Raw genomic sequence first — 57,384 nt, forward strand, 5'->3', positions numbered from 1 at the left:
GTGAAGACCAGCCAAGATCAACAGCTTCCGTCCGCAAGCGGCCGGGTCACTTTCTTTGTCTTGCCAAAGAAAGTAACCAAAGAAAGGCGCTTTCCTTGTTTTCGAATCAAGAGCCACTAACGGGCAGAGCGGGCGCAGGGATGCGCCACACAGGCCATCCATGGCCTGGGTGGCGCACGGCGCGCGTCCTGCGCGCCGCCCTTCGGGTCTACGGTTGTCTGTGGCGAGTTCGGGGCGGCGGGGGGAGCGAAGAGCAATGGCAACGGCTTCAACAACGCAGCGGATGCGCGCTGCAAACAAAAAACGGGCGCCCTGAGGCGCCCGTTTTTGTGTTTGCCTGCGTCGCGGCTGGAGGCCGCGGGTCAGGTCGCGATTACTTCGCCGCGGCCTTCTTCGCTACCTTTTTGACGGCTTTCTTCGCCACCGTCTTGGTCGCGGCCTTGGTCGCCGTGGTCTTCGCGGCGGCCTTCTTGACGACCTTCTTCGCCGCCTTCTTGGCCGGCGTCTTCTTCGCTACGGCCTTCTTCGCCGGTGCTGCGCCGTCGGCGCTCTTGGCGGCTTTCTTGGTCGCGGCTTTCTTCGCCGGTTCCTTTTTCGCCGCGGTCTTCTTGCCGAAGCGGCCGCGCACCGGTTTGCCGGTTTCTTCCAGCAGCTTGGTCACTTCCTCGAAGGTCAGCGAGGCCGGCTCGCGGTCCTTGGGGATGCGGCCGTTGAGCTTGCCGTCGCTGATGTACGGGCCGAAGCGGCCGTTGAGCACCTGGATGTCGCTGCCGTCGAACTGCTTGATGATGCGGTTGCGCGCGATCTCTTCCTTCTCTTCGATCAGGAACACCGCGCGCGCCAGGTCGATGGTGTACGGGTCGTCTTCTTTCTTCAGCGATGCGTAGGTGCTGCCGAGCTTGGCGAACGGGCCGAAGCGGCCGATGCCGACGCTGACTTCCTCGCCGTTGTGCTGGCCGAGCTTGCGCGGCAGCTTGAACAGCTCCAGCGCCTCGTCGAGCGCGATGGTGTGCATGCTCTGGCCCGGACGCAGCGAGGCGAAGGTCGGCTTCTCCTCGTCCTCGGCAGTGCCGATCTGCGCGTACGGCCCGTAGCGGCCCAGGCGCACGCTCACCGGCTTGCCGCTCTTGGGATCGGTGCCCAGCTCGCGCGCGCCGGTGGCTTCGCTGCGGTCCACCGATTCCTTCTTTTCTTCCACCAGCTTCTTGAACGGTTCCCAGAACCGTTCCATAAGCGGCACCCAATCCTCTTCGCCGCGCGAGACCGCGTCGAGCTCGTCTTCGAGCTTGGCGGTGAAGTCGTAATCGACGTACTGGGTGAAGTGGCCGGACAGGAACTTGGACACCGCGCGGCCGACGTCGGTCGGACGGAAGCGGCGGCTGTCGAGTTCGACGTACTTGCGGAACAGCAGGGTCTGGATGATCGAGGCGTAGGTGGAGGGACGGCCGATGCCGTATTCCTCCAGCGCCTTGACCAGGGAGGCTTCCGAGTAGCGCGGCGGCGGCTCGGTGAAGTGCTGGTCGGCGTGGATCTGATCGAGCGGGATGCGATCGCCGGTCTTCATCGCCGGCAGCTTGCGGCCCTCGTCCTCGTCCTCGGCGGCCTTGGCGTCCTTGCCTTCCTCGTACACGGCGAGGAAGCCCGGATCGACCACGGTGGTGCCCGAGGCGCGGAAGCTGTGTTCGGAACCGGCGGCCAGGTCGACGCTGACGGTGTTGAGCGTGGCCGGCACCATCTGACAGGCGACCGCGCGCTTCCAGATCAACTCGTACAGGCGGCGGGCGTCGTCGTCGAGATAGCGCGCCATCTGCGCCGGCGTGCGCAGCGCGGCGGTCGGGCGGATCGCTTCGTGCGCTTCCTGCGCGTTCTTGGACTTGGTCTGGTAGGTGTTGGGCTTGTCCGGCAGCGCCTTGGTGCCGAAGTCGCGCGCGATCACGTCGCGGATTTCGGCCACGGCGTCCTGCGACAGGTTGACCGAGTCGGTACGCATGTAGCTGATGAGGCCGACCGTGCCCTCGTCGCCCAGCGCCACGCCTTCGTACAGCTTCTGCGCCACGCGCATGGTGCGCGAGGTGGTGAAGCCGAGCTTGCGCGAGGCTTCCTGCTGCAGGGTCGAGGTGGTGAACGGCGGCGCCGGGCGGCGCTTGCGCTCCTTGCTGGTCACGTCGGTGACGTGCAGGGCGCCGTTGGCGGCCTTGACCAGGCGCTTGCGCGCGTCCTCGGCGGTCTCGCCGTCGGTGATGGTGAACTGCTCGAACTTCTTGCCGTCGAGCTTGTACAGACGCGCGGTGAAGGCTTGCTGCGGATGCGCGCACTCGGCCTCGACGGTCCAGTACTCGCGGGCGACGAAGGCTTCGATCTCTTCCTCGCGCTCGACGATCATGCGCAGCGCCGGCGACTGCACGCGGCCGGCGGACAGGCCGCGCTGGACCTTGCGCCACAGCACCGGCGACAGATTGAAGCCGACCAGGTAGTCGAGCGCGCGGCGCGCCTGCTGCGCGTCCACCAGCGGCACCGCGATCTCGCGCGGCTGGTTCATCGCTTCCTTGATCGCGCGCGGGGTGATCTCGGTGAACACCACCCGCTGCAGCGGCTTGCCTTCGAGCAGGCCGCGCTCGCGCAGGATCTCGCCGATGTGCCAGCTGATCGCCTCGCCTTCGCGGTCCGGGTCGGTCGCCAGGAACAGGTTGTCGGCGCCGCGCGCGGCCTTGGCGATGGCGTCGACGTGTTTCTCGTTCTTCTCGATGACCGCGTATTCCATCGCGAAGTGGTTGTCCGGGTCGACAGCGCCCTCCTTCGGCACCAGGTCGCGGACGTGGCCATAGGAAGCCAGGACGGTGAAGTCCTTGCCGAGGTACTTGTTGATCGTCTTGGCCTTGGCAGGCGACTCGACGATGAGGAGGTTCTTGGCCATTGGGACTCCGCAGGGCCCCGGGGCGGGACGCTGCTCGACTGCTCGATCTCGTTTTTGGGGGGCGGCGACGCGGGCCGGGGCCGGCGCGGCGGGACGGGGGTTAAGAAGGCGACGCCCGCGACGTTCGGCCGCGGGCGTTCAGGTTTCCTTTTTCTAGTGGAATCACGAGGCGGCCGCGGCTGTCAAGCTGGACGCTCCGGATGGCACCGGGGCGGGCGCCATAAAGTGGCATCGAAATGCCTCAAGGGCACGTGACGAAGTGTGCCCCGTTCAGCTCCGCCGGGCTGTGACCGCGACCCGGCCACGCTCAGCGCAGGCCCAGCGCCAGCGCGGCGCCGACGAAGCCGATCACGCCCAGCCAGACCACGCCGCCGAGGATCAGCACCACCCAGGTCACCGGACCCAGCTCGTGGCGCTGCAGCTCGGCGCGGGCGGTGTAGGCCCAGCGATCGACCACCTGGGTGCCGGCGATCAGGTCGTGCAGGCCGCGCTTGCGGTCGGTGAAGGCGACCATCAGATAGCCGACGCCCAGGGTCGCGTAGCTGGCGAAGGACGAGGCCCAGCGGCCCAGCGCGCGGCCCCGGCTCAGGCGCGCGCCGTCGGCGCCGACGACCTTGATCCCGACCGCGAGCTTGCCCAGGGTGGCCTGCATCGAGGACGACTCCATGCCCGCGTAGTAGCCGACGCTGATCAGGCCGTACAGGCCGTAGCCGAACACCATCATCAGCACCGACATCGCGTTGCCGTTTTCCAGCCAGCGCGTGCCGTCGCCGACCAGGCCGACCAGGAACACCAGCAGGAGCAGGGCGGTGAACAGGCTGTAGTAGGCGACGCCGACCAGGGTCGAGTCGATCAGGTAGGCGGCGGCGCGGCGCCAGAAGCCGGCCGCGACCACTTCCTGGCCCTGCACCACCTGGCTGCCTTCGGCGACCGCGGCGCGCGGGGCGCTGTAGGGCGAATGCGGGTCGGATGCAGCGGCCGCCGTCGCGGAAGCCGTAGCGACGGCGCTGTCGGGCGCGCTGGAGGCGGCGCCCGTGGCCGGCGCGGCCTCGGTGTCGGCCTGGGCCAGCGCGGCGGCCACCGCCGCGGCGGTGCGCTCGGCGCTGGCGCGCTCGGCCGCGGCCGGATCGGCGGCGGGCGCGAAGCCCGGCGCGGCGATCAGCTCGCCGGCCAGCTCGCGCCACGGGCGCCACTGGCTCAGGCCGTCGCGCCAGACCAAGGCGTCGGGGCCGAGTTCGCCGCGCTCGTGCAAGGCGATCATCTGCGCCGGCTCCAATGGCCCGTGCCGGTTGCGCTCTTCGTCGCTGTAGTACCACTGGGCCATCGCGGCGTCCGTTTCCTCGTCTCGATCGGCGGCCATGATGCCATCGCGGCGCCGGCCGATCATGGCGATTGGCGCATCGCGCCGCGGCCGGCGCACGATGCGCCGGCGCATTGCGGCGCGCGAGTCGCCGCATGCGCGAGGTGGCGATGCGCCCGCCGCGGCCGCGGCGGGCGCCGGCGCGGGCTTAGTTGCGGCAGCTTTGCGGCAGCAGCGCGGCGCGTTCTACGTCGGAGCTGCAGGTCCACTGCGCGCGGCCCGGATCGAACGCCAGCCAGACCTTGTGGCCGTCCAGCTGCGGGCGGTTGAAGCCGCGCAGTTCCAGCTGGACCGCGCACTCGCCGCTGTCCTTGAGCCGGCCGAACTGGACCGAAGCGATCTGCGTCGAGGCGTATTCGGCCGCCGGACGGAAGCCTTCGCTGGCGTTGGTCGGGCAGTTCTGGTGCGCGGCGTAGTACTGCGCGACCAGTTGCTTGTAGTCGTCGCTGGCGAGCAAGGCCTGGGCGAGCTTGGCGCGGTGGGTGTAGTCCTGGTACGCAGGCAGCGCGATCGCGGCGAGGATGCCGAACACCGGCAGCGCCAGCACCACCACCACGATCAGCGCGATCGCGCAGCCCGACAGACCGCGCTTGGGCGGCGGCGCGGCCTGGCGGCGGGCGACGTGGGCCGGGGCGTAGTCGGCCGGGCTGACGCTGCGCTGGGGCTGGGCGGGGCCGGGTGAGGCCGAACCCGGCGGGGTCGCGGAGGTTTGCGCGGCGGTCGGCGCTGCGGCCGTCGCCTGCGCCGCGGCCGGCTGCGCGCGCAGCGTGTCGGCGGCGTCGAGCGCGGCGGTGAAGTCGGCGCGGCCGTGCGCGGTCGGCGTCGCTGCGGCGGGCGCTGCGTCCGTGGCGGCGGTGTTCGCCACGCCCGGCGGCAGCGGCGGCGGTGTCGCGCCGAGGCCGAATTCGTGTTCCAGACGCTGCAGCGGCTGCCATTCGCGCAGCCCTTCGCGCCACACCAAGGTGTCGCGCTGGATCCGGCCGGCGCGGAAATGCTCGCGCACGGTGTCCGCATCGATCGGGCCGACCCGGCCCTGCGACGGATCGTGGTAGTACCAGTTCGTCATTGCCTTCCCCCCGAAATCCGCGGCCGGCATGAGGGCGGCCGCGGGCGTCCTTGTCATGGAAAGCGCCGCTGCGTCGAGACCGCGTCAGCGTTGCGCAATAAGGCTGCGCACGGCCACCCCGGCACGCGCGAGCCGCATGAAACTACCACGCAGCGCACAAAACGCTAGCCGTCGCCCGGCCGTGCGGCGGCGTCGGCGACGGATGGATGCGCGAGCGGCGACCAGCGGCGGCGCGCGATTGCGTCGCGCCTGCGGACGATACGGTTCGGGGCGGTGCGAGCGGGGGCGATGGCGCTCGAATCGATGCGGTTCGAGTCGATGCGATTCGAGCCGATGCGGTGCCCGCGCACGGCGCGGCCGTGGCACGAGGCCGCTGACGATCGGGAAGTGCGAAGCCAGACACGGCGCTGCGGCCGTGCCGGCGGGAGGGACGCGACGGCGCCGCACGCGGCGGCGCCGGGCCGGTTCAGTGCACCGGCTCGGGCTCGTCCTCGAACATCTGGGTTTCCATCCAGGCGTAAGCCGCCTCGGAACCGGGCTGGTTGAACAGCACCATCAGCACGACCCACTTGAGGTCGTCCAGGTCCAGTTCGTCCTGGTCCAGCGCCATCGCGCGGTCGAGCACCAGCTCGCGCTGGCCCGCGTCGAGGATGCCGTGCTGTTCCAGGAACAGCAGGAAGCCGCGGCACTCGACATCGAGCTTGTCGAGTTCCGGCCCGAAGTAGACCCGGGTCGGTCCGCCCGCGCGCGGGCTGCTGACGCTGGGCCGTTGCTGGGCCAGCGCGTCGAGCCATTCGATGGCTTTGTTGATTTCGGCGGGGCTGAAACCGGCCTGGCCCAGTTCTTCGAACAGGGGGCCGCTGCGGAGCGAATCGCGGTCGCGGACGAGGTCCGCATCGTCGGTGAAGTAATGCTCGAACAGGTACAGCAGGACGTCCAGGATGCTCTCTTTCATTTCCCTCGGCCTGCGCCGCATGCGGCGCGGTGGGTCAGAACTTGCTGATTGGCCGGGTGAACCGCCGGTGTGCGGCACCGATACGAGTTCAGCGGTTGCGGAAGTAACGGCCGTGCTGCGCCGAAACGCGACCCTCAAGCTCCATGACCAGCAGCATGGAGGACAGTTCCGCGGTCGTCAATCCAGTACGGTGGACCAGTTCATCCATACCGGTAGGGTCGAAGCCCAGCGCGTTCCACAAGGACTGGTAGTCGGGATCGGCGAAATCGGGCGAGGTCCGGGGCGGATCGGCGTCTCCTGAGACGGGACCGGGACCATCCTGACCGGCCTGTATGACCGCCGCGTGGCCACCGTCAATGGGGGCGCCCAGGCGCCGGCGCAAGCCTTCGGCCAGTTCGGCCGCGACCGGGGCCAGCGCGGCGGCGACCTCGGAGGCGCGTTCCACCAGCCCGGCGCCCTCGCGGATCAGCCGGTGGCAGCCGCGCGCCAACGGGTTGTGGATCGAGCCGGGCACGGCGAACACCTCGCGCCCGCACTCGGCCGCCAGGCGCGCGGTGATCAGCGCGCCGGAGCGCTCGGCCGCCTCCACCACCAGGACGCCCAGGCTGAGCCCGGCGACGATGCGGTTGCGCGCCGGGAAGTGCCCGGGCCGGGCATCGGTGCCGGGCGGGTACTCGCTGACCACGACGCCTTCAGCGGCGATGCGCGCGAGCAGGTCGGCGTGGCGGCGCGGGTAGGCCAGGTCCGGGCCGGTGCCGAGCACGGCCACGGTCGGCCCGCCGGCTTCGAGCGCGGCGCGGTGGGCGGCGGCGTCGATGCCGGCGGCCAGGCCGCTGGTCACCGCCAGGCCGGTGCGGGCCAGGGCGCGGGCGAAATCGGTGGCGTTGCCGAGCCCGGTCGGCGTCGGCGAGCGGCTGCCGACCACCGCCACCGCCGGATGCCACAGCAAGCCGCTTTCGCCGGCCACGAACAGCGCCAGCGGCGGGCTCGGCGCGCGCCGCAGCAGGGCGGGGTAGTCGGGATCGGTCCAGGCGATCAGCCGGTGGCCGGGTTGCGCCAGCCAGTCCAGCGTGCGCGGCCCGGCGTCGCCGGCCCAGCCGGCTTCGCGCCAGAACGCCTCGTCGGCCGTCGCGCGCAGCCGCGCGATCTGTTGCGGCGTCAAACCCGCTTGCGCCCACGCCGATGCCCCCGCGGCCAGCGCCGCGGCGGCGCTGCCGCAGGCCTCGAGCAAGGCCCGCCGCGCCGCGCTGGCGCCGCCGGCGGCGAGCAGGCGCAGCAACGCCAGCGCGTCGGATTCGGCGGCGATCGTGCCAGCGGCCGCGGGCGGGCCGTCGCGGCGGCCTTCGGAGACGCGGGGATCGGCGGAGCGGGGGCCGGCTGAGCGAGAGTCGGCTAAGCGAGAGCCGGTGTGCGGAGCGGAAGCGTCGGTGTCGGGCATGCCCCAGCCTAGCCCGCAAACGACGACGGCGCCCGCAGGCGCCGTCGTTGCCGACCGTAGGAGAAGCCCGCGCTGCGGACTCAGTACGGCGAGTCGGGGTGCTTGAGCTCGTAACCGACCTTGGTCGGGCGCACGCCGTCCATGATCAGCGCGTAGCTGACCTTGTCGAAGGTGCGGAACACCATCGCGTGGCCGGCGAATTCGTCCGGCAGGCGCACGCGCGAGTTCTTGCCGACCAGGGTCTCGTCGCGGTTCGGACCGACCTTGACCCGATCCACCGCGCGGCTGCCCACGCGCCAGGTCGAGAACACGGTGCCGTTGTCGACGCCGTCGCGGCTGCCGACCGACAGCGCGATCACGTCGCGCGGGCCGCCGTTCTTGACCAGGTCGGCCACCGACAGCACCTGCGCGCGGCCGTAGTCGAACTGGGCCTTGGGCGGATGCGGGAAGAACTGCAGGTCGTAGGGCTGGGCTTCGACCGGGATCAGGCGGTCGCCGACGCGGATTTCGCGGCCGGTGTCGTCGATCAGCAGGGTCGAGGCCTGCATGCCGCCGACGGCGCCGCGGCTCAGGGTGCCGGTGCCGACCTGCAGCAGCTCGTAGCCGAGCAGCTCGCGGCCCTTGTCCGGCACCACCACGTCGGTCCAGATCGCTTCGAAGTCGACCGTGCGCTTGCCGCGGAAGTCGAGGTCGGCGGCGCGCATGATGTCGCAGCAGGCCACGCGGTCCAGGCGGGTGTAGCGCTGGGTCGGGCGGACCACCGCGTAGCGGGTGCCCGCGCTGGTTTCCGGCAGGCCCTTGATGTAGGCGACCTCGCCCTGGGTCACGCGCAGGCGGTCTTCTTCCAGGCCGACTACGTAGGGCAGGTCCTCGAACTTGTCGACCACGCGCAGGTTCTTCAGGAACGGTTCGATCTCGGCCAGCGGCACGCCGGTGATCGGCGCTTCCTGGCGCGGGCCCGGCTGGACCTGGGCCTGGGCCACGCGGTCCAGGTAGGCCAGCGAGATCACGTCGCCGGGATAGATCAGGTGCGGGTTCTTGATCTGCGGGTTGGCCTGCCAGATTTCCGGCCACAGCCACGGCTTCTTGAGGAAGCGCGCGGAGATGTCCCACAGGGTGTCGCCCCGCTTGACCACGTAGGTCGAGGGGTGGTCGCCGCGCAATTCCGCCGCGATGGCGTAAGTGGCGACAGTCAGCAACGCGGCGGCGAAAACCGCGCGGATCGGTTTAAACATGGCGGCCATCTACCTGATTCCCCTTCCAGGTTTGCCCTTTGCGGGCACCCGGACTATAGCCCAGAAGTCGCGCAACACTATCAGGCATTGACCGCCTATGGACGGCCTGGAATGGGGGTACAATGCAACGAAAACTTGCGTATGTGACCCACGCCCCCATTTTAGGTGCCCTATGGCCCTGTTACCGATCCTTGAGTTCCCCGATCCCCGACTGCGCACCAAAGCGGCGACGGTCGATCCCGCGCGCGTGACCGAACCGGCGTTCCAGCAGTTGCTCGACGACATGTTCCAGACCATGTACGAGTGCCCGGGCATCGGCCTGGCCGCGAGCCAGGTCGACGTGCACCAGCGCTTCATGGTGATCGACGTGTCGGAAGAGAAGAACCAGCCGCTGGTCTTCATCAATCCCGAAATCGTCGAGCGCGCCGGCGAGCAGGTGTATCAGGAAGGCTGCCTGTCGGTGCCCGGCATCTTCGCCGACGTCACCCGCGCCAACCAGATCACCGTGCGCGCCATCGGCCGCGACGGCCAGCCGTTCGAGCTGACCACCGAGGGCCTGCTGGCGGTGTGCGTGCAGCACGAGATGGACCACCTGGAAGGCAAGCTGTTCGTCGACTACCTCTCGCCGCTCAAGCGCGAGATGGTGCGCAAGAAGCTGGCCAAGCAGAAGCGGCTGTCGGCGTAAGCGCCGGGAGCCTGGATTTGCGATTCGGGATCGGGGGCGCGCACCTTGCGGTGCGTGCCCTCGCTCGTTTCATGTCCGGCCCGTCCCGCTGTTCCCGCTCGCCGCGCCGCCGCTGCGCCCCTGTCTGATACCCAATTGCGAATCCCATGCGCCTCGTCTTCGCCGGAACCCCCGAATTCGCCGTCCCCGCGCTGCGCGCCGCCGCGCAGTACAACGAGGTCGTGGCCGTCTACACCCAGCCCGACCGGCCGGCCGGGCGCGGCCGCGAAGTGGCGCTGTCGCCGGTCAAGCGCGAGGCGCTGCTGCGCGGCATCCCGGTGCTGCAGCCGGAGAACTTCAAGCAGAAGGTCTCGCGCGAGGCGCTGCGCGCGCTGCAGCCGGATCTGATGATCGTGGTCGCTTACGGCCTGATCCTGCCGCAGTCGGTGCTCGATATCCCGGTCTACGGCTGCTGGAACCTGCACGCCTCGCTGCTGCCGCGCTGGCGCGGCGCGGCGCCGATCCAGCGCGCGATCGAGGCCGGCGACGACGAGACCGGCGTGTGCCTGATGCGCATGGAGAAGGGCCTGGACACCGGGCCGGTGCTGCTGGCCAACGACACCGAGATCGGTGCGAACGAGACTGGCGGCCAGTTGCACGATCGCCTCGCCGACATCGGCGCGCAGGTGCTGCGCGACGCCCTCGGCCTGCTGCGGGTGGGCCTGACCCTGCCGCCGCATCCGCAGTCGGAGCAGGGCGTGACCTACGCGCACAAGCTCGACAAGGCCGAAGCGCGGCTGGACTGGAGCCAGCCGGCGACCGCGCTGGCCAACAAGGTGCGCGCGTTCAATCCCTGGCCGATGGCCGATGCGCTGCTGGCCGGCGAGCGCGTGCGCGTGCACGGCGCGGTGGCGCTGCCGCTGGAGCATCGCGCCGAACCGGGCACGGTGCTGCTGGCCGGGCGCGACGGCATCGATGTGGCTTGCGGCGAAGGCGCGCTGCGCATTCGCGTGCTGCAGCGCGAAGGCGGCAAGGCGATCACCGCCGCCGATTATTTGAACGGACGCCGCGATCTGGCGATGGTGCGCTGAGATGAGCGAACGCCGCGAACCGCCCAAGCCCGACGCGCCGCGCGACGGCGATGCGCGCCCCGCGGCCGGGCGGCTGCGCAAGCTGGATTCGCTCGACGCCGCGCGCTACGCGCCGGCCGCGTCCGAGCGACCCGCTGCGCAAGGCGAGCGCGCGGCCGCGCCGCGGCGTAGCGGCGAGCAGGACCCGGAGCGCACGTCGGCGGCCCGGCGCGAGCGTCGCGAGCGCGCAGCGGCGCGCGCTGGCGCCGGCGCCGGTCGCGAGCGCAATCCGCGCAGCGATGGTCCGCGTGGCGATGGCCCACGCGGCAATGACGCGCGTGGCGCCGGCGCACGCAGCGACAACCGCCACAGCCCAGGCGCACGCGGCAAGGGTCCGCGCAGCGCAGCGCATGCGCCGCGCCAGCGCGACGACGCGCCCCGCGCCGCCGGCGAAGGCCGCGCCGCCGCTGAGCGTCGGCGCGAGGGCGCCGCAGGCCCGGGCGCCGCGCGCGCCGGCGCCAAGCCGCGTCCGCCCGGCGCACGCGGCCCGGGCCGCGAACCCGGCGCCGAACCGTACGCGCGTTTCCGCAACGAACACCCGGCCGCGCCGGCGCTGCCCGCCGACGACGCCCACCCCGGCGCGCGCGTGCGCGCCATCGCCGCGCGCACGCTCGACGCGGTGCTGCACCGCGGCCGCTCGCTCAAGGCCGAACTGGCCGCGGCGCTGCCGGCATTGGCCGACCCGCGCGACCGCGCCCTGGTCGAGGCGATCTGCTTCGCCGTGCTGCGCCAGCCGCTGCGCCTGGAAGCGGCCTTGAACGAATGGATGCCGCGGCCGTTGCCGCCGCGCGACAGCGAACTGCGCGCGCTGCTGTTGGCCGGCCTGGCCCAGCTCGACCCGCTGCGCCTGCCCGCGCACGCCGCGCTCGACGCCAGCGTCGAGGCCGCGCGCCTGCTCGGCCGCGCGCACCAGGCCGGACTGGTCAACGCGCTGCTGCGCCGCGCCCAGCGCGATGGCCTGCCGGCGGTGGACCCGCGGGTGTCGCATTGGCCGAGCTGGCTGCGCGGAATGCTGCGCAAGGACTGGCCCGCGCATTACGAAACGATCCTCGCCGAAAGCGCGCTGGCGCCGCCGATGTGGCTGCGGGTCAACCGCACCCGCGCCGCGCGCGGGGATTACCTGCAACGTTTGGCCGACGCCGGCCTGGCCGCGGCCGCGCCGGCCGACCTCGCCGACGCGCTGCGCCTGGACCAAGCGCAGCCGGTCGCTGCGCTGCCCGGCTTCGCCGACGGCGCGGCCTCGGTGCAGGACGCCAGCGCCCAGCGCGTGGCCGACGCGCTGGCGCCCGCGCCCGGCGCGCGCGTGCTCGACGCCTGCGCCGCGCCCGGCGGCAAGAGCGCGCACCTGCTCGAACGCGATCCGTCCTTGCGCCTGACTGCCCTGGACGTGGACGCCGCGCGCCTGCAGCGCGTGCGCACGACGCTGGCGCGCGCCGGCTTCGACGCCGACGGCGAACGCGTGCGCCTGCACGCGGCCGACGCCGCCGAACTCGACGCCTGGTGGGACGGCGCGGCCTTCGACGCGGTGCTGCTGGACGCGCCGTGCTCCGCCACCGGCATCGTCCGCCGCCAGCCCGACGTGGTCCTGCACCGACGCGAGTCCGACATCGCCGCGCTTACCGTCGTGCAGGCGCGACTGCTGGACGCGCTGTGGCGCACGCTCGCGCCCGGCGGCGTCCTGGTCTACGCCACCTGCTCGATCCTCAAGGCCGAGAACGAAGACCAGGTGCGCGCCTTCCTCGCGCGCACCGCCGACGCCCGCGTCGACGCGCTGGGCCCGGACTTCGGCCACGACTGCGAGGTCGGCCGCCAACGCCTGCCCGGCGAGGACGGCGGCGACGGTTTCTTCTACGCCCGGCTGCGCCGGGCCGGATGAGCCGCGCCGGCCGGCGCGGGGCGAGCGGGGCCGGAATCGGGTCGCTCTGAGTCGGGTCGTTCTGAGTTGGGCCATCCCGAGTCGGGCTGCTCTGAGTCAGGCGGCTTGAATCGGGCCGCTTGAATCAGGCCGCTCCGAATCGGACTGCGCCGAACCCGACAGCCCTCACTTCGGGCGGCGCTGGATCGGACCAGTCTGAATCTGTCGGGCGCGTTGCCGCCGGGATCGTTTCCGACCGGGTCGACCGCGCCGCCCGCGGCCCTTGTCCTGCAAGCCGGGCGCCGGCATCGCCTGGCCCGGACGATGGATGAGCCGAAGGTGAGCGGCGGCGCAGTTGCGCAATGCGCCCTCTCCACCCGTCACTTTCGCCTGCGTATCATTCCCCGCATGTTCAAGAACCCCTTGTCCCGCCACGCGTGGCTGTTCTGGGTCACGGCCTGGCTGGTGCTCGGAGCCGGCCTCGGCCTGCGCGATCCCTGGCCCGCCGACGAGCCGCGTTTCGCCCTGGTCGCCAAGCAGATGGTCGAGTCCAGCCAGTGGCTGTTCCCGCACCGCGGGGTCGAGCTGTATTCGGACAAACCGCCGTTGTTCATGTGGACCGAGGCGGTCTCCTACCTCATCACCGGCCACTGGCGCATCGCCTTCCTGCTGCCGTCGCTGCTGGCGGCGCTGGGCACGCTGTGGTGCGTGGTCGACCTCGGCCGCCGCCTGTGGACCCCGCGCGTGGGCTACTACGCCGGCTGGGCGCTGCTGACCACGCTGCACTTCGCCTACCAGGCCAAGAAGGCGCAGATCGATCCGTCGGTGGTGTTCTGGATCACCTTCGCCAACTACGGCCTGCTGCGCCATCTGCTGACCGGCCCGGCGTGGCGCTGGTGGGCGCTGGGCTGGTTCGCCGCCGGCATCGGCGTGATCACCAAGGGCGTCGGCGCGATCGCGCTGCTGATGCTGCTGCCGCTGGCGCTGGCGGCGCTGCTGCGGCCGCTGCACGCACGGCTGGCGCCGCAGGGCTTCGGCGCGCGCGCGCTGGCCTGGGTGCGCATGCCGGTGCGCGCGGGCGCCGGCGACGCCAGGTTCTGGCTCGGGCCGTTGGCGTTCCTGCTGGCGATCGCGCTGTGGGTGGTGCCGATGGTGCTGGTCGCCACCCACGCCGGCGATCCGAGCTATCAGGCTTATCTCAACGACATCCTGTTCCGCCAGACCGCGGGCCGCTACGCCAAATCCTGGGATCACCACCAGCCGGTCTGGTACCACCTCGGGGTGATGTTCTCGATGTGGCTGCCGCTGATGCTGGCGCTGCCGTGGGCGCTGCGCGCCTGGGGCCGGCGCCTCGGCCGGCTGGACCCGCGCTACATCCTGCCGCTGGCGTGGTGGCTGCTGGTGATCGTGTTCTTCTCGATCCCGCACGGTAAGCGCGACGTCTACATCCTGCCGGCGCTGCCGATGGCCTGCCTGATGTTCGCGCCGCTGCTGCCGGGCCTGCTGCGCAAGGCGTGGCCGCGGCGGGTCGCGCTCGGCTTCACCGTGGCGCTGACCCTGGCCCTGCTCGGGGTCGGCCTGTCGATGTGGTTCGGCGATCCCAAGTTCGAAACCAAGCTGATCGCCGACCGCGGCTTCACCGATCACGGCCGCGCGCTCGCCGCCGGGGTGATCGCGATCGGCGCCTGGGGCGCGGCCTGCCTGCTGTGGTCCGGCCGGCGCCGGCCGGAGCGGGCGATGGCGGCGACGCTGTGCGGGGTGTGGGTGCTGTACGGCCTGCTGATCACGCCGGTGCTCAACGATTCGTCCTCCGCGCGCGGGGTCATGACCCGCACCGCGCAGCGCATCGGCGCCGACGCCGAGCTCGGCCTGGTCGCGTGGAAGGAACAGAACTTGCTGATGTCGCAGTCCAGGACCACCACCTTCGGCTTCATCATGGGCTGGCAGAAGCAGCTCGAGCTGGGCCTGGCCTGGCAGGCCCAGGCGCCGGACACGCGCTGGCTGTTCGTACAGGAGCCGGCGGTGCCGGTGTGCGTGGATCGGACCAAGGCCGAGATGATCGGCCGCTCCAACCGCCGCGAATGGTGGCTGGTGCCGTATGCCGCGCGCGCCGGTTGCCCGGCCTCGCCGCCGCTGCCGTTCAACGACGACGATCACGAGTACGACGACGGATCGGATTGAGCGTGCCCGCATTGCCCTTCTCTGCTTCCGATCCGGGCGCCGCGCCGCGCCAGCGGCTGGCGCTGCGGCTGCTGCAGGCCGCGTTGTTCCTGCTGCCGGCGTTGCTGTTGTCCACGCCGTGGGCGCTGACCCCGTTCGCCGCGCTGGCGCTGCTGGCGTTCGCGCTGGCGCCGTCGGTGTTCGCGCGCGGCTGGCGCGAGGTCGGGCGCGAGACCCGCTGGCTGCTGGCGATGGCGATGCTGGCCGCGGTGGTGGTGCTGTTCTCCAAATTCCATTTCGAGGTGCGCTGGCGCGAGGCCGACAACCGCCTGCGGCTGTTGACGGCGCCGTTCTTCGCGGTGCTGATCTACGCCTGGCGGCCGTCGCGGCGCTGGCTGTGGCGCGGCGCGCTGTTCGGCCTGGCCGCCGCGTTCGTGCTGGCGCTGTATCAAGTGGCCACCGGCACCGAGCGCGCGTTGGGCTGGACCGCCAATGCGATCGTGTTCGCCGATGCGCTGATCGCGCTGATCGTGCTGGCGGTGTTTACCCGCCCCTCGGGCGAGCTGGTATGGACCGCGCTGGCCTGCGCGCTGGGCGTGGCCGCGGTGGCGCTCAGCGGCAGCCGCGGGGTGTGGCCGGCGCTGGCGATCGTGCTGCTGGTGGCGCTGATCGTCAGCGGCGGGCGCGCGCGCAAGCTGTCCTGGGCGGTGCTGGCGGCGTTGGCGCTGACGGTGGTGGCGAGCCACTGGATCGCGCCGCTGGCGCAGCAGATCCGCCTGACCGAGCTGGTCTCGGACATGGACCGGGTCAAGCGCGGCGACCACGAGTCCTCGCTGGGCGCGCGCATGACCTTGCTGGAACTGGCCGGCGACACCTTCACCGAGCATCCGCTGACCGGCGTCGGCGTGGGCCGGTTCGAAAAGGTGGTGATGGCCACGCCGCAATGCGCGCCGCCGGCGCCGCGGATTGGCTTTTGCAAGCTCGGCCACGCCCACAGCGACGCGTTCGAATGGGCGGCGACGATGGGCCTGCCGGGGTTGTTGGCGATCCTGGCGATCTATCTGGTGCCGCTGGCGCTGTTCGCGCGGCTGTTGCGCGCCCAGGCCGCCGGGCGCGCGCGCAGCAGCGCGCTGGCCGGGCTGGTGCTGGTGCTGGTGTACATCGCCTGCGGCCTGACCCAGTCGATGTTCGCCCACCAACTGGTCGCCTCGTTCTACGCGGTCGCCGTCGGCGTGCTGTACGGCTTCGCGCTGATCGAGCGCGAGCGCGGGCCGCAGTAAGCGCGTTGGCTTGAGCGTGTGGCGATGGACCGGCCGCGGTGAGCGCGGTGCGGCGCGCGCTCAGGCTGCGCCGTCGTCCTTGCGTTCGGGCGTGACCACCGGCTGGCCGTTGCCGAGCATCCACAGCATGATCGTCTTCTGCCGCACGTAGTTGGCGCGCACGTAGGCGTAGACCAGGCCGTGCCAGCCGTCGCGGAAGCCGCCGCGCAGCAGATAGCCGCGCCAGAACCGCCACGCCGGCGCCAGCACCAGCTTGGCCAGGGTCGCGCGTTTGCCGCGCGCGTGCTCGTGCTCGGCCATCATCCGCGCGTAGCGCTCGGTCTTGGCCAGTTGTTGCTGCAGCGAGCGGTAGGGGTAGTGGATCAGGTCGCCGCGCAGCGTGGCGAACGCGCCGTCGACGCTGGCGGCCTCGTGCACTTCGCGGGTTCCGCGCCAGCCGCCGCGGCGGCGGTCGAACAGGCGCAGCACGCGGTCGGGATAGGCGTTGCCGTGGCGCAGGAAGCGGCCGAAGTATTCGGACAAGCGCGCGAAGCGGTAACCGGCGGCATCAACGAAGCCGCGTTCGCGCGCGGCCAGGATCGACGCGCGCAGCTCGTCGCCGACACGCTCGTCGGCGTCCAGGCACAGCACCCAATCGTGCGCGGCCTGCTCGATCGCGAACTGCTTCTGGCTGCGGAAGCCGTCGAAGCGGCGCTGCAGCACGCGCGCGCCGGCGGCCTGGGCGAGCGCGGCGGTGGCGTCGGTGGAGTGCGAATCCACCACCACGATCTCGTCGCAGAACGCCAGCGAGGCCAGGCAGTCTTCGATCCGGTCGGCTTCGTTGAAGGCGATGATGCAGGCCGACAGCTTGGGGCGGGCGGCGTCGCTGGGCGCGGGCGTGTCGATGGCGGCGGTCCGGGGCGGGGGCTGCGCTCAGGATACTCGGCCGTAAAGCGATGAGTGAGCGGGCAGGAGCGAGCGAAAGCCGGTCCGCGCCCCGCTCACTCCTGCCTCCTCTAAACTCGCGTATCGCTCCAAACGGCCGCCGCCATGTCCGACTACCTGCTCTTCGCCACCGAACGCTACGCGCTGCCGATCCTGCAGCCGCTGGCGCAGGCGCTGCACGAGGCCGGCCACGTCGCCCACGCCTGGTTCGCCGACGGCGCCGCCGGCTCGGCCCTGCCGGCGCCGGTGCGCATGCTCGAGCCCGGCCGCGCCGGCCTGCGCGCGGCGGTGGCGCTGAAGCCGCGCGCGGTGTTCAGCGCGGCCAACTGGGTGCCGCCGTTCGTGGCCGGGGCCAAGGTGCAGCTGTTCCACGGCTTCAACGTGGAAAAGCGCGCCGACGCGCGCGGTCACTTCCGCGTGCGCGGCCTGTTCGATCTGTATTGCACGCAGGGGCCGGCCACCACCGCGCCGTTTCGCGAGCTGGCCGCGCAGGCCGGCCACTTCGCCGTGGTCGAGACCGGCTGGCCCAAGCTCGATCCGCTGTTCCGCGACGACGACGGCGCCGCCGCGGCCTTGCGCGCGCCGGCCGGCGCGCGGCCGGTGGCGATGTTCGCCTCCACCTTCACCGAGCGCCTGAGCGCGGCGCCGCATCTGTTCGAGGCGATCGCCGCGCAGGTGGCCGAAGGCCGGCGCTATTGGCTGCTGACCTTGCATCCCAAGTGCGCGCCCGAGCTGTTCGAACGCTATCGCTCGCTCGCCGGCGCCAATGCGGCCTTCGTCGAAACCGAAGCGCTGATCGCCGCGCAGCGCGCCGCCGACGTGCTGGTGGCCGACACGACCTCGGTGGTGTCCGAGTTCGTGGTCCAGCGCAAACCGGTGGTGACCTTCCGCAACCGCGCGCCGAAACCGCACATGATCGATTTCGACGACCCGGCCGAACTGGAGCAGCGCCTGGCGCAAGCGTTCGCGCCGACGCCGCAGTTGCAGGCGGCGATCGACGCGTATGCCGAGGCGATCCATCCGTACCGCGACGGGCGTTCGTCGCAGCGGGTGATGGCGGCGACCGAGGATCTGCTGGGCGGGCGCTTGGGGACGCTTCGTGGCAAGCCGCTATCCGCGTGGATTCGCGGGCTGCAGATTCGTCGCGAGTTGGGGTATTGGGGGCGTGGGAGCTGAGCGGGGCGGCCGCGTCGTCGCGAAGGTTCGTCTCCGACTGTAGGAGCGGCGCGAGCCGCGACCGCGAATACGCAGCCACGTCGTTGGTTTCGTCGTAGTTGGTTATTCGCGGTCGCGGCTCGCGCCGCTCCTACAGCGGGCGTGCCGCGGCGGGTTCTGCGTCCGTCGCCGCGACGAGCGAAACGCAGGCCCGCATCACCACCGCAACGGCCGCTTCGCCAGCGACGCCGCCAAGCGTTCGTACAGCCGCTGCGCCTCGTCCAGCGGCAGGAAGCGGATGCGCAGCGGCGGGCCCAGCGCGCCGGCGCCGGCGGTGTCCAGCCACAGCGTCGCGGTGCCGCAGCGGCGGTCCAGCGGCGAGCGGGTGATCTGCAGGACTTGCAGCTTGTCGAGTTCGGCGAAACGCCAGTAGCGCCGCCACCAGCCTTCGCGCACCGCGATCAGTTCGGCGTCCATCGCATAGCCCATGCGCCGCGCGCGCCGCTGCGCCTTGAACGCCGACCACGGCAGCCACAGCAGCGCCAGCAGGCTCCATTCGCCGACCTGCCAATAGGCGATGAACACCGCCAGCGCGGTCCACGGCAGGTCGGGCAGGAACAGCCGCCACCACACCGCCTTCGGCAGCGCCTGCCACGGCAGCGCGTCCCAACGCGCGTGCGGCAGCAGGTGCGCGATCAGGCCGTCGCAGACCGCCGGCGCGGCGATCGGCGCCAGTTCCTTGAGCGCGCGGCCGTCCTCGTGCTCGTCGCCGCCGACCGTGTCCACCGCCAGGCGGCGCCGGCGCAGCAGCCGGTGCAGCACGCCTTCCTCCAGGGTCCAGGCCTGGATGCGCCGGCGCGGCACGGTGGTGCGCCAGCGCGCCAGCAAGCCGCGCTCGGCGGTCAGCCGGCGGCCTTGTTCGCTCAGTTCGAAACCGTAATAGCGCAGCAGCGCCAGGGTCATCGACAGGCCCTTGAGCGCGGCGGCGACGAAGACGATGCCGGCGACCGCCAGCAGCGCGTAGCCGGCGGCGTCCAGGTGATAGCCCTCGACCCGGCCGAACAGCCAGCGCACGCCCACGCGCAGCATCCGCTCGGGCACGCGGCCGTTGAAGTCGGGCACGCTCTGCATGATCGCGGCCAGGCCGGCGCCGACCAGGATCAGGCCGCCGTTGGACACCAGCCCCAGCCGCAGCACTTCCGCCGGCGACAGCCGCAGCAGGCTGTCGGCGCGCTCTTCGGCGGCCTGCGCCGGGTCGCCGCCGCGGCGCCGCACCAGGGTTTCCAGCGCCAGCGCGTCGGCCAGCTTGAGCACGCGCATCTGCGCTTCGGGTTCCTTGCCGCCGGCCGATTCCAGGCGCACCTCGGCCACGCCGAACAGGCGGTGCAGCACGGTCTGGTGTACGCCCACGTTCTGGATGCGCACGAACGGGATCACCCGCAGGCTGCGGTTGAGCAAACCACTGCGCACCACCAGCCCGTTGGCGCCGACGCCGTAGCGATAGGTGAAGTAGCGCCACAGCGAGAACAGCACCAGCACGCCGACGCCGATCAGCGAGTACAGCTCGTTGCGATCGCCGCGGCCGAGGAAGATCAGGATCAGCAGCGGCACGATGTACTGGCGCAGGTGCTGCACCAGCACGAACAGCCACGACATCGGATGCAGGCGGCGGTCGGCGACCGGTTCGGCGGCCGCGCCCGCGCCGGCGCGGGCGTCGTCGTGGGCGGGCGCGCTCATCGGGCCTCGTCGTCTTCGAGGTCGAGCTGGCGGCCCAGGCGTTCGCGCAGGCGCTGGGCGTCGTCGGCGTCGAGGTGATCGATCGCGACCGAGCTGTGGCGGGTGCCGGCGGTGTGCACCACCAGCGTCGCCAGCCGGCGCATGCGCTGCAGCGGGCCGTGCTTGAGGTCCAGATGCTGGACCCGGGTCAGCGGCACGATGGTCTCGCGCTGCCAGGCCACGCCGCGGCGCACCGCGAAACCGTGCGCGTCCAGCTTCCACAGGGTGTTGCGGTAGCGGCGGAAGCCGATCCACATGCCGATGCCGGCGCCGAACAAAGCGCCGGCCAGGCCGCTGGGCAGCGCGCCGTGGCGGCCGAAGTTGAGCACGCCGACGATCAGCGCGGCGATCGCGAACACCACCGCCAGCGACAGGCTGATGTCGATCGTGCACAGCGGAATCGCGCGCGCGGGCAGGCGTTGCCAGCCGTCCTGCGGCGGCGGCAGCGCGTGGTCGTCGCCGGGCGCGGCCGGGGCGGGCGATTCGCGCTGCGTCGGCGCGGCGGCGGGGGCTGGATCGGACTCGGGCGCGACGTCCGCGGTTGCGGACGGCAGCGGCTCGCCCGCTTGCGCGATGGGCTCGGCGGGCGAGGGGAGAGTGGAATCGGAGCCGGGCGGTGTGGGCGTCATCGTGCGGGCGGGGCGAGGTTGTTCCCGAGTGTAGCGAGGTGAGTGGCGTGTGGCCGGTTTGCGTAGAACTGCCGGGTTCGCTGCGCGCGATCAGCGCGCGCGGATGCCGATGGGTGCGCTGAGCCGCGTCGCCAGCGACTCAGCGACGGTCGGTTTCGATCGAGCGATACGGGTTGTCGCGCCCGTCGCCGGACGGCCGCAGCGTGTAGCGCTTGTACGTCCACTGGTACTGCGCCGGATCGCGCCGGGCGATGCGTTCCACCGCCTGATTGAGCGCGGCGCAGGCGCGCAGCGGGTCGGGATCGGCGATGCCCTCGGGCGCGGCCTCGATGTGCAGGGCGAAGCCGGGCCCGTCGGGGTGCTGGTCGATGCGCTCGCAATAGCAGAACAGCACCGCCGCGCCGGTGCGCTCGGCGAGCCGGCCGAGCAGGGTCATGGTCAGCGCCTGGACCCCGAAGAACGGGGCGAATTCGCCGTCGCCGGCCTTGGGCTGCTGGTCGGGCAGGATCCCGACCACGCCGCCGGCGCTGAGCCGCTTCCACAACTGGCGCACCGCGGCGCCTTCCGCGCGGATCTGGGTCACCCGCTCGGCGTCGGTATCGGCGCGCACCAGGTTCAGGAAGGCCTCGCCGACCGCCGACTCCGGCGGCTTGTACAGGATCGCCAGCGGCGTGCGCTGGGCCAGCCACTGGTTCAGCAATTCCCAGTTGCCGTAGTGCGGGGCGGCCACGATCAGGCCCTTGCCGGCGGCCAGGGCGGCATCGAACAGCTCGGTGCCGTGGCGCTCGCGCAGCAGGCCCAGGTTTTCGGCGTGCGGGCGGGTCCACAGGCGCAGGGTCTCCACCGCCTGGCGCGCGGTGGTGCGCACGATCGCCTGCTGCCACTGCTCGCGCTGCGCCGGCAGCAGCTCCGGGTAGGCCAGGGCGAGGTTGACCCGGGCCACCCGGGCCTCGCGCGCGTCGCGGCGCTGCCACACCGAGGCCACCGCTTCGCCCAGGCGCCGCTGCCAGGGCCAGGGCAGGCGGCCGATCAGGCTGGCGAAGAAGTACAGCAGGCGGGCGGCGAACTGGGTCATGCCGGCGAGTGTAGCCGCGCGCGCCGCGCCGGCACCGGCGCGCGGCGGTGGCGAACGCGGGCGAACGCCGCCATTGCCGGCGCGTTGCCCGCAGTACACTGGCGATCCCTGAAATTGACGGTGCGACGGCATGCTGAGCTTGATCCAGCGGGTGACCCAGGCCAGCGTGACGGTCGACGGCGAAACGGTCGGGGCGATCGGCCCCGGCCTGCTGGCCCTGGTCGGGATCGAGCCCGACGACGGCGAGGCCCAGATCGCGCGGATGGCCGATCGCCTGCTCGGATACCGTGTATTCGCCGATGAGGCCGGTCGTATGAACCGCGGTCTGGCCGACACCGGCGGCGGGTTGCTGCTGGTCAGCCAATTCACGTTGGCGGCCGACACCCGCAGCGGCATGCGTCCGGGCTTCAGCACCGCGGCCGCGCCGGCGCTGGCTGAACCGCTATTCAACCGATTGCTCGAAACTTGCCGTCAACGTCATTCCGCGGGGGTGGAAACCGGCCGCTTCGGCGCCCATATGGTCGTCAGCCTGGTCAACGACGGCCCGGTCACCTTCCTCCTCCGGTCCTGACCCGACGCTCCTCCCCGCGGCCCTGCCCCGGCCGGGGGCGCCGGACCTGATATACTGGAGCGTTCCCTATCCTCATTAGCGCGGTGGCGCAGCCCATGGCCAACGAACGTCAGCCCCCTCCGTCCGATATCAAGCTCCTGATCTCCAAGGGCTTGGAGCAGGGCTATCTGACCTATGCCGAGGTCAACGATCACCTGCCCGACGATTTGGTCGACGCCGAACAGATCGAAGACATCATCGGCATGATCAACGGCATGGGCATCGAAGTGCACGAAGTTGCGCCCGATGCCGAAACGCTGTTGCTCGCCGACGGCAACACCGGTAACCGCGAAGTCGACGACACCGCGGCCGAAGAAGCCGCCGCAGCGCTGACCGCGCTCGACGGCGAAGGCGGCCGCACCACCGATCCCGTGCGTATGTACATGCGCGAGATGGGTACCGTCGAACTGTTGACCCGCGAAGGCGAAATCGCCATCGCCAAGCGCATCGAGGAGGGTCTGAACCAGGTCCAGGCCTCGCTCGCGCTGTATCCGGGCACGATCCAGCTGATCCTGGAAGACTACGAGCAGCACAAGGCCGGCAAGAAGCGCCTGGCCGAGATCGTGGTCGGCTTCAACGATCACCTCGACGAAGAACCCGAACCCGCCGCGCCGCCGGCGCCGGCGGCCGACGATGCCGACGCCGAGTCCGACGAGGACGAGGAGGAAGCCGCCGGCGGCGACGAAGAGACCGAAGAGACCGTGTCCGGTCCCGACCCGGTCGAAGTCGCCTCGCGCATGGAAACCATCGCCGACCTGCACGGCAAGTTCCTCAAGGCTCACGCCAAGTACGGCTCGGCGCACAAGAACGCGACCAAGCTGCGCGAGGACATCGCCGCGGTGTTCGTCACCCTGAAGCTGCCGCTGGCCCTGACCGACACGCTGATGCGCAACCTGCGCGAAGTGGTCGGCTCGATCAAGGACCACGAGCGCAAGATCCTCGACCTGGCCACCCGCGTGGCGAAGATGCCGCGCAAGGACTTCATCCGCGCCTGGGAAGGCAACCAGACCAATCTGGAATGGGTGGACGAACTGCTCAAGCGCAAGCAGAAGTGGTCGTCGGGCCTGCGCGACGTCAAGGACCAGATCGTGGCCGAACAGCAGGCCACCATCGAAGTCGAGACGCGCTCGCTGCTGACCCTGGAAGAGCTCAAGGAAATCAGCCGCGCCGTCGCCTACGGCGAGGCCAAGGCGCGCAAGGCCAAGAAGGAGATGGTCGAGGCCAACCTGCGCCTGGTGATCTCCATCGCCAAGAAGTACACCAACCGCGGTCTGCAGTTCCTCGACCTGATCCAGGAAGGCAACATCGGCCTGATGAAGGCGGTGGACAAGTTCGAATTCCGCCGCGGCTTCAAGTTCTCGACCTACGCCACCTGGTGGATCCGCCAGGCCATCACCCGCTCGATCGCCGATCAGGCCCGCACCATCCGCATCCCGGTGCACATGATCGAAACGATCAACAAGCTCAACCGCATCAGCCGCCAGATGCTGCAGCAGTACGGCCGCGAAGCGACTCCGGAAGAGCTGGCGAAGGAAATGGACATGCCGGAGGACAAGATCCGGAAGGTCATGAAGATCGCCAAGGAGCCCATCTCGATGGAGACTCCGATCGGCGACGACGAGGACTCGCATCTGGGCGACTTCATCGAGGACACCAACGTGGAGTCCCCGGTGGAAGCGACCACCAACATCAACCTCTCCGAGACGGTCCGCGACGTGCTCGCCGGCCTGACCCCGCGCGAGGCCAAGGTGTTGCGCATGCGCTTCGGCATCGACATGAACACCGACCACACCCTTGAGGAAGTCGGCAAGCAGTTCGACGTGACCCGCGAGCGCATCCGCCAGATCGAAGCCAAGGCGCTGCGCAAGCTGCGCCATCCGAGCCGGTCGGAACAGCTGCGTAGCTTCCTCGACATCGATTGATTCGTCGCCAGGACGCAACCCGAACAGGCCCCGCATTGCGGGGCCTGTTTCGTTTTGAGCGCTGGGGTTCTTCGACGGTGCTATCGTCGCGAGACCAGCGGCGGGACCGCGGAGGCGCGTATGGAAGACAACGTCTACGTTAGGGCGGTTACTGCGGCGCCTGTGGTGCGGAATCCGGCGACGCAGTCGTCGTCGCCTTGGTTCTCGCTTCGGGCTATGTTCCTCGCCAGTTTGCTGGCGACGCCGCTGGCCGGAAGCTTGATGATCGCGTGGAACTGTCGGGTGCGCGGCGATCGCGCCTTAAGCTGGGTCTTGGCCGCCGCCGCCGTCGCGCTGATCGCTCCGGCGACGATGCTCGTCGATCTCGCGGTGATGGCGATCGGCTATAACCACGATCCGCGGGAAATGCCGTTTGCGATGGGCTTGTTGTTGTCGTTGCAGGCCGCCGTCGTTGCGGCCGTCGGCCGCGTCCTGCAAGGCGATGAGTTGCGGGCGCGACGCCAACTCGGACTGCCGATGCAGTCCTGGTGGGTGGCTTGCGCGGTTGCCGCCTTCGCGTTGGCGTGGTCGCTGATCTGCCTGCCGCTGTATTCGTTCGCGGCCCGACTTGCGGCCTAGCCTCGCCGCCATGAGCGACCCGGGGCGAACCCGAGTCGCCAGTGGATCCTCGCGCTAGCTGGGACTGCGCCGCGACGTAGCGGGATCGTCGCTTCAACCGTAGAAAAACTGCTCGTGCACGATCTTGCAGTCGCGCACCTTGTACACCGCCACTTCCGCCATCGATACGCGGCCCATGCTTTTGTAGGTGGCTTCGATGCCCATCGCGAGGGTGAACCAATCGCCGCCGACGACAGGATCGCTGCACCAACTGCTATGCAGTTCGACCACGTCTTCCATGAACTTGCGGCCTTTCTCGCGAATGGCTTCCAGCCCTTCGACGTTTCCGAGCGGGCCGGATTGATTGCCGGGCGCTTCGATGCTGACCGCGTCGTCGGCGTAGAGCTCGTCCTGGATCTGCTCGTGCTTGCCGGCGCGGCAGAGTTCGACGTAGCGGTCGGCGATCTGTTGGATGTCCATGGGGCGCTCCGCGAATGAGGGGAGCGGCCAGGATAGGTGCGGGAACGTTGCGCGGCTGCGTACGGATGTCGGCGCGGACGCATGACGTGGCCGCGCTCCCGACGGACGGCGCATGAATACGCGATGTTGCGAGCGCTACCTGTAGGAGCGGCGCAAGCCGCGACCGCGAATCCTCACCTACGACGCAAGCGAGGTGTCGCGGTCGCGGCTTGCGCCGCTCCTACAGGGACTTCGGAACGATTACGGATTGCGCAACCAGCGGATCACTTCGTAGCACGCGCCCATGGTGTGGTAATCGGTCTTGCCGGCCGGGCTCTTCTCGTCGCTGTACTTGCCGTTGCGGCGGTCGAGGATGCGGTACCACGCGCCATAACGGTGATCGACCAGGTGCTGCCACGCATACGCCCACAGCTTGTCGTACCACTGCCAGTACAGATCCTCGCCGGTGCGTACGGCCAGCAGCGCCGCGGTCGCCAGCGATTCGGCCTGGACCCAGAAATATTTGTCGTCGTCGCAGATCGAGCCGTCCGGCGCGAAGCCGTAGGCGAGGCCGCCGAATTCGTCGTCCCACGAGCGCGCCACCGCAGTGTCGAACAGATGGCGAGCGGTCGGCACCAGCCATGCAGGCGCGTCGCCGCGCACGGACAGGTGGCGGTCGAGGATCAGCAACAGCTTGGCCCACTCGGTCTGGTGGCCCGGCTGGAAGCCCCATGGGCGGAACAGGTGCTTGGGGTCGTCGCGGTGATAATCCCAGTCGATGTTCCAGTCGCGGTCGTAGTGCTCCCACACCAGGCCGTCGGCCTGGGCCGCCTGACGCTGGGTCATGTTCTGCGCGAGCGTCAATGCGCGTTCGAGATAGCGCGCGTCGTTCGAGGCCTCAAACGCCGCCAGCATCGCCTCGCACATATGCATGTTGGCGTTCTGGCCGCGGTAGCCGGTGAAGTTCCAGTCGGCGTCGGCTTCGTCGCGGTACAGGCCGAACTCGGGCTCCCAGAAGCGCGCTTCCAGCAGGTTCCAGGTTTCGTCCATCCACGCCGCGGCTTCGGCGATGCCGGCCTTCACGCCGCACGAGTAAGCGAGCAACACGAAGGCCACGCCGTAGCAGTGGTTCATGCGGTCTTCGGGCTGGCCGTCGCGGATGGTCCAGGCGTAGCCGCCGGTGCGCGGGTCGCGGTGCGCCTCGCGCAGATAGCGCAGGCCGTGGCGCGCGCGTTCGCGGTAGTCGTCGCGGCCGAATTCCACCGCCGCCATCGCGTAGTTGAAGACGAAGCGGGTCGAGCTGACCAAATGCCGGTGCGATGCGTCGTACACCGCGCCGTCGTCGCGGAAGTAATGGAAGAATCCGCCGTGCGGATCCAGCGCGATCGGGTCGTAGAACGCCATCGTGTCGCGGATATGCGCCAGCAGCGTGTCGGCGTCGCGGAAGTTCGGCAGCGGGTTGGCGGGAAGGTTCATGCTTGTTCCTGCATCAGTCGTTCGACCTCGGCGGCGCTGGGCATGGCCGCGAACGCGCCGTGGCGGGTGGTGGCCAGCGCGCCGGCGGCGGCGGCGTAGCGCAGCGCGTCGGTCAGTTCGTCTTCGCGCTGAAGGAAATCGTTGAAGTTGGCCGCGTCGACGCCAAGCGCGATCAGCCGCCGCAGCAGCCCGCCGACGAAGGCGTCGCCGGCGCCGGTGGTGTCGCTGGGCGAGACCTTGAACGTGGCCACCGTGCCGCTGCGGGTGCGCGTATGCCAGCGGATCGGAGTGGCGCCGTCGGTGATCAGCACGCAGGTCGCGTAGCCGTGCCACAGCCGCTGCAGCGCGGCTTCTTCGCCGCCGAGGTGGCGGGCGAGGAACTCGAACTCGCTGCCGCACAGCTTGATCAGGTCCGCTTCCAGCAGCGCCGCCAGCAGCCGCGGCGCCGGGTCGACGCCGGCCGGCCACAGCGACGGGCGCAGGTTCATGTCCATGCTCACCAGCGCGCCGGCCAGGCGCGCGCGGCGCATGCCGGCGAGCGTGGTCGCGGCGATGGCTTCCTCGGTGAGGCTGTTGGAGCAGACGTGGAACACGCCGGCGTCTTCGAAACCGTCGACGCGGAAGTCGCCGTCGCGGAACAGCAGGTCGGCCGCCGGCGGGCGGTAGAAGCTGAAGCTGCGTTCGCCTTCGCCGTCGAGCGACACGAAGGCGAGCGCGGTCTTGGCCTGGTCGGTGCGGCGCACGTCGCGGGTGTCCACGCCGTAGCCGCTGAGCTGTTCGGCGATGAAGTCGCCGAACATGTCGCGGCCGAGCATGCCGACGAAACGCGTGTTCGCGCCCAGCCGCGCGGCGGCGACGGCGACGTTGGCCGGCGCGCCGCCGGCGTATTCGACGAAATGGCGCGGCTGGCCGGGCGCGCCGCCCGGGCGGGCGAGGAAGTCGATCAGGGCTTCGCCGAAGCAGACGATGGCGCCGTCGGCGGGCGAAGGGGATACGGCGGACATCAATGCATCACTCCCGAAGCTTGGGCGCTGGCGTGCTGGCCCTGGCCTTCGCGGATGCGCGAACCCGACAGGCCGTACCAGACGATGAAGGCGTAGCAGACCGCCGGAATCACGAACGAATGCTGGATGCCGATGCTGTCCGACAGCAGGCCCTGCAGCAGCGGCACCACCGCGCCGCCGACGATGGCCATGATCAGCAGGCTCGAGGCCTTGCTGGTCATCGGCCCGAGCCGTTCGATGGCGATGGTGAAGATGGTCGGGAACATCACCGAGTTGAACAGGCCGATCGACAGCACCGCCCACATCGCCACCGAACCGCGCGTGGCCATGGTCAGCGCCAGCAGCGCGATCGCCACCACCGCAGCCAGCGCCAGCAGCTTGCGCGCATCGACGAAGCGCAGCAGCACCGCGCCGACGAAGCGGCCGACCATCGCGCCGCCCCAGTACAGGCCCAGGTATTTGCTGGCGGTGGCGTGATCGAAGCCGGCGATCTGCGGCTCGGACAGATAGTTCACCAGGAAGCTGCCGATCGAGACCTCGGCGCCGACGTAGACGAAGATCGCGATCACGCCGAACAGCAGATGACGCTGGCCGAGCACTTCGCCGAAGCTGTGGTGGGCCGGGTCGGCGCTTTCGGTGGCCTCGGTCAGCGGCGGGATGCGCATCGTGTAGACGAACACCGCCAGCAGCACCAGGCAGCCGGCGATGACCATGTACGGCACTTGCACCGCCGCGGCTTCGTGCGCGCGGTAAGCGGCCTGCTCGGCGACGCTCATCGCCTTGAGCTCTGCGGCGCTGAGCACCGCGGAGGACAGGATCAGCGGGCCGATGAAGGTCGGAAACACCGTGGTGCCCAGCGAGTTCAGCGCCTGCGCCAGGTTGAGCCGGCTCGGCGCGCCGGCCGGGTCGCCGAGCAGGCTGATGTAGGGATTGGCCGACACCTGCAACACGGTGATGCCGCTGGCGAGCACGAACAGCGCGCCCAGGAACAGCGGGTAAGAGGGAATGCGCGCGGCCGGGAAGAACATCGCCGCGCCGATCGCCGCGACGATCAGGCCGATGACGATGCTGTGCTTGTAGCCGAACTTCGCCACCACCCGGCTGGCCGGCAGCGACATCAGGAAATACGCGCCGAAGAAGGTCGACTGGATCAGCATCGACTGGGCGTAGTTCATGTTGAACACGGCCTTGAGATGCGGGATCAGCACGTCGTTGAGGCTGGTCAGGCCGCCCCAGGTGAAGAAGATCGTGGTCACCACCGCCAGCGCGGCGGCGTAGGACATGACGCGACGGCTCATGCGGAGTCTCCGGACAAGTGCACCTCGCTGCTGCTGCGGGCCTGCAGGCGCACCGGGGCGATGGTATGGGCGCGCGGCATGGCCGGTTCGCGCAGACGCTTGAGGATCAGCTCGGCGGCCTGGCGGCCGCGCGCGCGCGGATCCACCGCGATGGTGGTCAGCGGCGGCGAGGCCACCGCGGCTTCGGGAATGTCGTCGAAGCCGACCACGGCGAAATCGGCGCCGGCGCGGCGGCCGCGTGCGACCAGGCCGGCCATCAGGCCGAGCGCGACCGCGTCGTTGTAGCAGACCGCCGCGGTCGGCGCGGGATCGCGCACGAACAGCGCGCCGGTCTGCTGCGCCGCTTCCAGCCGCGTGGGCGCGCACTCGACCAGCCACTGCGGTTCCGGCTCGATCCCGGCCTCGGCCAGCGCCTCGCGATAGCCCTGGCGGCGCTGCCGGCACGAGGACGAATCGCGATGGCCGCCGAAGAAGGCGATGCGGCGATGGCCGCGGTCGAGCAGGTGGCGGGTGGCCAGGCGCGCGCCGTGGGTGTTGTCCAGGGCGAGGAAATCCCAGGTGGTGCCGTCGAGCTCGCGGTTGAACACCAGCACCGGCGTGCGCTCGCCGACTTGCGCGCGCACCCGCGCGCCGTCGCTGCCTTCGGCCGGCGAGAGGATGATCCCGGCCGGGTCGTGCTCCATCAGCGAGTTGAGCACCGCCTGCTGGCGTTCCACCGATTCGTTGGTGCTGCCCAGCAAGGTGACGAAGCCGGCGGTGGCCAGCCATTCGTCCACGCCCGCGGCGAACTCGGCGAAGAACGGGTTGGACAGGTCGTTGATGACCAGGGCCACGCCGGTGGACACCTTGCGGCGCAGATTGGCCGCGCCGCGGTGATAGACGTAGCCTTGGCGCTTGAGCTCGGCTTCGACCCGGGCGCGGGTGTCGGCGTGCACCAGCGGGCTGCCGCGCAGCACCAGCGAGACGGTCGCGCGCGACAGGCCGCAGGCGCGCGCGATATCGGCCAGGGTGACCCGGCCTCGGGGGGCGGGCGCGTCGTTCATCTTGGGCACCTCGCGGTGGATGGTCGGGCGGGACTCATAGGCCGGGTTCGGGCGAAAGGAAGGCTTTTGGATCGTTCTAAATGCCGCCATCCTGCGGCCTGGGCCCCGTCGCTGCATTCTGCAATGCAGCATGAACGGGTTCCGGGCGCGTGCTAGCTTGCCGATATTTAGAACGATCTAAAAGTGGCGGCCCGTCCCTTGGCCGGCCGCCGTTGCGAACCTGTTCCTAATCCCGATCACGAATCAGACGGAGTACTCCGGATGGCCCGGCCGATCCAGTCCCGAACGACCCAGCTCTCAGCGACCCAGCCCCACCCCGATCCGTCCGGCCGCTGGCCCGGCGCCGCCATCCTGGCCTTGCTGGCCGCGGTGTTCGCTGTCCCGACCGCCCTGGCCGCGCCCGCCGGCGGCGCCGACGCCGGCCGCCGCGCCTTCGAAGCGGTCGACCCGTTCATCGGCACCGGCGGCGAGGGCCACACCTTCCCGGGCGCCACGGTCCCGTTCGGCATGATCCAGCTCAGCCCGGACACCGAGATCAAGCCGCGCAAGGAAGCCTACGGCTGGGCCGCCGGCTACCGCCACGGCGATCCGACCATCGTCGGCTTCTCCCACACCCACTTCTCCGGCACCGGCCACTCGGACCTCGGCGACGTGCTGGTGATGCCGATCGCCGGCGAGGTCAAGCTCGAGCGCGGCGATTCGAAAACCCCGCGCAGCGGTTACCGCTCGGCGTTCCGCCACGACGACGAAGTCGCCCAGCCGGGCTATTACGCCGTCACCCTGGACGACTACAAGATCCGCGCCGAACTCACCGCCAGCGAGCGCGTCGGCGTGCATCGCTACCGTTACCCAAGCGGGCAGGCGGCACACGTGCTGATCGACCTGCGCACCAGCCTGTACGACTATCCCGGCAAGGTGCTGTGGTCGCGGGTAAGGCTGCGCGCCGACGGCACCGTGACCGGTTTCCGCGAAACCCGCGGCTGGGCCCCGGGCCGGCAGCTGTACTTCGCCATGCGCTTCTCGCGCCCGGTGACCGGGCACGCCTTCCACGACACCGAAGCCGACGTGCCCTACAAGGGCTTCGCGCCGCCCGGCGAAAAAGACCCGAGCCAGCGCGCGCAGATCGAAGGCCGCCAGCTCGTCGCCAGCCTCGACTTCAAGGACGCGCCGGGCCAGGAGTTGATCGTCAAGGTCGCGATCTCGCCGGTCAGCGAAGACAGCGCCATCGCCAACCTCGACGCCGAAGTCCCCGGCTTCGATTTCGACGGCGTGCGCGCGCAGGCGCGAGAACGCTGGAGCGATGCATTGTCGGCGATCGACGCCGAAGGCGACGAGGCTTCGCGCAAAAGCTTCTACACCGCGCTCTACCACACGCTGATGGGCCCGAGCCTGTTCATGGACAGCGACGGCCGTTATCGCGGCCCGGACAACGCGGTGCACGAGGCCAAGGGCTTTCGCTACCACTCCACCTTCTCGCTGTGGGACACCTATCGCGCGCTGCATCCGCTGTTGACCCTGGTGCAGCCGGAGCAGCGCAACAACGATTTCGTCAATTCGCTGCTCGCTTCGCGCAAGCACAGCCCCTACGGGATCCTGCCGGTGTGGGCGTTCCACGGCCAGGAGACGTGGTGCATGATCGGCTACCACGCCGTGCCGGTGATCGCCGACGCCTACATGAAAGGCATCCGCGGCTACGACGCGAACGAAGCGCTGGAGGCGATGGTCGCCAGCGCCGACTACGGCCCTTACGACGGCATCGCCCAGTACAAGGAACTGGGCTATGTGCCGATCGACGAGGAAGGCGAGGCCGCGTCGAAGACGCTGGAGTACGCGTTCGACGACTGGACCATTGCGCGCATGGCCGGGGCGATGGGACGCAAGGATGTTGCGGCGAGATTCGAGAAGCGAGCCGGCAACTGGAAGCACGCCTTCGATGCGAAGAGCGGATTCATGCGCGCGCGCAAACGCGACGGCAGCTTCCGCGAACCCTTCGACCCCAGCGCCAGCGGCTACGGCACCGACTACACCGAAGGCAACGCCTGGCAGTACTCGTGGTACGTGCCGCAGGACGTCGCCGGCCTCGCCGCCGCGCACGGCGGCGCCGACAAGCTGATCGCGCGGCTCGACCAGGTGTTCGAGGCCAAGGTCGATCCGAAGATCTTCGCCCACATGGAAGACATCACCGGCTTGATCGGCTGGTACGCGCACGGCAACGAACCCAGCCACCACGTCGCGTATCTGTACGGCTATGCCGGCCAGCCCTGGCGCACCCAGGAGCGGCTCAAGCAGATCATGGCCAGCCAGTACGCGCCGCGCCCCGATGGTTTGGCCGGCAACGACGACCTCGGCCAGATGTCGGCTTGGTACGTGTTCACCGCGCTGGGCTTCTATCCGGTGGCGCCGGCCAGCAACGAATACATCATCGGCCGCCCGTTCCTGCCGAAGGCCACGCTCAACCTGCCCAACGGCAAGCGCTTCACGGTGATCGCCGACGGCCTGGATGAGGCGCACACCTACATCGGCAGCGCCACGCTCAACGGCCAGCCGCTGGACCGCGCGTTCCTGCGCCACGAGGAAATCGTCGCCGGCGGCGAGCTGCGCTTCGTCATGCAGGCGCAGCCCAATCGCGAATGGGCCAGCCATCCGAAGCAGTTGCCTTACTCGATGAGCAAGGCGCGATGAAACCCGCGCGCAGGCCGCATCGTTGCGGCCTGCGCGCGCTGCGCCGTCTTAGAAATCGTCGCGGCCGTGCGTGGCCGCCGACCAGCCGATGAACTCCGCGGCATTGCCGTCCGGCCGCCCGCGCTTGGTCGCGTTCTGGAAGTTCGCAATCGGCGTACCGCGATTCATGTAGCCGTTGACCGCGATCTCGCTGTAGCCCGGATACAGCCCGTTCGAACGGCAATCGCGCACGCCCTCGCCGTACAGGATCGACTTGGCCATGTACTCCAGCCCGCGCGCGAACCGCGGCTGCGCCTCGTTGCCGACCTTGAACAGCCACACGCTGGTGTCGCCCTGGATCGTCGCCATCTCCGCCGCCTGGGCGATGCCGGCCAGCGAATACTGCGGATGGTGGCAATCGCGCGCGGCCAACTCCTGCACCTCGCCGCTGCTGTAGACGATCAGCGGAATCAGCTGCTTCATCCGGTTGAGCCCGGCGTTGTAGCGATTGGCGTCGTCCTGATAGACGCCGGTGGCCATCGTCGCCAGCGCGCCGGACACGCCCCAGTTGTTGGTGCGCGCGGAGGCCTGGTTGGCGTAACCGTAGAGCCTGTTGAGATAGCCGTTGAAGCGATCCTGCGACGCCTGCGGCCAGCCTGCCGCGCCGCCATCGTGATGGCGCAGGATCTCCGCCGCGCTGGCCCACACCGGCAACCCCCACGCCGCCTCCAGCCACGCCTGCGGCGCATCGGTGCCCGGCGCCAGAGTGAAACCGGTGAACTTCGCCGACCACGCATCGATGATCAGGATCGCCTTGTCGCGATTGCGCGTATCCCCGCTCACCGCCCAACGCAGCGCGTTCAAATACGCCGCGAACCCATCGTTCTTCCAGCGCCCCTCCTGCGGACCACCCGCTGCGCGCACCACCTCCACCGTCGCCAACGCCTGATGCGCGTAAGTGTGCGAACCGCGGTTGTCCTGCAGCACGCGGTTGTAGCCGGTCTTCATCGCGCTGCTGTTGCCCGATTGCACCGCGGCGCGGATCGAGGCGAGTCGGTTCTGCGTCATCAACAAGCCGGGATGCTTGAACGGCGGCACGGCAGCGGGCGCGACGGCGGTTGCTGCGTCGTAACTCGCGGCGGATGCGGTGTCGGAAGGTTCGGCGGCGTAGCTGGAACCCGCGGCGGCGACCAACAGCGCCAGCGACATCGTGCGGAAACGGAACTGGGCAATGCGCGACATGGAAACCTCGTTCGATGGGTGAGGCGATACCGGCTGCCCGCCGACAATGGCAGCGCGTCCGGATCGTGGCCCCCCTCGAATGCGCCGAACGCAGCGGCGTCGCCGTCGCGCCCGGCAGCGCCGCTCGATGGCGGCGCCGGTGCGCATCTGTTGTGCGCATCGAAGCCATGCTGCCCGAGTCGGTCGCGCGAAAGTGCGACTGGGGCTGGGCAAGTGGGCGGGCGGGAATCGTATAAAGGCGAGGGGATTCGCAGTTCCGCGAACCGTGGCGGAGCGCCGCGACCGGTATTGGGGCGGATGCGGACCCGCAGCGGGCCGGCCGCCCCGGGCTGACGACGCCGGGCCGGTGCTTTAGAATCCAGCCCTCTTGCGGGCCTATAGCTCAATGGTTAGAGCAGAGGACTCATAATCCTTTGGTTCCAGGTTCGAGTCCTGGTGGGCCCACCATTTTTTTTTGGGTTTCGTGAGCACCGCTGGGCGGCCTCTGGAATTGCCTCTGGAAATGGCCGCTACTTCGCCGAAGGTTTCACGGTCGGCACGCTCTTGTCGTAGGTCTTCATCATCGCCTCGGAAAGGCCGGCCGCGTTCTTCTTCTCGGCGCCCGTGCCCTGCGTGTCGGTGATCCCCTTGCGCTTGAGGTCGTGCGGGCTGAACCGATCTTCTGGCCGGATCACCTTCTCCTTGATCGCGTCCTTGATGAAGCGCTGCCACAGCGTGTCGAGCCCGTCCTTATCGAGCGGCTGGCCGTCGCGGTCGAGGAACAGCGCCGCGCTGTCCGGCACGACCTTGCCCTGCCGCGCTTTGCGCGCCAGCACGCCCTCGCGACAGGCGATCGCGCCGTTCCCGGCCCGGCGCAGCCGCGGCGTCCACTTCACCAGGTTGTCCTTGCGCCGGTTCGTGGTGATGCCGGCCTTCGTCTTGTGGTGCAGGATCAGCGTGAGCGTTTCGACGCCGCGCAGGCGGCACAGATAGGTCAGCTCCAGGAACCACGGCAGGTAGGGTGCAATCGACCCCTTCGTGTTGGCGGTGATCGCCGCGCGCTTGAGCGCGTAGGCCAGGATCGCGTTGTAGGGGCCGGCAGCCACTGGCGCTGGCGCTCGCGCACCTTCTCGACGCCGAACGCCGGATTGTGGCTGAGCCCGACGTGGTTTTCCGCCCACGTAAACAGCCGGCCCAAGTAGCGCTGGATCTTGTTCGCCTTCATGTGACCGGGCTGGGGCCAGCCTGCGCCATCGGCGAACTCTCTCATGCGTATCGAGATTGATTCGATGCACTGCTCCAGAGCCAACAACTCGCTGCCGAATCCAGGCAAGCCGCGCGTCATCTCCCTAGGGTGCAGCCCACGCATAGATGGCGGCACTGGACACATATTCGTCGAACAGGGTCGGGTTCTGCGGCGTCGGACCATAGCTGCGCAGGAACCTTAGGGCAGCAAGACGCACCAGGCGTGGCTTCGCGGGTGCCGTGGGCGACTAAGTTGGTCTTGAGAGCGGCGATGCGGCGCCTACTAGCGTCCACGTCCCGCATGCGGTGAAGATCGTGCACTTAGGTATATAAAGTGCATATTTTATGCGCACGATCGGTGGAGTGCTGCCCGAGATTTCGATTGTCGTACACGACACGAAGGGCGAGGCCTCGTACGTGCCGCGCCCCCGCGCGCAGAGCGACAAAACGCATTGGCTTGAGCTGGCGCTAGCCTTACCATGTGGCCTTAGCCGCGCATCCGCGATCTTGCAGCGTCGTCGTACATTTCGCCGCAGGGCCAATCGTTCTGTTCCGGCGCAGCGTCGTGTGCAGGGGGCGTGCGTGCCGCAGCCCGGTCCTCGCCTCTCCAACTCGATCCATCAAGGTGCCTATGAAGACTTCCCGGCAGTCGGCCGCTTTCGGCGCGCTTTCGCTCATCGCTTGCCTGCCGGCCGTCGCCGGCGTTCCGTTCTTCAATGCGAGCTGCCCCGGCGGCGTGTCTGTGCATGCCGACAACGGCGGGCCGGTGTTCGTCAACGGACGCGAGACCGAGCTAAAGCGATTCAACGACGACTATTTCGAGGCGCGCGACGCGACCAGCGGCGTGACCCTGTCGATCAGCCGCAATCCCTCTGGCGAGGTGCAGTTGTCCTACACCGGCCGTGGCGGCGCCAACGGCGTGTGCACCGTCGGGGCGGCGGGGCCGCGTGCGTCGTCGTCGGGTTCGGGTCGCGCGACGGACGAAGTGACCTGCGAGTCGCAGGGCCGCGAGCAGACCGAATGCGAAATGGACACGCGCGGCGAAGTGCGACTGGTCCGCCAACTGAGCCGAACCCGTTGCGAGCAGGGAGAGAACTGGGGCTTGAACCGGCATTCGGTGTGGGTGAAGGATGGCTGTCGCGCGGTGTTCGCCAAAGTCTCCGACGACCGGCGCGGGTCGCGCGATTCGTATCGCGGTGCGGCGGCGGGCGCCGATTCGACTCTGCTGGGTGCGTGCAACGTCCGTGCCGACGCGCAGGGCGCGCTGGTGACACGGGTGGCGGTCAACGCCGAGGTGACCGAACTGATCGTCGATTATCCGGACGGGCGTTTCCTGTGCATGGTGCGCAACGACGGCCAAGTGCAGTCGCTGTCGCCGATCCGCAGGAAGTAAGCCAGCGCTGGGGTGCGCTCAGCGCCGCAGCGGTTCGACGCACCGCCGCGCGCGGCGGCGCACCGGCGCCAGCCCGCGCCGAAGTGTATGAACTGCAGTGCCGTTTGATCGCGTGTGGACTGTGCTACACCTCTCCGTAGAGGCGGGGCCTATCTACTAGCGCTTTGGAAGTGGCGGGTCACCTCGCTCGATATCCCGCGGACGACTAGCCGGTCGTTATCTCGGTGAGCGAGACGAGCCGGCCTCACTGGCATTGGCGTCCTGCCAAGCTGGGGTCGGCCTCGCGCCTTCGCTACCAGCCTGACCTCGCAGCCAGAAGCGGTTGGGCAGTTAGCCCGCCGCCGACTTGGTCTGCCCGTCCGGCGGGGAGGGCTGCACCCGGCAGGTCATCATGATTCAAGATATCTCTGGATAACCGTGGGTAGCTCTGGGTAATCAAGAGAGTTGGGTCCCGGTTGCCGACGCTCCACCACGCCGTAACGTCAAACGGATTTCTCCGCCTCTCCGCGCCTCACGAAGACGCCTTATTTTCGGCCTTTTCGTTGCACGCCTGTGGTTTTGGAGAAAACCGCACACGCTGTTTTTGGCGAAATTTTCGCCACTTTTCCTCCGTTTTCTCCGCGGCTGTGGACCGAAAACCACAGGCTCGAATTTTCGGGGTATTACGAATCAATGGGTTAGCTGTGGACTTGTCAAGCGAGTTTTTTCGCGATCAACATGTCCACGGGGACTCTAGCCCGGGACCACGGTCTTGTGCAGTGGAGTCCACGGTTGGCTATCTGTACGAGGAGGAAGATATGTCGCTGCTCAAGGACAGCGCATTGAGGTCCGTGCTTGGTATCGGACCGGAGGAATTGAAGGGTGCCTGCATGTTCCTTCAGGGGGCCGTCTATTGCTGGTGCAAGAACAGGCCGCAAGAGTGGTTCGCTTTACGCGATCTCATGGGGGGCGAGAATACATACTGGCTCAACACTCCTCTCGCGCCTGTTTACCGGAAACACAGCGGTTTGCCTGACGGTGATGCATTTATTGCCGCAGGAAAAGATGCAGGATGGATATTGAAGAGAGTAATCGCGGAAGATGCGCGCGAGTTCGATACGCGAAAGGCCGAACTCGTGAGGCAATACAGATGGCTCAGTCCACATGCTGGTCAGTCGTGATTGAACTCCAGCGGCGGGTTCTTTATAGAGTTGCCAGGATTTCGTCGGCGCTGCTACTAATTCAGGCTGATAGCTGGACTGACATCCGTTTTCGCGCACATTACCCAAGCCCAAGCCCAGCAGGCCCGCAAGCGACTTGAAGTCCATTGGCTTGAGCGAGTGGTCAGGTTAGAGCTTGGAATTTACGGCATTGCTCCCGTTAACTTTCGAAGCGGTCAGTCGTGCTTGCAGATCAGATATATACGCAATCCTGGAAATTCCTAGCAGCGGCTTGCATGGCGATGCATGATTGTCCTGAAACCTTACGTGGCGGAGCAAGATGCGAAAGCCAGACATCTCTTTGACCGATGAGGAGCTTTTGCTCTTTTCTGAAATAAACTTCGACCCAAAGAGTGTCGATGACATGCGGGGATCCATTGAATCAATGAAGCGTCTGGCTTCCAGCCTTCTGAGTAGAGAGGCGGTGCCAGAGGTTCGACTTGCGTACTTCATTGATCCAGATTTCAACCCTGGCGGTAGGGGGCGGTCGCGAAAGGATGTCTTTGAGAAAAACCGAACAGTCGACGCGGAGATCCTGAGTCACCCGAACTTCCTGAAGTACTTGGAGTACTTCATATGCGGTCCAAATCTGCCTTGCGAAGCGATAGCGCGATTCAAGGAGGAAGCCGTCTTCTCTGGATATCTCACTGGTGGGGATATCAACGATCTCACGTCTTACGCAAGATCATGCGTAAGATCCTATGGCCTGAATCCCTACGAGGCTTCGGAGGAATTCTTCAAGCTCGCTATTGACTGCGGTGCCATGCCCTCATCTGCCGAAATGGTTAGGAGTTCGGTTCGAGCGATGAAGTCTTGATGGCCCACGCGGCGTAAACCAGGTGGTTAGTTGGAGCTTGCCTGCATTGAGGAAAGGCTGTCTGGCAAAATCTTTGCAGCGACCAGGGCTGCTGTCCCGCCGGACGAGCGCGAAGGACCTACAGCCGACGCCATCAGCGGCTGACTCAGAGGCCATGACTTCTATGACAACCATGCAATCGATTTTGCACACCCTCAAAGAGTCAGCTCCGGACTATCACGAGGCGATGCTGATCAATGCGCCGCGCATTGACGCCGCCGACTCTGATGTCGAATCGCTGCTTCGGGGCTGGGCTTGCCTGTTCGGACATACGCTGAGGGAGCGGGGAAATCCATTTCGATGGATTTCCCATGACGAAGCAGTCGAATGGATCAAAGTCCATCTCACTCACGATCTTGTATTCGCAACGCCTGGAATGGATGAGCAGCAGGCGCTGGACCTGACAATGCAGCTTCTCGGTCCGATGGGGCAGGTCAAGGCAGTGGCGTCCGATTTCACGATTTCAGACTGGACATTTTGCGACCTTCTGATCGTGTCGAACGAGTCGACCACCCTGCTACTCGCATTCCTGGGTGAGGACTAGCGCTCTGTGCTTGAGTGGCTAACGCCTGCGCTCAACGATCAGCGGCGATCAGTTCTCGGAACGCGGCGCGAAATCCCAAATTGGGGTGGTACTGCGGTCTAGCATTACGGCGTAACCGACAAGAATGTTGCTTCATGCTTCGATGGTTCCGGCCGCTGGTCGGCGACATGAAAAACATACAAGGATGCCCGCTTGAGACCGGCCACAACGCGCTCATCGATGGCTTGCGTCCATAAGCGACGGAGACACGACGTGGACAAGAATGAGATGGTCAAGGGATTTTCTCAGAATGATGCCGTGGTGATCCTGCAGACGAACGGGGAGACGCTCCAAGGGTATCTGTCGAAGATCGATCTGGCGCAAGACTGCTTCGTCGTTCAAGTGGCTGTCTACATCGGACTTGACGGAAAAGTCGAGCGAAAGGACCTTGTCGAGTGCAAGTTCGACGACGTCGACACCATCAGCAAGTTCGGTAGCAAGCCAAACAATCCGCCCAATTTCGACGCTGATCTCAAGCGATATCCGATCGGCAAGTACCTGATGATCTGGGGCAAGCACGACAGCTCCATCAACCCGACGATCGAGCAAGGAGCGTTGAAGAGCATCGACTGGGACAAGCGCACGCTCGTGTTGCACAGCAGCACCTACGATAAGGACCGAACGGTGAACATCGATCGGATCAGCTTCATCGACGATACCCGCAGCGGCCCCGGTGCCTTACGGCCCGTGCAAACACCGGATTGGCATCTCAGGCCCGACGGAGCTTGGTATCGGGGCGAGCGGAAATACGCAGGCTCGTAACTCCTCGGCAACCGCTTCTGCAATAGCCGGTCGCAGGCTTCGCGTTCGCGGCGGTCGCAGTCGACATCAGCACGCCGGGAACTTCAGGCCACACGAGCGGATATCCCGCCAATGGGATAGTTCGCTCCGCATGAGCCGCCGTGTCCTTCGCCTTTCATGAATCCCCGCGCCGCCCCCACGGTTACAATCCCCGCCGTGACCACCCAGGCGACACCCCCGTAAATGCAGATCTTCAGCCTCGCTATCGCCGGCTTCTCGATCGTGGTCGCGGCGCTGCTCTGGCTGACATACCTGGCCTTCCTCAAGATCCCCGGCAAGTCGGCGTACTCGATCCTGTCGTGCACCGTCCTGTTGGGCGCGCTGGTCGCGCTGCAGCTGGGTCACTTGCTGCATTTCGCCGGCGGGCCGGAACCGCTGGCGACCATCGGGTACCGGATCGCGCTGTTCGTGGCGCCGCCGTCCTTCTTTTTGTTCGGGCGCTGGGCGCTGCTGCCGGACGAGCCGTTCCGGCCGGCGATGTTGCTGGCCTTGCTGCCGATCGCGCTGCTGCTGATCCCGCGCCTGGACGTATCGCTGCCGATGCTCTTCGCGATCGGCGCGGGCTTCGCGCTGTGGCTGGGCCGCCTGGTCTACGGCCTGCGCGCCCAGCGCAAGCAGTTCCGCTTCGAGTTCTTCTGGTTCGGCGTCATGTCCGTCCTCGCGGTCGGAGTGCTCCTGCTCGGCTTCGCACTCCCGTACATCGATCACGCTTGGTTCTATCGCTTCTATTGCAGCGCGATCGGCGCGGCGTTCGCGATCCTGGTCGTCGCGCTGATTGCCCATCCCGACCTCATCGCCGACCTCACCGAGGCGGCGCAGCTGCGCTACGGCAAGTCCACGCTGCGGGACATGGACGTCGACGGCCTGCTCGCCCGGCTGGCCGTGCTGATGGCCGATCCGAAGGTCTACCAGAACGAGACCCTCACGCTGAGCACGCTGGCCGCGGATCTCGGCGTCACCGGGCACCAGCTGTCCGAGCTGGTCAACACGCGGCTGGGCATGGGGTTCCCGCGCTACGTGCGCGAGCGCCGGGTGGCTGCGGCCAAGTTGATGCTCGTGGCCGAGCCGAACGCCTCGATCCTCGCCATCGGCATGGGCACCGGCTTCAAGTCGCAGTCGACGTTCTATGCCGCCTTCAAGGAAGTGACCGGACAGTCGCCCGGCGACTACCGCAAGGCGAACGCGAAGACCTCCTGACCGCGACCTGCTTCCCTGCCGCAGTGCAAGCGCGCGCAGGGAAGGGGCTCCGGGCTCCCGGATGATCTTCCAGGAGTCCGGCAAGTCGTTGACGACAAAGGACATCGGAACAATGTGATCCGGACTGATCAGTCCGGAAGCCGGCCCTCGCCGGGGTCGGTCAACCTCGCTCCATCGCCCCGTCGATGGAGCTCCCGGTGTCCTTTCCTACTCCCTACGCCGCCCGCGACGGCATCAAGGCCTACACCAAACTGGGCCTGCGCCTGTATGACCCGCTGATCGTCGGCCTGTTGGCCCGCCATGTCTGGCAGTGTCCGGCCGAGACCTTCATCGCCGCCTACCGCACGCACCTGCGGGCCAATCACGCCGATGTGGGCGTCGGCACCGGCTACTGCCTGGACCGGTGCGGCTTCGATGTGCCGAACCCCCGGCTGGCGCTGATCGACCTGCAGCCCAACTGTCTGGGGTTCACCGCCCGGCGGCTGTCCCGCTACCGCCCCGAAACTTACCTGCGCGATGTCCGCCAGCCCCTGCTTGGAATCCCCGCATTCGACTCGGTGGCCCTGGGCGGCCTGCTGCATTGCCTGCCCGGCGACATGCGCGAGAAAGCTGCGGTGTTCGATGCGTTGCGGCCGATCTGCAACCCGGGCGCGACGATTTTCGGCTTCACGCTGGTCAACGACGCAGTCGCCGCCACGCAGCGTCGCCGACTCGCCTGGCGCGCCCTGAACGAGCTGCGCGTCGTCAATTGCCGCGACGACACGGCCGATGGCCTGCACCACGAACTCGCTGCGCGCTTCCGCGACTGCACCGTCGAGATGACCGGATGCTTCGCCTTCTTCAGCGCCCGCGTCCACTGATTCCCTCCGCCTGCCCCAGAGACCAGCCGATGACCGCTTCGCACAGCGTTGCCGAAACCACCCTGCGGATCGCCTGCCGCGCCGAAGACGCGTGGAATACGGTGTGCTTCTACGAGCACATCCGCCGCAAACCGTCGCTGTTCCTGCGCAGCGTGCTGCCGGTGCCGATGTACACGACCGGCTGCGCCGGCAATGTCGGCGACACGTCGCGGTGCCTCTACAGCGACGGCGGCTACCTTGCCAAGCGGATAACCGGCGTGATCCCGGGAGAACGCATCGAATTCGAGGTTATCGAGCACAGCATCCGTTACTGCCGCAGCATCGCCCTCAAGGGTGGCAGCATCAGCGTCATCGCCGACCAGGACGGCGCTTGCTCGGTACACATGCTGACCCGCTGCGAACTGCAGTCGCGCTGGCTGCGGCCGTTGCGACCCTTCATCGAATTCACGATCTCGGCGATGCATCGGATCGTGATGCGCGACATGCAGGAGCGGCTCGAGGCGCGGGACGCGAACCGGCTCTGCGCGAGCGGCTCATCGGCCTAGGACTACGAAATGGACGACATCAGCGCAACCCGCCGGTCCGCGGCATCTTGTTCAACTCGTCGATCACGGCTTTAGGCGCGCGCAGGCGAATCTGCACGGGAAAGGATTCCTGCACGACCACATCCTTGACCACGCCGCTCTTCTCCAGCTCCATGACCTTCGCCAGCACCGGATCCGGAGACTCGGCGCTGCCGACGATCGTCGCGCTCTCCAGCGGGGCTTGCGCCTGCGCCGTTTGCTTGCTGTCTAGCCCGCAGCCGGTCAACAGCGTCAGCGCAGCGATCAGGGCGATGGATTTCATGTTTGCCTCGTAGTCTTGTTGGCGACCGAAAGTCGTGGCGCACCGTAGAGGTGCGCCACAGTGATGCGAGGTGAGCGCCGGATCGGTCTGCTCCGAACCGGCGCCGCACGCTCAGGGATTGCTCGAAATCCATCCCTGCAAGGTGTTGTACACCGTGCTGGTCAGGCGCGTGCCGCAATTCTGGCTCGACGACCCGGTGGTGTGGATGCCGCGCACGTAGTCGCCGGCGGCGATGCCGCTGCCGCTGTTGCCGCCCGAAGTATCGATGGTGTAGCACAGTCGATACGAACCGCTGGTCGACACCGGCCCGGAATGCGTCCACATCGTGCCCAAGGGCTTTTCGCCGGGATAGCCGGTAATCACGTAGTTGCCGTTGGAATAGGTGCCCCAGCCCGAGTGGCCGCCGTGAGGCGCCGAGGCGAGCACGATCATGCCGTAGTCGAAATTGCTGTCGGCGCCGTTATGCCAGGCGGTCGTGGTCAGCGCGCGCGCCCACGTGGTCGTGCCCCAGGGCTGATAGCTGCCGTTCTGGGCGGTGGTGAAATCCAGCGCGGAGTACCAGGTGCCGGAGCCGTTGGACACGCAATGGCCCGCTGTCAGCACGTGCTTCGGCCCGATCAAGGTGCCGGTGCAGCCGATGCCGATGCGGCCGATATGCCAGTACGGGTTCACGGTGGTGTTGGTGATCTGTACCCGGTCGTCGCCGCCGATGACGACTTTGGGCGTGTACAGGGCATTGCGATACGCCGCTGGCAGGATCGGCGGGGTGCTGAACGATGCCGGTGTGCGGCCTACCTTTTCCAGGTCGGCGATGGCCTTTTCGAAGATCGCCACGTCCTCGGGATTCATGGTCGATGCGTACTGCGCGCCGTCGGGCGTGACCATGACCGTGCTCAACCCGGCCGCCTTTTGCCGGGGCGAGAGCAGGCGTGTGTCGATGGATGCGCCCGTTTCCGGCAAGGCGCGGGTCACCAGGTTTTCGCCATGGATGAAGCGGGCTTTCTCGTTCAATTTCTTGAATGCCGTTTGTTGCGCTTCCGCGGTGTTCACCAGCGGAGCCGAGACCAACAACACCAAGCCAAACGCGGCCAGATTTTTCATAACACGCTCCATTGTCAGTTGGATAGTCCATTGGCAAGCGATCGGGCGAGCGCGTCCTGCGCTCTCGCGATGCGTCCGTCCCGGCATCGGCCTGGGTCGGTGTCGCGGCAACGAATGCATCCGTTGTCGCGTCGCGGCCATCCGTGGCCGCGGAGCAGGGCGGCGGTGCGCCCCGTGGTCAGTTCGCGCTACACGGCGGTTTTCATCGCGTCCGCGTGGACGTTCAAGTGCCGCGAACATTCGCGTGCTCTTGCGCATGCGTCATGCGACGAAGCGTCGTTGCAGGCAGTGCGCGCATGTAAGTTCCAGGCCGGGCTGCCGCAATCTCATGACGAGGGCCTGCGTAGATAGATCCGAAAACCTCCATGTTCATGCACAGAATGTGCGGAACTCATCGGCGCGCTTCGTTCGATCCGAAATCCGCAGACGCTGAATCTTGTTACTCCCTAATTTTGCGGGTCGTCGTGATAGCTCTCACAGTTGCTTGTCGGTGATTTCGCGCATATCGGTAATAGTGTTGTGTGTGTCGCAATCGAAATTCAGCAGCGGCCCGATTGGTCGACAACATCGAGCCAGGTGATCGGGCGATGCGTTTTTTTGTGTTTTTTTGTCGCTTGCGAGCGTCGTGGTCGATTCGAGAGACCGGCGACATCGGTATCGCCAGAGTGATTTTGTCGCTCGGCGGTCGCATGTTGCAGATTCGTAACGACGGTCTTCAGTGCGCCGGGCGCAGGTCGAGGAGCGGCTCCTCGACGCCAAGAGCCTGATTGCGTTTGCTCGTCCGCCATTGCAGTCGGTCCATTCGCCTTCACTGAAGCGATGACGCAGTCCCAGGCCGATTCGCTCGAACAGAGTTTCGTTGGCACCGATCGCTTGGCCATTCGAGGCCTGGAGGTCGGACATCGACTCGCCGCTGCTCGAGTCCTTACGCTCGCGGCGTTCACCGAACGCAGAGCACCGATTCGATGCCGTCCTCTGTGCGCTGCCTTTTGCGTTGTAGAGCTTGCTAGTGAGAACGGTGCCGTGGTCGCCCGCCTTCAGGGCGAATCGACTTTTCTCCGAAGCATCAGCATCGGTCTGGCTGCTGCGCGCATGGAGCGTCTCGCTCGTTGGTAGCGGATGCTTTTGCGGGCGAAGTCGCATCGGCGCGAAACAGGGGGCGATTTTTGTGAGATCAATCAAGCATCGATCAAAAAAGTTGGCCGCAGCTTGCGCTTAACAGCGTAGTAGCTGGCGATGGGCTAAGACGCAGATGCTTGGACCTTGAGGCGGCGCTTCCGGTGAATCGAGAAAAAGGCTCTCCATGAGCCTTGAGGCTGCTTTTTTGCTTATCGCAAAGTGCCGTTGATAGAAAAGAAAATCGTTGCGCGAAGCACGCGGCGCTAGCTCAGGCCCACGTGTCTTGACGGGGGCGATCTGGAGCGGAACAGGAATGAGCAACGATCTTCCTCTGAACTGTGGAGCTGTCGCCACAGTCGTGGCGCCCATTCGCAATGCGCTTGCAATAGCTTCGCACCGCCATGCACGACGCTGTCGACGTGAGCCGGTGGAATAAATTTCACGATCCAAAAACTGCTCGACGGCGCTGTTCCGATAAGCATCCGCCATGCGGCGCCCGTTCCACGGAGCCAGCGTCACCACAAGCGGTGCAGGCCACCGCTGCGCCTCACCCAGTCATGCAAGTCAATCGATAAAAGGAGATTCCATCGTGGCAGGCATCCAATGGTCGGCCCCTCAGTCGCTGGCCTACATCCCCGACGGCAAGCTGGTGACGTTCACGGCGATGCATCAGGCCGCGTACACGCAGTACGTCCAAGTCATCGACGGCAATGGCAACCCCATTAGCTTCTATTGCCTGGACGCCAGTCAGGCGAGCTTTCCGATCTCCGGAAGCGGTGTCGAGGTCGGCTTCCTCCAGAACGGAGCCGGCAGGTTCACCATGGCGTCCGGTATGCAGGTCCAGTTTGGCAGCAGCGGCCCCTACGTTCCGAAGGTCTCGGCGGGCAATCCAGTCCAGTTTTTCATCAGCGGCGTCGTACGCGGCGGGGGAACCTTATACGTGACGGAAGACGGTACCGATAATGATTACAACGACACCAGCTTCGTGATCCAGTGGTACCAGACCGTGGGCTGACCCGCCCCACGCCCCGTTCCCGATCGAATCGGGGCGGCACGACCACTCATGAATTCCCATGGCTGCCGCGACGGATCGCGTGGATCCATCGCGGAGCGCGACAATGACGGAGTGCGGCAATGAAGACCAGCATCATCATGTTCGGCGCGCTCGCCAGCGCGCTGGCGATGGCCACAGCGTGTACGAAAACCGAACCCACCGTCGCCGCTTCATCGGTCTCCAAGGATCAAGCAACGCCGTTTCCGGGCGGCGCACCGATCACGGCGGCTGACCTGACCGCGACCCCGGCGGTTCTGCCCGCCGCTCCGCCGGCGTACAACTACGACCCCTACAACCCCAACATCACCCACGCGCAATACGCCCGCTTCGCGTGGCGACAGTTCATCCACTTCAATTCGCCCGCGCAGAAGAATGGCGTCGACGTCGCCGGCAAGTCTCCGGTCGTGCGCGGGAGCATCGATCCGGGCCGCAACTTCGCCGCATCGGGCGCCAGCGACTTCTATCGCAGCGGCACCACCGCCGCGTCCAACTTCAGCAGCAATCAGTTGGTCTGGGAGACCTTCGCTCACCGGTCCGAGCTGTTCCCCGCGGGATCGGCCCCCAAAGGGAATCTGGCCGCTTTGGATCCCGAGTACGTTTTCCAGGGCAATCTAAAGGTCGCCTCGACCGACGCCCGATTCAACAATCTCGACGAAAACAGCCAGATCGGCCAGAACCAGATCTTCTTCCCGAAAAACGGCAACACGCCGTCGACCAATCCGCAGGACGATCACATCATCTTGTTCCAGGCCAAGGTGAATCCGGTCGAATACGACTACATAAAATCCATCTACAACGCCGGAAATCCCCCGGCTTCGCTGGAATTGCCGCCCAACGGGACGAACCAGAGCGAATCGGTGGAGGTCAAGTCGGCGTGGCGGGAAATGACGCCCGAGTTGATCGCGTCCGGCCGCTATCACACGGCCGAGGCCTTGTACTACTACAACGAAAATGGCGTCACCCAGGCTCGGGTGGCCACTTTCGGTCTGGTCGGCCTGCACATCCTGCGCAAGATGGAAAACTACCCGACCTTCGTCTACACCACCTTCGAACAGGTGGACAGCCTGACCACGCCGGACAATAAAGACACCGGGTTGTATCTCATCAACCTGTACAACGAAATGCAGTACGACGCATCGGTGCCGCCGGGGACGCGACCGACGGCGATCCTCAACTCGGGTTCCAACCGGACAGCAGTTACGCTGCCCCTGGCGGGGCCGATAGACAGCGCCCACGGCTACGATGTCATCCCCGGCAAATTCAACGTGCCTGCCGGATTTTCGGGCCCGATCAAGGTCCAGAATCCGCCGGTAGCGACGAGCGCCGTCTATGACGTCAACGCCGAAGTCCAGAAAGCCATGGCCAGCACGCCCGCGTTCAAGGACTCGGTGTGGCGGTATTACCGTCTGGTGGGGCTGCAGGTGTTGCCCACGAACGAGGACAGCTCCGTCACGCCGGCCAAGCCTGATCCGCTGACCCAGGATTTTTACCTGGCGAATATCGTGATCGAGAGCAGCCAGCCTGGCATCCAGTTGTTCAAGGGCGGCGTCAAGGATCCCGACCCGGACCAGAAGCAATTCACTCTGCTTGCCAAGCGCGGGTTGCCGAGCATCCTGGGCGTGAAGAAGCTGCCTCCGAATTCCGACCAGTTGGTGATGGGCGGCTGCATGGGCTGCCACGGCAACGCGCAATACCCCAGGGGCAAGGACGGCAAGGGCCCGAGTATCTTCAGCTTCCTGATCAGCCAGGGCACCCTGACGGGGGGAGGCTTCAGTGCCGACGTGCGCAATGAATCGTCTGCGTCGTTGAGCGCGAAGCGTCTGGAGTATTTGGTTTATTAGTCAGTGCGAAGGCCCGGAAGCGTTCTCGCTTCCGGGCCATGCGTAGTGGTCGCGCGATGCGCTCGAGACTGGGGCCGAACTGCGGCCCGTCAAAGTTTCCTCATTGGCCCCGAATGCCTTCAACGACTCCGTTAGAGAACTGGAGCCAGGATTTGGCGGCGCTACCAACCCTGTGCGATCAAACTCGCGTCTTCCAGGCGCCCGCAAGTTTGCGCGGGCCGGTCAAGTGATGCTGGAAGATTATGTGCGGGCCCGTTCCGTCAGTCCGATCCTTCATTCGGCTCGGACCGGCCTAGGCCTGACCTTCATGCGGCGAATTTACTTGCCGGTGCCTTCGCGCATTTCTTTCGGCGCCTGTTCTGGTTTGAGCTCAGGCGCCAGGTTTCTGACCCCGCTGCCGGCTTCTTTCGCAGGCAACAACGGGTTTACGGCTTTGACCTTGGCAGGGCAGTAGCCCAGCCCCGTCGTGCCGGTTTCGCATTGCGAGAAATTAGTGCAGACGCCGCTGGAGTTGTAACTGATGCATGCGGAACAGCAATATTTCACCGGTCCGGGCGAATCGACCTTGTGATATTCCCTTGCGGCCTGGGCGGAAAAGACACTCAGGAAACCTACGCACAGCACGAGCGCTTGTATGGACTTGGTGCACATTGTCGGAAGTTCCTTCTAGTGAGCAGTGTGATTACTGGGTCGGCGCTGCATTGATCTGGTTTGGCGTCCCTCCTCAGACCGGCGATGGCGTGGGGTGGACGTGTTGTATCACCAGGAATCGCCGCAGCAAGAAGTCGCCGACTATATGGTTAATTTATAGTTAATTGGCTGGACAGCGTCGATTCACAGAATCTGGAAGACCGCGATTGGGCGATTAAAAACGCATCTCGCTGGCCAAAGCGGACAGGGCGGATATCGCGTTGAGTGGGGCTTCGCAGGATGTGTTGTCGAACGGCCGGGCGCTCGGGCGATATCCACTCGGTCGCGTGGCCGCATCGCTTCGGCCACGCTGTTGGCAGAAAATGATAGGCGTCGGGCCGATAGCGATCCCGGTTGCAACTGCCGAAAGCGGCGCAAACAGAAAGACGCGTCTACGATCCTTGGGCTCGAAGCCACCGAGTGCTGCGGAGGCGCCTCTCGATTTCGGCAGGGCACGACGTGCGACTGTGCGAAGTCGCAGCCCCGATCAAATTTTTCGCGATCGTCTCACCGACTGATCAACGCAGCTTCCCGTGCCGCGACTCTCTCCACGACCGTATCGATCGCCGCTTCCATCGCGCTCGCGGTGTGGTCGCCGCTTTGGTTGGTGATGACGAATATGCCCAGATCGTACTTCGGCACGATGTAGATGTAGCACTGCGACCGTGGCACGCCGCCGTGATGCGCGTAGTAGATGCCCTTCAAGCGATCGCCGCCGACGATGTTCCAGAAATAGCCGATGCTGAACTCGGAATCGAATTCGACCAGCGTCCGATGCGACTGCGTCACGACAGGGCCGCCGGCCAACTGGAACTTCAAGTACTTCATCATTTCCGGGACGGTCGTCTTCACGTTCCCGGACGCGCCCCACGGCAACTGCGGCATGGGTGTGGTCGGCGCCGCGTTGTCGCTGTGGTAGCCGACCGCGAGCCTGCTGGCTTCGGCGTCGCTCAGCCTGATCCCGACGTCCGTCATCCCCGCCGAGTCGCGCAGAAAATCGCGCAGCAGCGACTCGTAGTCGGTCTTGTATACGGTCTCGAGAATATGCGCGGTCAGTTCCGTTCCGGAACTGGAATAGGCATATTTCTTTCCGGGTGCCCGTGGGATCTCGACCTCGTGCAGATCTTTTAAAAAATCCGCCTTGCCGTAGTTCGCGTAAATGGCGTTGAGTCTTGCGGGCGTACGGTGATCGGTGAAGTCCGCCAGCACCGTGTTCGCGCGCTCCGGCAGCATGTTGGGCAGGCCGCTGGTGTGCGACAGCAGGTGACGGATGCGGACGGGCTCGCCCTCGTACTGCAGATTCGGGTAGGACTCGCTCAGATATTTGCGAACGTCGTCGTCAAGACTCAGCTTGCGCTCCAGGACGGCCTTGGCCATCAGGCTGCCCGCCAACGTCTTGCTCAACGATCCGATTTCGTAGAGGGTCGCGTCGGTCGGAGGGCCCGGCTTGCCGGTTTCCATATCGCCGCGATGGACGATGATCTCTTCGCCCCGATACACGACACCGATCGATGCCGAATGGAGCAAGGGTTGCGCGATCAACGTGGCCGCGGCCTCGTCGATCTCCGCCTTCAAGTCTTTCGTCGGGGCGTTCGTTCGCGTGCAGCCTGCGATCAATAACGCCGCGGACAACACGAGCAAGACCAGCCGCCGCTCGTTTGGAGCAATCAACGAAGTTTCTTGCATGCGTCGGCGCCTGAAGGGGGGCATGGAAAGGGACCATAAGGTAGCCGAATGCCGACGCGCGCGCCTGCGACGGTCGATCGCCGTACGGCCGCATATTCCGCAGCGTGACGACCGCCGGATCAATCGAAAACGGACAACTTGACAGGCGGGGCGCCGCCCACCAAAGTCGGCAGCGCCCAATAGCGCTGCACACGCATGCAGCGCACTGCGCGGATCAGCAACTGACCGCACACCGGTAGTCATTAGTTCTCTGGGGGGAACGGCCGCGCCGCAACAGGTTTGCCGCGCGTGGCTCGAAAAGGCTGGCGCGTCCGCGCCGGCCTCCTTCCCTATTCACCAGGCACCTGGAGAACACATCTAATGAGCATCAGATTGACAGGATTCTTGCTGTCCGGCGTTTTGCTGGCGGCCGGGCTGTCGCCCGCGCATGCGCAGAGCGTCAGTTGCGCGGGGATCGCCGATTGGAACGCGTCCACCATCTATAACGCGGGCAACAAGCTCGTGTATCAGGGACGGCTGTACCAGGCGACCACCTCGATCTGGAATACGCCGCCCACGCATTGTCCCAGCTGCGGCTATTACCAGGACCTGGGCGCCTGCAGCGCCGGCGGCAACACGCCGCCGACGGTTACGCTGACCGCACCGGCGAACGGCGCGACTTTCACCGCCGGCGCCACCATCACCGCGACGGCGAACGCGGCCGACGCCAACGGCACGGTCGCTCAGGTGCAGTTCTTCCGCGGCAGCACCTCGCTGGGTATCGATACCACGGCCCCGTACAGCGCGACCTGGACCAACGCAGCCGCAGGCAGCTACGCGATCACCGCGGTCGCCACCGACAACGACGGCGCCACCACCACTTCGGCCGCGGCCAACATCACCGTCAATGCCGGAACGCCCGACACCACCCCGCCCAGCGTGCCGGCCGGGCTGGCCGCGACGTCGGTGACCTCGTCCAGCGTCAACCTGAGCTGGAGCGCCTCCACCGACAACGCGGGCGGCAGCGGCGTCGCCGGCTACGACGTCTACCGCAACGGCACGCTGATCGGCTCGCCTGCCGGTACGTCGTTCGGCGACACCGGCTTGGCGGCGTCCACGGCGTATACCTATCGAGTGCGCGCGCGCGACAACGCCGGCAACGCCTCGGCGCAGGGCACGCAGATCAGCGCGACCACCGGCGCCGGCGGCGGCGACAACACCCTGCCGCGGCATGCGCTGGTCGGGTACTGGCACAACTTCACCAATCCGTCCGGCCCGACCTACCCGATCAGCCAGGTCTCCAACGACTTCGACGTCATCGTGGTCGCGTTCGGCGACGATGCGGGCAACGGCGCCGTGAGCTTCACGGTCGATCCGGGCGCCGGCACCGAAGCGCAGTTCAAGGCCGACGTGGCCGCGGTGCGCGCGCGCGGCAAGAAGGTGGTGCTGTCGCTGGGCGGCCAGAACGGCACGGTGACCTTGAACAATGCGACGCAGGTGGCCAACTTCGTCAACAGCATGGAAGACCTGATCCGCTACTACGGTTTCGACGGTGTGGACATCGACCTGGAAAGCGGCGCGGGCGTCTACCACGGCGCGGCCGTGCAGACCAACCTGGTCACGGCCGTCAAGCAGCTCAGCACGCGCATCGGCCCGTCGTTCTATCTGTCGATGGCGCCCGAGCATCCGTATGTGCAGGGCGGCTTTACCGCGTACAGCGGGATCTGGGGCGCCTATCTGCCGATCATCGACGGGCTGCGCCAGGAGCTGGACCTGATCCACGTGCAGTACTACAACAACGGCGCGCTGTACACGCCGTACAGCCAGAACGGCCTGGCCGAGGGGTCGGTCGACATGTTGGTCGGCGCCAGCCTGATGTTGATCGAAGGGTTCCGCACCAACAACAATACCGGCGTCGTCTTCAACGGCCTGCGGCCGGATCAGGTCGCGCTCGGGCTGCCTTCGGGCCCGTCCTCGGCCAACAGCGGACAGGCCTCGTCGGCGACGATCGCCAACGCCCTTAACTGCCTGACGCGGCTGCAGAACTGCGGAACTATCCGGCCCCAACAGGCCTATCCCACGTTCCGCGGCGTCATGACCTGGTCGGTCAATTGGGACCGGCGCGATGGCTTCAACTTCTCCAAGCCGGTGCGGGCGACGTTGAACACCTTGCCCTGAGCGGCAGCGAAAAAACGGAGGCAGGCGACGCTTCGCCTGCCTCCAGCTTCTTACTGGTCGGCGCCCTTGGTGGGCGCCGATTTTTTCGTTTCATCGTAAACGCACTTCAGCCGTAACCAGAGCTATCCCGGCCAACCAATCGAGAACCGCCCGTAGCAATACGCCGCAAGCCGCGTCCCTGCGGCTTGGGCGAGCGCGGCCGCCGACCGGTCCTGCCGATACGGCGCCGCGCCGCGGGGGAGCGTCAATTCATCTGGTCTTCGCCCTGGATGATCTCCGGGCTGACTTCCTTCACTCCGGCCAACGCCTGGATCTTGGGGATCGCGGCCATCGCAGCGGCCACCGAATCGAACTCGATCCGGCCGTTGCCGCCGGCCTTGGACGAGTAGACCAGGGTGCCGCCGCTGACGCGCGCGGCGTCCTGCAGCACGGCGACGTTGCTGTGGTAGACCTCGAGCGTGGACGTCACCACCACCGGCCGGCCGTCGTCGCTCATCGCGGCCGCCAGCTTGGTCTTCGGCGCTGCGGTCTTGACCACGGTGCCGTTCTTGGCCGCCTTGGACTGGACGGCATAGGCGCCGACGCGCACTTCCTTGGCGTCGGCGGTCTTCTTGGCCTGCGTGCGGCTCACCACCGAGTCCGGCACCAGGCGGAATTCGCTGTAGCCGATGCGGAAGGTCGGGCCGGTCGCGGCCTGTTGCAGTTGCTTGCGCGCCGCGTCATCCGATTGCGCATGCGCGCTCGCGGTCATGGCCAGCAGGAGCGGGTAAACGAACATCGCGATTTTCATGATCAGTGCCCCAGGACGCGGATTTTGAAGGACGCCAGCTTGCCCTTGGAGGCGGCGCCGGCGGCGAGCGGCACGTCGGCCAGTTCCAGGGTCCAGGTGCCCTGGCCGGACTCGTCGAGGAAGGCGTTGCTGGCGAAGAAGTCCGCCCGGAACGCGCTGGTGCTCAGCCGGGTCATGGCCGGGAACACGGTGCTGCGGGTTCCGCTCGGCGAGATCAGCGTGACCTGCACCGGGAACGGCGTGGCGGCGTCGTTGCGATAGTCGGTCGACCAGCCCAACTGCACGGACTCGACCTTGCGGATGCCGTTGCCGATCGCGATCTGCAGCCGCGCCGGCGCGGCCGGGTTGCCGATCGCCACCGCGGCGTCGGGTTGCACCCGCTGCCAGCCCGAATCCACCAGCGCCGGCAGGTTCTTGAACTTGCCGGCGCTCTCCACCGCGAGCGTGGCGTCGACCAGGCCGTAGCCGAACCAATTGCTGAAGCTGTGGCCGGCGGCGTTGCGGGTCCAGCCCGGAACCAGCACGGTCCCGTTCGCGTGCACCGCCGCCGGCTGGTTCGGATCGACCTTGCGCGCGGTCGTGGCCAGGATGTACTTGACGTCGCGATAGGTCAGCTTGGGATTGGCCTGCAGCACCAGCGCCACCACGCCCGAGACCGTCGGCGCCGCGGCCGAGGTGCCGTTCATGATGCCGGTGTAGTTGCAGCTGTTGTCGATGGTGGAAGCGTTCGAATCCAGGTCGTTGACCTGGTTGAGGTTGAAGCTGGATTTGATGACGAAGTTGTTGTAGCCGCGGTCGCAGCCGACCAAATCGGTGGTGGCGATCGCCGGCTCATAGCGGTTCGCCGCCAGCCCCGGCTGATGTTTCACCTGACGGCCGTATTCGCCGCCGAGCCCGGACACCCACAGGCCGGATCCGGGGCTCGAGTAGCTCGAGCGCTTTCCGCTGGCGTTGACCGCGGCGATGGTCATGACGTTGAACAGATTGTTGCGGTAATCCAAGCCGGTCTGCTTGCAGCCGACATTGGCGTCGACGATCGCCTTCGGGCAGTCCGAGATGAAATCGTTGCCGGCGGATTTGACGTAGCTGATGCCGCGGCCTTCGCGGGTCTGCGACATCGGGCCCTCGTAGGAGGCGACGCTGTTCTCGGAGAACGTCTGCATCGTCGTCCCGCTGTAGCCCCAGCTGTTGTTGGACACGTCCTGCCGCTTGGCCTGCGCGCCGTCCCACCAGGCGTAGAAGATCTCGCCGGTGGACAGGCCGCAGAACAAGAAGCAATCGCCGAATCCGTTGAAGCTCTTGAGCTTGGCGGACGGAGCGACGCCGCGCACGCCGATGCCGTTCCAGCCGACCGCCGCGATGATGCCGGCCACTGCGTTGCCGTGCGCGTTGCTGGCGTTGGTCGGGCTGGTGTCGTGGGTTTGCGTGTCGAAGTTCCACGACCCATCGGGCACCATGTTCGCGGCGAGATCGGGATGGGCGATGTCCACGCCGGAGTCGAGCACGCCGACGACCACGCCCTTGCCGCGTACGTTGTAGTCGTGCAGGTCGTCGATGCCCAGATCGACGGCGAACGCCGGCTTCGTATCGGCCAGGACGCTCTGGCCGTAACTCATCAGATGCCATTGATAGCGGTACAACGGATCGCCTTGTTGCGCCTGTGCGGCGCCGGCGGGCAAGGCCAGCAGCGTCGCCAGACTCAGGATCGTCCGGTTGCGGTTGGATGGGTGCATTTACCTACTCCTAGGGGTGGCGGGTGCGCCGAGCCGTCGCGGCGCAGCGTTCGCTCGCGCCGACACGGCTTGCGGATGAAACGGTGGAGTTGCCGGTGGAAAACCGTTTAGCCGCCGCGGCGGTCCGTCGCGCCGGCTTCGGCCGGGCCGCGGGATCGCAGAAGCGATTGCGTAGTGGGCGGTCGCATCGGCTGCGGGCCGATGCGACGCGTTGCGCGGTGCGCGACCGGGCCGCGCACCGGCGCGGTTACGGCGAGAAATAGGTCTTGATGCTCGACCACACGCCATCGAGCTGCGAGTAGTAGTCCGGATCGCTCGGCGCGCTGCAGTACGAGGTGCCTCCGTACAGGCCGCCGCGCAACTGGTAGCCGCTGGTCGAGGAAATGGTGAACAGGCCCGAGCCCGACGAACCGCCTTCGGTGACGCCGGTGGTCCAGGCGACCTTGGTCAGCGGCTTCTTGCCGTCGATCGTGCTGGACAGCGCGGTCACCGAGCCGAGCGAGTACTTCTTCAAGTCGCCGGACGGGTGGTGGATGCCTTCGATCGCGGTGCCCTTGGTCGCAATCGCCGAGCTGTTCCAGCCCGCGTAGTAAGCGCCGCTGGGCGGAGCGGACTTGAGCTCGAGCAACAGCGTGTCGCGGGTCGCGTGGCTGTGCAGCAAGGTGGCGCCGCCGGTCAGGGTGACGGCCTTGTCGCTCAAGGTGTCGTTGTCGCAGCCGGTGGCGTCGTACAGCCAGTAGGTCTGCAGCGTGTTCGCGACCTTCTGGGTCGAAATGCAGTGCGCGGCCGACCAGAACAGCTGGCGTTTGGGCGAGTTCGAATTGTTGAGCAAGGTGCCCGAGCAATAACCGGTATAGCCGGTCTTCGGGGTGAACACCATGCGCGCCACGGACTTGCTGGCCGACAGGAACTCCGCGCTGGGCTTGACCCGGCAAACGATGTCCTTTTCGCAGTAATCGCTGCTGCCGATGTCGCCGACGCCCTTGGCGAAGGACGGCTGCGAGGCGGAAGGGTCGACCTGCAGGTGCGAGAACATCGGTGCGCTGAGCGTGTAGTCGCTGGGACGCGCCGATTTGGGCAGAACGATTTCGACGGTGATGGTGTCGCCCGAGATCACCGGCGACCAGCCCATGTCGTCGCCGGCGAAGGCGCTGCCGTTGTCGGCGAAGATGCGGCCGTCGGCGCCGGCGAAGCGCAGCGTCACCTTCGACGGGTCGGCATGCGCGCCCTTCGCCGAACCCAGGCGCAGGCCGGCGCGCAGCGCAGCGGCGGCGCTGGACGTCAGGGTGAAGCGCGCGCCCTGGGCGCCGCCGGGCAAGGGTTCCCAATCCAGTCCGCCCAGATCGATGCGCGCACGCGCCACCTTGCGCGGAAAGCCGATTTCCAACGGCTGGCCGCGCTTGAAGCGGTCGTTCCTGCGCTTTTGCGCATCGGCCAGCGTGGCCGAGTCGGGCGACGCCAGATCGACCGCGCGCAGCGCGCGGCGCTTGGCGCCGGTGACGAAGCTGTCGCCGCCGAACGTCTTGGCGACCGGCTTGCCGGTCACCGGCGCGCCGCCCATTTCATCGGCTGCGGCGTTGCCGCCGAGCATCGAGATACCGCTGACCACCGCGATCAACAACACGTTCTTGACGGACATTTCCGAACTCCTCGGATGGGGCCGGACACCGCGCCGGCCGATGTTTTCCCCGACATCGCGCGGGGGCGGTTCGCGCCTGCGAGGGCCTCATGCCGAGGGCCGCAACGACGACGACAACGGCAGTGTTGTCGAGCCGATCAGAGTCCGAGGCGTCGTGGAGTTAACATTTCGCGCGAAAAATGAGAGTGCTGCCACGGATCAAAAATGTGATAGTTGGATAGGTGCAACAACGAATTCGCGTGAAAACTCCCTACCTTTTCGCTGATTTCGCGTTGAGGTCGGGGCGCGGTCGAAGCGCAGGTCGGGCATGGGAGCAAGGCATGGGCAGTGAAGCGGCGGGCGATAATCCGCGTCCGGCTTGGTTGATAGCGGGTTTCCTGGCGGCGCCGCTCGCGCCCGCTTTCGTGCTGGCGGCGCGCAGCCCCGGCCTCGGCGTCGAGCCCGGGGACATGGCGTCTTTGCTTCCGATCGCCGCGCTGTTGTACCTGCCGAGTTTGTTTTCGGTCGCCCTGATCGGCGGCTTGGCGCTGACGGTTCTGCATCGCCTGAAACGCGTGCGATGGTGGTCCGGGCTGCTTGCCGGGTTCGTCGGCGCGGCGCTGCTGAGCTACCTGTTCACCGGGTTCCGAGGGCTTGAAGCGCAGTGGTTCATGGCCGATTTGACCGGCGCGCTCGTATGGGCCGCTT

47 protein-coding genes and 1 tRNA gene (1 of these 48 running past the window's edge) are annotated in these 57,384 nt (G+C 67.3%); 23 read left to right on the plus strand and 25 right to left on the minus strand.

Annotated features, from left to right (window positions below; translation table 11 throughout):
- Window positions 1–373 precede the first annotated feature (373 nt).
- From BLU84_RS17955 to BLU84_RS17985, 6 genes are all read right to left on the minus strand, one after another.
- Window positions 374–2,914, minus strand: a complete 2,541-nt coding sequence (locus BLU84_RS17955; RefSeq protein ID WP_074870560.1) for a DNA topoisomerase I — start codon at window positions 2,912–2,914, stop codon at window positions 374–376.
- 307 nt (window positions 2,915–3,221) lie between these two features.
- A complete protein-coding gene (locus tag BLU84_RS17960) occupies window positions 3,222–4,274 on the minus strand; it encodes an RDD family protein (protein WP_170849198.1) in 1,053 nt (350 codons plus the stop codon).
- 148 nt (window positions 4,275–4,422) lie between these two features.
- On the minus strand, window positions 4,423–5,340 hold the full coding sequence (locus BLU84_RS17965; RefSeq protein ID WP_074870562.1) for a GYF domain-containing protein: 918 nt from the start codon (window positions 5,338–5,340) through the stop codon (window positions 4,423–4,425).
- Between the two features lie 466 nt (window positions 5,341–5,806).
- The gene (locus BLU84_RS17975) at window positions 5,807–6,295 is read right to left on the minus strand and encodes a DUF494 family protein (protein ID WP_074870566.1); all 489 of its coding nucleotides are present in this window, start codon (window positions 6,293–6,295) and stop codon (window positions 5,807–5,809) included.
- Window positions 6,296–6,383: 88 nt separating this feature from the next.
- A complete protein-coding gene (gene dprA, locus BLU84_RS17980) occupies window positions 6,384–7,733 on the minus strand; it encodes a DNA-processing protein DprA (protein WP_083382796.1) in 1,350 nt (449 codons plus the stop codon).
- An 80-nt stretch (window positions 7,734–7,813) separates the two neighbouring features.
- Window positions 7,814–8,968 (minus strand): LysM peptidoglycan-binding domain-containing protein, encoded by a 1,155-nt coding sequence (locus BLU84_RS17985; protein WP_074870873.1) that lies wholly within the window; start codon window positions 8,966–8,968, stop codon window positions 7,814–7,816.
- Window positions 8,969–9,140: 172 nt separating this feature from the next.
- Between BLU84_RS17985 and def the strand changes: the two genes are divergently transcribed.
- From def to BLU84_RS18010, 5 genes are all read left to right on the plus strand, one after another.
- Complete coding sequence (gene def, locus BLU84_RS17990) at window positions 9,141–9,653, plus strand: peptide deformylase (protein WP_074870569.1); 513 nt, start codon at window positions 9,141–9,143, stop codon at window positions 9,651–9,653.
- A gap of 146 nt (window positions 9,654–9,799) precedes the next feature.
- Window positions 9,800–10,723, plus strand: a complete 924-nt coding sequence (gene fmt, locus BLU84_RS17995) for a methionyl-tRNA formyltransferase (RefSeq protein ID WP_074870571.1) — start codon at window positions 9,800–9,802, stop codon at window positions 10,721–10,723.
- 592 nt (window positions 10,724–11,315) lie between these two features.
- Window positions 11,316–12,638 carry a 16S rRNA (cytosine(967)-C(5))-methyltransferase RsmB gene (rsmB, locus tag BLU84_RS18000; protein ID WP_074870874.1) on the plus strand — a complete coding sequence of 441 codons (1,323 nt, stop codon included), beginning with the start codon at window positions 11,316–11,318 and terminating at the stop codon, window positions 12,636–12,638.
- A gap of 387 nt (window positions 12,639–13,025) precedes the next feature.
- Complete coding sequence (locus tag BLU84_RS18005) at window positions 13,026–14,798, plus strand: ArnT family glycosyltransferase (protein ID WP_074870573.1); 1,773 nt, start codon at window positions 13,026–13,028, stop codon at window positions 14,796–14,798.
- Between the two features lie 2 nt (window positions 14,799–14,800).
- A complete protein-coding gene (locus BLU84_RS18010) occupies window positions 14,801–16,057 on the plus strand; it encodes an O-antigen ligase family protein (protein WP_074870875.1) in 1,257 nt (418 codons plus the stop codon).
- Between the two features lie 60 nt (window positions 16,058–16,117).
- On the opposite strand, the gene BLU84_RS18015 is transcribed toward BLU84_RS18010, so the two are convergent.
- On the minus strand, window positions 16,118–16,942 hold the full coding sequence (locus BLU84_RS18015; RefSeq protein WP_074870575.1) for a glycosyltransferase family 2 protein: 825 nt from the start codon (window positions 16,940–16,942) through the stop codon (window positions 16,118–16,120).
- Between the two features lie 144 nt (window positions 16,943–17,086).
- Here BLU84_RS18015 and BLU84_RS18020 point away from each other — a divergent pair, with 144 nt between their 5' ends.
- A complete protein-coding gene (locus tag BLU84_RS18020) occupies window positions 17,087–18,157 on the plus strand; it encodes a CDP-glycerol glycerophosphotransferase family protein (RefSeq protein ID WP_074870577.1) in 1,071 nt (356 codons plus the stop codon).
- Between the two features lie 195 nt (window positions 18,158–18,352).
- Here the strand turns inward: BLU84_RS18020 and BLU84_RS18025 are convergent, their stop codons facing one another.
- The 3 genes from BLU84_RS18025 to BLU84_RS18035 all read right to left on the minus strand — a co-directional run bounded on the left by BLU84_RS18025 (window position 18,353) and on the right by BLU84_RS18035 (window position 21,616).
- Complete coding sequence (locus BLU84_RS18025) at window positions 18,353–19,792, minus strand: PH domain-containing protein (protein ID WP_074870876.1); 1,440 nt, start codon at window positions 19,790–19,792, stop codon at window positions 18,353–18,355.
- 77 nt (window positions 19,793–19,869) lie between these two features.
- Window positions 19,870–20,541, minus strand: coding sequence for a PH domain-containing protein (locus tag BLU84_RS27830; protein ID WP_233431182.1), 672 nt, complete (start codon window positions 20,539–20,541; stop codon window positions 19,870–19,872).
- A 139-nt stretch (window positions 20,542–20,680) separates the two neighbouring features.
- Window positions 20,681–21,616, minus strand: a complete 936-nt coding sequence (locus BLU84_RS18035; protein ID WP_074870579.1) for a lauroyl acyltransferase — start codon at window positions 21,614–21,616, stop codon at window positions 20,681–20,683.
- A 130-nt stretch (window positions 21,617–21,746) separates the two neighbouring features.
- Between BLU84_RS18035 and dtd the strand changes: the two genes are divergently transcribed.
- The 3 genes from dtd to BLU84_RS18050 all read left to right on the plus strand — a co-directional run bounded on the left by dtd (window position 21,747) and on the right by BLU84_RS18050 (window position 24,766).
- Window positions 21,747–22,187, plus strand: a complete 441-nt coding sequence (gene dtd, locus BLU84_RS18040; protein ID WP_074870582.1) for a D-aminoacyl-tRNA deacylase — start codon at window positions 21,747–21,749, stop codon at window positions 22,185–22,187.
- A gap of 95 nt (window positions 22,188–22,282) precedes the next feature.
- Window positions 22,283–24,148: an RNA polymerase sigma factor RpoD gene (gene rpoD, locus BLU84_RS18045; RefSeq protein ID WP_074870584.1), complete on the plus strand. Its 1,866-nt coding sequence runs from the start codon at window positions 22,283–22,285 to the stop codon at window positions 24,146–24,148.
- A gap of 120 nt (window positions 24,149–24,268) precedes the next feature.
- Window positions 24,269–24,766 carry a hypothetical protein gene (locus BLU84_RS18050; protein WP_139175090.1) on the plus strand — a complete coding sequence of 166 codons (498 nt, stop codon included), beginning with the start codon at window positions 24,269–24,271 and terminating at the stop codon, window positions 24,764–24,766.
- Window positions 24,767–24,859: 93 nt separating this feature from the next.
- Here the strand turns inward: BLU84_RS18050 and BLU84_RS18055 are convergent, their stop codons facing one another.
- From BLU84_RS18055 to BLU84_RS18075, 5 genes are all read right to left on the minus strand, one after another.
- On the minus strand, window positions 24,860–25,225 hold the full coding sequence (locus BLU84_RS18055) for a nuclear transport factor 2 family protein (protein WP_074870588.1): 366 nt from the start codon (window positions 25,223–25,225) through the stop codon (window positions 24,860–24,862).
- A 240-nt stretch (window positions 25,226–25,465) separates the two neighbouring features.
- Window positions 25,466–26,680, minus strand: coding sequence for an AGE family epimerase/isomerase (locus tag BLU84_RS18060; protein WP_074870591.1), 1,215 nt, complete (start codon window positions 26,678–26,680; stop codon window positions 25,466–25,468).
- Window positions 26,677–27,684, minus strand: coding sequence for a carbohydrate kinase family protein (locus BLU84_RS18065; RefSeq protein WP_074870593.1), 1,008 nt, complete (start codon window positions 27,682–27,684; stop codon window positions 26,677–26,679). The genes BLU84_RS18060 and BLU84_RS18065 overlap by 4 nt, the downstream gene beginning before the upstream one ends.
- Window positions 27,684–28,982, minus strand: coding sequence for a sugar MFS transporter (locus BLU84_RS18070; protein WP_074870595.1), 1,299 nt, complete (start codon window positions 28,980–28,982; stop codon window positions 27,684–27,686). The genes BLU84_RS18065 and BLU84_RS18070 overlap by 1 nt, the downstream gene beginning before the upstream one ends.
- The gene (locus BLU84_RS18075; protein ID WP_074870597.1) at window positions 28,979–30,025 is read right to left on the minus strand and encodes a LacI family DNA-binding transcriptional regulator; all 1,047 of its coding nucleotides are present in this window, start codon (window positions 30,023–30,025) and stop codon (window positions 28,979–28,981) included. The genes BLU84_RS18070 and BLU84_RS18075 overlap by 4 nt, the downstream gene beginning before the upstream one ends.
- 261 nt (window positions 30,026–30,286) lie before the next feature.
- Between BLU84_RS18075 and BLU84_RS18080 the strand changes: the two genes are divergently transcribed.
- On the plus strand, window positions 30,287–32,707 hold the full coding sequence (locus tag BLU84_RS18080; protein ID WP_083382804.1) for a GH92 family glycosyl hydrolase: 2,421 nt from the start codon (window positions 30,287–30,289) through the stop codon (window positions 32,705–32,707).
- Window positions 32,708–32,755: 48 nt separating this feature from the next.
- Here BLU84_RS18080 and BLU84_RS18085 read toward each other — a convergent pair whose 3' ends face one another.
- The gene (locus BLU84_RS18085) at window positions 32,756–33,928 is read right to left on the minus strand and encodes an alginate lyase family protein (RefSeq protein ID WP_074870599.1); all 1,173 of its coding nucleotides are present in this window, start codon (window positions 33,926–33,928) and stop codon (window positions 32,756–32,758) included.
- A gap of 371 nt (window positions 33,929–34,299) precedes the next feature.
- Here BLU84_RS18085 and BLU84_RS18090 point away from each other — a divergent pair.
- Window positions 34,300–34,375 (plus strand) — tRNA-Ile (locus tag BLU84_RS18090).
- Window positions 34,376–34,437: 62 nt separating this feature from the next.
- On the opposite strand, the gene BLU84_RS18095 is transcribed toward BLU84_RS18090, so the two are convergent.
- Complete coding sequence (locus tag BLU84_RS18095; protein WP_074870602.1) at window positions 34,438–35,013, minus strand: site-specific integrase; 576 nt, start codon at window positions 35,011–35,013, stop codon at window positions 34,438–34,440.
- A gap of 770 nt (window positions 35,014–35,783) precedes the next feature.
- Between BLU84_RS18095 and BLU84_RS27960 the strand changes: the two genes are divergently transcribed.
- From BLU84_RS27960 to BLU84_RS18125, 8 genes are all read left to right on the plus strand, one after another.
- The gene (locus tag BLU84_RS27960) at window positions 35,784–36,545 is read left to right on the plus strand and encodes a DUF3011 domain-containing protein (protein ID WP_074870605.1); all 762 of its coding nucleotides are present in this window, start codon (window positions 35,784–35,786) and stop codon (window positions 36,543–36,545) included.
- A 797-nt stretch (window positions 36,546–37,342) separates the two neighbouring features.
- Window positions 37,343–37,705 carry a hypothetical protein gene (locus tag BLU84_RS18105; protein WP_074870879.1) on the plus strand — a complete coding sequence of 121 codons (363 nt, stop codon included), beginning with the start codon at window positions 37,343–37,345 and terminating at the stop codon, window positions 37,703–37,705.
- Window positions 37,706–38,024: 319 nt separating this feature from the next.
- Complete coding sequence (locus BLU84_RS26660) at window positions 38,025–38,561, plus strand: hypothetical protein (RefSeq protein WP_139175091.1); 537 nt, start codon at window positions 38,025–38,027, stop codon at window positions 38,559–38,561.
- Between the two features lie 172 nt (window positions 38,562–38,733).
- Complete coding sequence (locus tag BLU84_RS26665) at window positions 38,734–39,144, plus strand: hypothetical protein (protein WP_139175092.1); 411 nt, start codon at window positions 38,734–38,736, stop codon at window positions 39,142–39,144.
- Between the two features lie 252 nt (window positions 39,145–39,396).
- On the plus strand, window positions 39,397–39,945 hold the full coding sequence (locus BLU84_RS18110; protein ID WP_074870608.1) for a hypothetical protein: 549 nt from the start codon (window positions 39,397–39,399) through the stop codon (window positions 39,943–39,945).
- 261 nt (window positions 39,946–40,206) lie between these two features.
- The gene (locus tag BLU84_RS18115; protein ID WP_139175093.1) at window positions 40,207–41,181 is read left to right on the plus strand and encodes an AraC family transcriptional regulator; all 975 of its coding nucleotides are present in this window, start codon (window positions 40,207–40,209) and stop codon (window positions 41,179–41,181) included.
- A 185-nt stretch (window positions 41,182–41,366) separates the two neighbouring features.
- Window positions 41,367–42,041: a class I SAM-dependent methyltransferase gene (locus tag BLU84_RS18120; RefSeq protein ID WP_074870613.1), complete on the plus strand. Its 675-nt coding sequence runs from the start codon at window positions 41,367–41,369 to the stop codon at window positions 42,039–42,041.
- Window positions 42,042–42,070: 29 nt separating this feature from the next.
- On the plus strand, window positions 42,071–42,586 hold the full coding sequence (locus BLU84_RS18125) for a hypothetical protein (RefSeq protein WP_074870617.1): 516 nt from the start codon (window positions 42,071–42,073) through the stop codon (window positions 42,584–42,586).
- Window positions 42,587–42,605: 19 nt separating this feature from the next.
- Here the strand turns inward: BLU84_RS18125 and BLU84_RS18130 are convergent, their stop codons facing one another.
- The 3 genes from BLU84_RS18130 to BLU84_RS26670 form a co-directional block, all read right to left on the minus strand.
- Window positions 42,606–42,887 (minus strand): hypothetical protein, encoded by a 282-nt coding sequence (locus tag BLU84_RS18130; RefSeq protein ID WP_074870619.1) that lies wholly within the window; start codon window positions 42,885–42,887, stop codon window positions 42,606–42,608.
- Between the two features lie 111 nt (window positions 42,888–42,998).
- Window positions 42,999–43,988, minus strand: coding sequence for a trypsin-like serine peptidase (locus BLU84_RS18135; protein ID WP_233431183.1), 990 nt, complete (start codon window positions 43,986–43,988; stop codon window positions 42,999–43,001).
- 474 nt (window positions 43,989–44,462) lie between these two features.
- Complete coding sequence (locus BLU84_RS26670) at window positions 44,463–45,170, minus strand: DUF1508 domain-containing protein (RefSeq protein WP_139175094.1); 708 nt, start codon at window positions 45,168–45,170, stop codon at window positions 44,463–44,465.
- Between the two features lie 526 nt (window positions 45,171–45,696).
- Here BLU84_RS26670 and BLU84_RS18145 point away from each other — a divergent pair.
- Window positions 45,697–46,122 (plus strand): hypothetical protein, encoded by a 426-nt coding sequence (locus BLU84_RS18145; RefSeq protein ID WP_074870623.1) that lies wholly within the window; start codon window positions 45,697–45,699, stop codon window positions 46,120–46,122.
- Between the two features lie 119 nt (window positions 46,123–46,241).
- Window positions 46,242–48,002 (plus strand): hypothetical protein, encoded by a 1,761-nt coding sequence (locus BLU84_RS18150; protein ID WP_074870625.1) that lies wholly within the window; start codon window positions 46,242–46,244, stop codon window positions 48,000–48,002.
- Window positions 48,003–48,320: 318 nt separating this feature from the next.
- Here BLU84_RS18150 and BLU84_RS26675 read toward each other — a convergent pair whose 3' ends face one another.
- Together BLU84_RS26675 and BLU84_RS18155 are read right to left on the minus strand one after the other, a co-directional pair.
- Entirely contained in the window at window positions 48,321–48,653 is a 333-nt protein-coding gene (locus BLU84_RS26675) for a hypothetical protein (RefSeq protein ID WP_139175095.1), read from the minus strand.
- 546 nt (window positions 48,654–49,199) lie between these two features.
- Window positions 49,200–50,378 (minus strand): serine hydrolase domain-containing protein, encoded by a 1,179-nt coding sequence (locus BLU84_RS18155; RefSeq protein WP_074870627.1) that lies wholly within the window; start codon window positions 50,376–50,378, stop codon window positions 49,200–49,202.
- A 360-nt stretch (window positions 50,379–50,738) separates the two neighbouring features.
- Here BLU84_RS18155 and BLU84_RS18160 point away from each other — a divergent pair, with 360 nt between their 5' ends.
- Window positions 50,739–52,535: an Ig-like domain-containing protein gene (locus BLU84_RS18160; protein WP_139175096.1), complete on the plus strand. Its 1,797-nt coding sequence runs from the start codon at window positions 50,739–50,741 to the stop codon at window positions 52,533–52,535.
- 244 nt (window positions 52,536–52,779) lie between these two features.
- On the opposite strand, the gene BLU84_RS18165 is transcribed toward BLU84_RS18160, so the two are convergent.
- The 3 genes from BLU84_RS18165 to BLU84_RS18175 all read right to left on the minus strand — a co-directional run bounded on the left by BLU84_RS18165 (window position 52,780) and on the right by BLU84_RS18175 (window position 56,697).
- Window positions 52,780–53,313, minus strand: coding sequence for a hypothetical protein (locus tag BLU84_RS18165; protein ID WP_139175097.1), 534 nt, complete (start codon window positions 53,311–53,313; stop codon window positions 52,780–52,782).
- 14 nt (window positions 53,314–53,327) lie between these two features.
- Window positions 53,328–55,058, minus strand: coding sequence for a S8 family serine peptidase (locus tag BLU84_RS18170; protein ID WP_074870634.1), 1,731 nt, complete (start codon window positions 55,056–55,058; stop codon window positions 53,328–53,330).
- A gap of 247 nt (window positions 55,059–55,305) precedes the next feature.
- Window positions 55,306–56,697: a trypsin-like serine peptidase gene (locus BLU84_RS18175; protein ID WP_074870637.1), complete on the minus strand. Its 1,392-nt coding sequence runs from the start codon at window positions 56,695–56,697 to the stop codon at window positions 55,306–55,308.
- A gap of 320 nt (window positions 56,698–57,017) precedes the next feature.
- Here BLU84_RS18175 and BLU84_RS18180 point away from each other — a divergent pair, with 320 nt between their 5' ends.
- Window positions 57,018–57,384 carry the 5' portion of a hypothetical protein gene (locus tag BLU84_RS18180; RefSeq protein WP_139175098.1) on the plus strand. The gene runs 65 nt beyond the window's last position, so only the first 367 of its 432 coding nucleotides appear in the window; its start codon is at window positions 57,018–57,020; the stop codon falls past the right edge of the window.

Origin of the sequence: Lysobacter enzymogenes (genome assembly GCF_900106525.1) — a bacterium.
Lineage (GTDB): Bacteria > Pseudomonadota > Gammaproteobacteria > Xanthomonadales > Xanthomonadaceae > Lysobacter > Lysobacter enzymogenes.

Excerpts from the sequence above, each read along its gene's own strand:
- BLU84_RS17955 (WP_074870560.1), bottom strand. The coding sequence starts at position 2,914 with ATGGCCAAGAACCTCCTCATCGTCGAGTCGCCTGCCAAGGCCAAGACG.
- BLU84_RS17960 (WP_170849198.1), bottom strand. The coding sequence starts at position 4,274 with ATGGCCGCCGATCGAGACGAGGAAACGGACGCCGCGATGGCCCAGTGG.
- BLU84_RS17965 (WP_074870562.1), bottom strand. The coding sequence starts at position 5,340 with ATGACGAACTGGTACTACCACGATCCGTCGCAGGGCCGGGTCGGCCCG.
- BLU84_RS17975 (WP_074870566.1), bottom strand. The coding sequence starts at position 6,295 with ATGAAAGAGAGCATCCTGGACGTCCTGCTGTACCTGTTCGAGCATTAC.
- dprA (WP_083382796.1), bottom strand. The coding sequence starts at position 7,733 with ATGCCCGACACCGACGCTTCCGCTCCGCACACCGGCTCTCGCTTAGCC.
- BLU84_RS17985 (WP_074870873.1), bottom strand. The coding sequence starts at position 8,968 with ATGTTTAAACCGATCCGCGCGGTTTTCGCCGCCGCGTTGCTGACTGTC.
- def (WP_074870569.1), top strand. The coding sequence starts at position 9,141 with ATGGCCCTGTTACCGATCCTTGAGTTCCCCGATCCCCGACTGCGCACC.
- fmt (WP_074870571.1), top strand. The coding sequence starts at position 9,800 with ATGCGCCTCGTCTTCGCCGGAACCCCCGAATTCGCCGTCCCCGCGCTG.
- BLU84_RS18005 (WP_074870573.1), top strand. The coding sequence starts at position 13,026 with ATGTTCAAGAACCCCTTGTCCCGCCACGCGTGGCTGTTCTGGGTCACG.
- BLU84_RS18020 (WP_074870577.1), top strand. The coding sequence starts at position 17,087 with ATGTCCGACTACCTGCTCTTCGCCACCGAACGCTACGCGCTGCCGATC.
- BLU84_RS18025 (WP_074870876.1), bottom strand. The coding sequence starts at position 19,792 with ATGTCGTGGCTGTTCGTGCTGGTGCAGCACCTGCGCCAGTACATCGTG.
- BLU84_RS27830 (WP_233431182.1), bottom strand. The coding sequence starts at position 20,541 with ATGACGCCCACACCGCCCGGCTCCGATTCCACTCTCCCCTCGCCCGCC.
- BLU84_RS18035 (WP_074870579.1), bottom strand. The coding sequence starts at position 21,616 with ATGACCCAGTTCGCCGCCCGCCTGCTGTACTTCTTCGCCAGCCTGATC.
- dtd (WP_074870582.1), top strand. The coding sequence starts at position 21,747 with ATGCTGAGCTTGATCCAGCGGGTGACCCAGGCCAGCGTGACGGTCGAC.
- rpoD (WP_074870584.1), top strand. The coding sequence starts at position 22,283 with ATGGCCAACGAACGTCAGCCCCCTCCGTCCGATATCAAGCTCCTGATC.
- BLU84_RS18050 (WP_139175090.1), top strand. The coding sequence starts at position 24,269 with ATGGAAGACAACGTCTACGTTAGGGCGGTTACTGCGGCGCCTGTGGTG.
- BLU84_RS18055 (WP_074870588.1), bottom strand. The coding sequence starts at position 25,225 with ATGGACATCCAACAGATCGCCGACCGCTACGTCGAACTCTGCCGCGCC.
- BLU84_RS18060 (WP_074870591.1), bottom strand. The coding sequence starts at position 26,680 with ATGAACCTTCCCGCCAACCCGCTGCCGAACTTCCGCGACGCCGACACG.
- BLU84_RS18065 (WP_074870593.1), bottom strand. The coding sequence starts at position 27,684 with ATGTCCGCCGTATCCCCTTCGCCCGCCGACGGCGCCATCGTCTGCTTC.
- BLU84_RS18070 (WP_074870595.1), bottom strand. The coding sequence starts at position 28,982 with ATGAGCCGTCGCGTCATGTCCTACGCCGCCGCGCTGGCGGTGGTGACC.
- BLU84_RS18075 (WP_074870597.1), bottom strand. The coding sequence starts at position 30,025 with ATGAACGACGCGCCCGCCCCCCGAGGCCGGGTCACCCTGGCCGATATC.
- BLU84_RS18080 (WP_083382804.1), top strand. The coding sequence starts at position 30,287 with ATGGCCCGGCCGATCCAGTCCCGAACGACCCAGCTCTCAGCGACCCAG.
- BLU84_RS18085 (WP_074870599.1), bottom strand. The coding sequence starts at position 33,928 with ATGTCGCGCATTGCCCAGTTCCGTTTCCGCACGATGTCGCTGGCGCTG.
- BLU84_RS27960 (WP_074870605.1), top strand. The coding sequence starts at position 35,784 with ATGAAGACTTCCCGGCAGTCGGCCGCTTTCGGCGCGCTTTCGCTCATC.
- BLU84_RS18105 (WP_074870879.1), top strand. The coding sequence starts at position 37,343 with ATGTCGCTGCTCAAGGACAGCGCATTGAGGTCCGTGCTTGGTATCGGA.
- BLU84_RS26660 (WP_139175091.1), top strand. The coding sequence starts at position 38,025 with ATGCGAAAGCCAGACATCTCTTTGACCGATGAGGAGCTTTTGCTCTTT.
- BLU84_RS26665 (WP_139175092.1), top strand. The coding sequence starts at position 38,734 with ATGCAATCGATTTTGCACACCCTCAAAGAGTCAGCTCCGGACTATCAC.
- BLU84_RS18120 (WP_074870613.1), top strand. The coding sequence starts at position 41,367 with ATGGAGCTCCCGGTGTCCTTTCCTACTCCCTACGCCGCCCGCGACGGC.
- BLU84_RS18125 (WP_074870617.1), top strand. The coding sequence starts at position 42,071 with ATGACCGCTTCGCACAGCGTTGCCGAAACCACCCTGCGGATCGCCTGC.
- BLU84_RS18130 (WP_074870619.1), bottom strand. The coding sequence starts at position 42,887 with ATGAAATCCATCGCCCTGATCGCTGCGCTGACGCTGTTGACCGGCTGC.
- BLU84_RS18135 (WP_233431183.1), bottom strand. The coding sequence starts at position 43,988 with ATGAAAAATCTGGCCGCGTTTGGCTTGGTGTTGTTGGTCTCGGCTCCG.
- BLU84_RS18150 (WP_074870625.1), top strand. The coding sequence starts at position 46,242 with ATGAAGACCAGCATCATCATGTTCGGCGCGCTCGCCAGCGCGCTGGCG.
- BLU84_RS26675 (WP_139175095.1), bottom strand. The coding sequence starts at position 48,653 with ATGTGCACCAAGTCCATACAAGCGCTCGTGCTGTGCGTAGGTTTCCTG.
- BLU84_RS18155 (WP_074870627.1), bottom strand. The coding sequence starts at position 50,378 with ATGCAAGAAACTTCGTTGATTGCTCCAAACGAGCGGCGGCTGGTCTTG.
- BLU84_RS18160 (WP_139175096.1), top strand. The coding sequence starts at position 50,739 with ATGAGCATCAGATTGACAGGATTCTTGCTGTCCGGCGTTTTGCTGGCG.
- BLU84_RS18165 (WP_139175097.1), bottom strand. The coding sequence starts at position 53,313 with ATGTTCGTTTACCCGCTCCTGCTGGCCATGACCGCGAGCGCGCATGCG.
- BLU84_RS18170 (WP_074870634.1), bottom strand. The coding sequence starts at position 55,058 with ATGCACCCATCCAACCGCAACCGGACGATCCTGAGTCTGGCGACGCTG.
- BLU84_RS18175 (WP_074870637.1), bottom strand. The coding sequence starts at position 56,697 with ATGTCCGTCAAGAACGTGTTGTTGATCGCGGTGGTCAGCGGTATCTCG.